This is a genomic window from Klebsiella sp. KTE92 (assembly GCF_000398905.1).
Classification (GTDB): domain Bacteria; phylum Pseudomonadota; class Gammaproteobacteria; order Enterobacterales; family Enterobacteriaceae; genus Klebsiella; species Klebsiella variicola.
The window spans coordinates 4,813,577-4,866,324 of the sequence record NZ_KB976100.1; the positions used below are offsets into that span (position 1 = coordinate 4,813,577).

The following is a 52,748-nucleotide window of genomic DNA, read 5'->3' on the forward strand; positions in this document are numbered from 1 at the left end:
TCGCTGCCGCAGCTTCGGTGCATGGTTTAGCCCCGTTACATCTTCCGCGCAGGCCGACTCGACCAGTGAGCTATTACGCTTTCTTTAAATGATGGCTGCTTCTAAGCCAACATCCTGGCTGTCTGTGCCTTCCCACATCGTTTCCCACTTAACCATGACTTTGGGACCTTAGCTGGCGGTCTGGGTTGTTTCCCTCTTCACGACGGACGTTAGCACCCGCCGTGTGTCTCCCGTGATAACATTCTTCGGTATTCGTAGTTTGCATCGGGTTGGTAAGTCGGGATGACCCCCTAGCCGAAACAGTGCTCTACCCCCGGAGATGAGTTCACGAGGCGCTACCTAAATAGCTTTCGGGGAGAACCAGCTATCTCCCGGTTTGATTGGCCTTTCCCCCCCAGCCACAAGTCATCCGCTAATTTTTCAACATTAGTCGGTTCGGTCCTCCAGTTAGTGTTACCCAACCTTCAACCTGCCCATGGCTAGATCACCGGGTTTCGGGTCTATACCCTGCAACTTAACGCCCAGTTAAGACTCGGTTTCCCTGCGGCTCCCCTATACGGTTAACCTTGCTACAGAATATAAGTCGCTGACCCATTATACAAAAGGTACGCAGTCACACCATAAAGGTGCTCCCACTGCTTGTACGTACACGGTTTCAGGTTCTTTTTCACTCCCCTCGCCGGGGTTCTTTTCGCCTTTCCCTCACGGTACTGGTTCACTATCGGTCAGTCAGGAGTATTTAGCCTTGGAGGATGGTCCCCCCATATTCAGACAGGATACCACGTGTCCCGCCCTACTCTTCGAGTTCACAACCTGTGCATTTTGGTGTACGGGACTATCACCCTGTACCGTCGGACTTTCCAGACCGTTCCACTAACACACAAGCTGATTCAGACTCTGGGCTGCTCCCCGTTCGCTCGCCGCTACTGGGGGAATCTCGGTTGATTTCTTTTCCTCGGGGTACTTAGATGTTTCAGTTCCCCCGGTTCGCCTCGTTAACCTATGTATTCAGTTAACGATAGTGTGACGAATCACACTGGGTTTCCCCATTCGGACATCGCCGGTTATAACGGTTCATATCACCTTACCGACGCTTTTCGCAGATTAGCACGTCCTTCATCGCCTCTGACTGCCAGGGCATCCACCGTGTACGCTTAGTCGCTTAACCTCACAACCCGAAGATGTTTCGTAAAACACCATCGTGTCGCGAAAATTTGAGAGACTCGAACACACCATTAAAGATGTGTCGTTTCAATTTTCAGCTTGATCCAGATTTTTAAAGAGCAAAATTTCACAATGCACTTCGCAGTACATTTTGAAATTTATCATTTATCAAACAATCTGTGTGGACACTACAAAGGCAGGTTCTTTAAGGTAAGGAGGTGATCCAACCGCAGGTTCCCCTACGGTTACCTTGTTACGACTTCACCCCAGTCATGAATCACAAAGTGGTAAGCGCCCTCCCGAAGGTTAAGCTACCTACTTCTTTTGCAACCCACTCCCATGGTGTGACGGGCGGTGTGTACAAGGCCCGGGAACGTATTCACCGTAGCATTCTGATCTACGATTACTAGCGATTCCGACTTCATGGAGTCGAGTTGCAGACTCCAATCCGGACTACGACATACTTTATGAGGTCCGCTTGCTCTCGCGAGGTCGCTTCTCTTTGTATATGCCATTGTAGCACGTGTGTAGCCCTGGTCGTAAGGGCCATGATGACTTGACGTCATCCCCACCTTCCTCCAGTTTATCACTGGCAGTCTCCTTTGAGTTCCCGGCCTAACCGCTGGCAACAAAGGATAAGGGTTGCGCTCGTTGCGGGACTTAACCCAACATTTCACAACACGAGCTGACGACAGCCATGCAGCACCTGTCTCACAGTTCCCGAAGGCACCAATCCATCTCTGGAAAGTTCTGTGGATGTCAAGACCAGGTAAGGTTCTTCGCGTTGCATCGAATTAAACCACATGCTCCACCGCTTGTGCGGGCCCCCGTCAATTCATTTGAGTTTTAACCTTGCGGCCGTACTCCCCAGGCGGTCGATTTAACGCGTTAGCTCCGGAAGCCACGCCTCAAGGGCACAACCTCCAAATCGACATCGTTTACAGCGTGGACTACCAGGGTATCTAATCCTGTTTGCTCCCCACGCTTTCGCACCTGAGCGTCAGTCTTTGTCCAGGGGGCCGCCTTCGCCACCGGTATTCCTCCAGATCTCTACGCATTTCACCGCTACACCTGGAATTCTACCCCCCTCTACAAGACTCTAGCCTGCCAGTTTCGAATGCAGTTCCCAGGTTGAGCCCGGGGATTTCACATCCGACTTGACAGACCGCCTGCGTGCGCTTTACGCCCAGTAATTCCGATTAACGCTTGCACCCTCCGTATTACCGCGGCTGCTGGCACGGAGTTAGCCGGTGCTTCTTCTGCGGGTAACGTCAATCGATGAGGTTATTAACCTCACCGCCTTCCTCCCCGCTGAAAGTGCTTTACAACCCGAAGGCCTTCTTCACACACGCGGCATGGCTGCATCAGGCTTGCGCCCATTGTGCAATATTCCCCACTGCTGCCTCCCGTAGGAGTCTGGACCGTGTCTCAGTTCCAGTGTGGCTGGTCATCCTCTCAGACCAGCTAGGGATCGTCGCCTAGGTGAGCCGTTACCCCACCTACCAGCTAATCCCATCTGGGCACATCTGATGGCATGAGGCCCGAAGGTCCCCCACTTTGGTCTTGCGACGTTATGCGGTATTAGCTACCGTTTCCAGTAGTTATCCCCCTCCATCAGGCAGTTTCCCAGACATTACTCACCCGTCCGCCGCTCGTCACCCGAGAGCAAGCTCTCTGTGCTACCGCTCGACTTGCATGTGTTAGGCCTGCCGCCAGCGTTCAATCTGAGCCATGATCAAACTCTTCAATTTAAGTTTGATGCTCGTGAATTAAACTTCGTAATGAATTACGTATGTTCACTCAGAGACTTGGTATTCATTTTTTGTCCGAAGACATTAAGAATCCATGTCACTTTGAGTGCCCACACAGATTGTCTGATAAATTGTTAAAGAGCAGTTGCGACGCGCTTTAGCGCTCTGTCGCGAGGTGGCGTATATTACGCTTTCCTCTTTCAGAGTCAACCCTGAATTTCAGGATTTTTCTCTTCAACCGAACTGGCTGTTTGTGTGAAGTGATTCACATCTGCCGTGTCAGTGGGAGCGCATTATAGGGATCCCATTTTTTAGCACAAGCCTTTTTTCGATCTTTTTTTCTGAATGGTGATTTTTCACCCTTTTCGTCGCGTAATTGCACGATTTGCTCAATTTTCACCGTTTTCAGGGGTTGCACAGGGAGATAAAAGCCACCAAAGTCTTCTTACATTCCGGTATTTTGAGGTCTATATGTCTGCTCAGCTGCGCCCCTATAAAGCATTTTTCCCACAAATCGGTCTTCGCGTCATGATTGATGCATCCAGCGTTGTCATCGGTGATGTCAGAATTGCCGATGATGTCAGCGTCTGGCCTCTGGTGGCCATTCGCGGCGACGTCAACTATGTATCGATAGGTCAACGCAGCAATATTCAGGACGGTAGCGTTCTCCATGTGACCCATAAGTCCTCTTATAAGCCGGAGGGAAATCCGCTGATCATTGGTGAGGATGTAACTGTTGGTCATAAAGTGATGCTGCACGGCTGCACTATCGGCAACCGCGTGCTGGTTGGTATGGGTTCGATCTTATTAGATGGTGTCGTCGTTGGCGATGACGTCATGATTGGTGCAGGCAGTTTGGTACCGCAGAACAAACAACTGGAAAGCGGCTACCTTTACTTTGGCAATCCGGTCAAACAGATCCGCCCCCTGACGGAGACGGAACGGGAAGGACTGAAGTATTCAGCAAATAACTATGTGAAATGGAAAAATGAATACCTGGATCAGGATAACCAGATCCAGCCCTGAGCATCTTCCTGACCATCGCGGATCAATGCTTCCACCTCTTCCTCTAGATCCCAACGATGTTCCTGGAAGGCGGCCAGCCACTGCGCTGGCCCCTCTGCGCCAAAACGCTGCTGCAGGCTCTGTCCTGAAATTGCGCAGGTTAATTGCATCCCATTGACCAGCGCAGGAAAAACCACGCCCTGCCGTTCGGCATCCCATGATTCCCGGTCAGGAAACTGAATCGCCTGATTCATGCATTCAGTTCCTGCTGCAGCGTTTCGATGACCGGAGCGATAGCCGGCAGGACGCCGTGCCATAGCAGAACAGCATGGGCGGCTTGCGCCACCAGCATTCCCAGCCCATCAGCACAGTGGACTGCGCCATACTGCTGGCACCAGTGAAGAAACGGTGTTGGCCCTTTCTGGTAAAACATGTCATAGCAATACACGTCAGCGTGGACAACAGATGCCGGGATAGCCGGTACATCACCGTCTATTCCACTGGACGTCGCATTGATGATCAGATCGAATGTTTCCCCGGATAAGGTATCCATCTCCCTTGCGCTGACGCTCCCGGTATGGGCGAAGAGAGTGGCTAACTCATGGGCACGAGAATAGGTTCGATTCACGATCGTGACGGCACATCCCAGCGACAGAAGCGGCAAAAGAACCCCGCGTGATGCGCCACCAGCACCTACCAGCAGGATCCGCTGGCGCGGCTTAATGAACCCCAGGCGTTCCAGATCGCTCAGGAGGCCAATACCGTCGGTGTTGTCCCCCAGTAAACGGCCATCTTCCAGGCGTTTCAGGGTGTTTACTGCTCCCGCCAGCGCAGCGCGTTCTGTCAGCTCGTCCGCGCGCGCAAAAGCTTCCTCTTTAAAAGGAACGGTGACGTTGGCCCCCTTTCCTCCTTCTGCAAAGAACTGATTCAGAGAAGAGACAAAATCATCCAGTGGCGCCAGCACACGTCCATAAGGATGAGTAATCCCTAACTGGCGGGCAAACAGCTGATGAATAGAAGGCGACTTGCTGTGCGCGATCGGATTACCAAAAACGGCATAGGTTTCCATGGTTCACCCCTGGCGGAACAGTTTACCCGTCAGGGCATCACGGATTTCAGATGGATTTTGCCGTCCACCCGTGGCGCCATCCACAACCGGGAAGCTGTCACCAAACTGAGCATGAACCTCTGCGGTGGTACGACACGGTGGTTGCCCGGTGAGATTGGCGCTCGTCGAGACCAGCGGTTTCCCGTAAGCTTCGCACAATTCAATCACCAGCGGATGGTTGGTCACGCGTACGGCCAGCGAATCAAAACGCCCCGTCAGCCAGCGCGGCGTTTCAGGACGCGCCGGGAATACAAACGTCACCGGTCCCGGCCAGCAGGAAAAGATAGCGTCCCGCTGCGAGTCACTTAACCGTGAATCATCAACATAAGGCTTCAACTGCTCAAAGCTGGCGGCGATAAGGATCAATCCCTTGTCAACAGGACGCTGCTTCAGCTCCAGCAGACGCATGACGGCCGTTTCGCTGTCTGGATCGCAGCCAACGCCAAAAACGGCTTCTGTGGGGTAGGCGATGACATGTTCATTTTTCAGTACCGCCACGGCATGGGCGACGGTTTCTGAGGGCAGGTTATTGTTCACTGATTTATTCCGCCGGGATCGGCTTTCCACATTGTTTACTGGCACAGAAGCGTCTGAGCCCCTGCGCCGTCTTCTTTTCAATTAACAGCGGGTAATGGCATTCAGGGCATTCGCCCGCTACCGGTTTAAAATTGATAACGAACTGGCAATCAGGGTAGCGATCGCAGGAATGAAAGGTTTTACCGAAACGAGAGCGACGCTGGACCAGATGCCCTTGTCCGCATTGCGGACAGGCGATAGCGGTCTCATCGGGTTTATCAATCAGCTCGGTATGCTCGCATTCGGGATAGCGACTGCAGCCGATAAACATACCAAAGCGCCCCTGGCGTAACACCATGACAGCGCCGCAAGATGGGCACTCCTGCCCCTCCAGCACCTTAACGATATGACCGTCCGCCTGACTTTTCAGGGGACGGATATAGTCACAGTCCGGATAATGCGAACAGCCGAGAAACGGGCCATGTTTCCCGGAACGGATCACCAGTTCAGCCCCGCACTGCGGGCAGGGCTCATTTTTACGCACCGAAAACAGTGCTGATTTGGTCATAACAACTCGATGTTGCTGCAAAAAGATTAATGCAGCATACCTTCATTTACTTCGAAGAGTAATTCTTCCATTTGCTGATAGGCGTTTTCACAGCCCGGAATGTTGAACAGTACCATCAGGATGACCCATTTCAGGTCTTCCAGTTCAAATTCTGCTGTATCCAGCGCCAGGACGCGCTCTATCACCATTTCTCGCGTTTCGAGGTTCAACACCTGAATCTGCTCGAGGAAGAGTAAAAATCCCCGGCAACTGGCATCCAGACGCTGGCACTCCTCTTCGGTATACACCCGAAGCGACAGCGGGTCGGAAGCGAGCTGCATGGGTTCAACGAGACCTTCCTGATAATCAGCCAGTTTCTCGAGCCACATTAACGCGTTATAGATATCTTCCCGCTCAAAGCCTGCATCGGTAAGATCCCGCGTCAGTTTGTCCTGATCCACGCGCATTTCTGCTTCGTTATGGATGTAAGTTTCAAACAAATACATGAGTACGTCGAACATGGCTTGCCCTCCTTAATCGGACATAGCCGCCGGGTACAGCTGCGATCCAGCCTGCTAACTCCAGTTCAAGTAGCTGAGCTACGGTTACTGGCACAGATTGGCCGGCACGTTCAGCGACAACGTCAACAGGTGTTACCTCATCTCCTACGTTAGCCAGGAGCTCCGGAAATGGCAATGCTACAGACGGCTGATCGGCGCAATTATTTATCGAATCAGACGTATCAGTAAGCCAGGCCAGCTCGTTTTGCCAGTACTCCACGATATCCTCTGGCGAGGTCACCGGTACCGCGCCTTGCTTGATTAACCAGTGCGGACCTTCAGATCCCGGATTACCAATCGGGCCAGGCAGGGCGAACACATCTCTTCCCTGCTCCAGGGCGCAACGGACGGTGACCAGCGATCCGCTTCGCAACGCCGCCTCAATCACCAGCACGCCCAAACTTAAGCCGCTGATAATACGGTTACGTCGGGGAAAATGAGCGGGAAGCGGCGGCGTAATGAGTGGAAATTCAGAGACCAGCGTACCGCCATTGTCGATGATCTGTTGGGCGAGGTTTGCATGGCGCCGCGGATAAACCTGTTCCAGCCCGTTGCCCAGCACCGCGATGGTTTTCCCCTCCGCGGCCAGCGCGCCGCGGTGCGCAACGCCATCAATGCCTAACGCCAGCCCACTGGTGATGGTGATCCCTCTACGCGCCAGCGTTTCGCTGAACAGTTTTCCCCAGCGGGCGCCATACCAGGAGTGCAAACGGCTGCCAATAACGGCAAGCTGCGCGCTGTGAAGCAAGGCGGGGTCGCCACTGACCAGCAACGCGCCGGGGTAATCAGCGATAGCCCTTAGCCGCAACGGATAGCGCGGATCGTCAGCCCGTAACAGATGATGATCCGGGTGTTCCAGCCAGCGCTGCGTCTCGTCAAGCTCCCGCTCGTCAAACCGTAAAAATGGCTTCACCTGCGCCGTGGTCATCCCAACGGCATGTAGCGCTTCACTATCCACGAAAGCGGCTGCGCATAACCGCTGCGCAATATCCAGCATCCTGTCGCCATACAAATTATTGACCTTCATCAGCCGCAGCCAAATCTCGTCGGGCGTCATCCTTACCCCCTGCCATAAGCGGCATTGACAATCTTTGCGATTGGACAGTGAGACTGTCAATTGCAGGGGGTTTTGTCTAGAATAGAGCTAATAATCTTATCAACTCCTGAATACGACTCTGGAACTTTATGGCAGTTTTGCAAGTGTTACATATTCCGGACGAGCGCCTTCGCAAAGTCGCCGAGCCGGTCAAAGAAGTGAATGCGGAAATTCAGCGTATCGTCGATGATATGTTCGACACCATGTACGCCGAGGAAGGCATCGGTCTGGCCGCAACCCAGGTCGATATCCATCAGCGCATCATCGTGATCGATGTGTCGGAAAATCGTGAAGAGCGGCTGGTGTTAATCAACCCGGAGCTACTGGAAAAAGACGGCGAAACCGGTATTGAAGAAGGCTGCTTGTCCATTCCGGAACAGCGTGCTCTGGTACCCCGTGCGGAAAAAGTGAAGATCCGTGCGCTGGATCGCGACGGTAAGCCGTTTGAGCTGGAGGCCGATGGCCTGCTGGCGATCTGTATCCAGCATGAAATGGATCACCTGGTTGGCAAACTGTTTATTGACTATCTGTCACCGCTCAAACAACAGCGCATTCGTCAGAAGGTTGAGAAACTGGATCGTTTACGTTCCCGTGCCTGATAACAAGGAATACCGTGTCACATTCACTACGTATCATTTTCGCCGGCACCCCCGATTTTGCAGCGCGTCATCTTGACGCGTTGTTGTCGTCTGAACATCAGATCGTTGGCGTGTTTACTCAGCCAGACCGTCCCGCGGGACGCGGCAAAAAATTGATGCCGAGCCCGGTAAAAGTGCTGGCTGAAGCCCATGACGTCCCCGTATTCCAGCCATCGTCTCTTCGTCCGCAGGAGAACCAACAGCTCGTCGCCGATTTAGGCGCCGATATCATGGTGGTGGTGGCGTATGGTCTGATCCTGCCAAAAGCGGTGCTTGAGATGCCGCGTCTGGGCTGCATCAACGTTCATGGCTCCCTGCTGCCGCGCTGGCGTGGCGCCGCGCCGATCCAGCGTTCGCTGTGGGCGGGCGATAGCGAAACCGGCGTGACCATCATGCAGATGGACGTCGGCCTTGATACGGGTGACATGCTGTATAAGCTTTCCTGCCCCATTACCGCTGAGGATACCAGCGGCAGCCTGTACGATAAGCTGGCCGGCCTCGGCCCACAGGGACTGCTGACAACCTTAGCGCAACTGGCAAACGGAACGGCACAGCCTGAAGTCCAGGACGAGTCACTCGTCAGTTATGCCGAGAAGCTGAGTAAAGAAGAGGCCCGCATCGACTGGTCGCTTTCCGCTGCACAGCTGGAACGTTGCATCCGGGCGTTTAATCCCTGGCCGATGAGCTGGCTGGAGATTGACGGGCAGCCAGTCAAAGTCTGGCGGGCATCGGTTATTGCCGAAGTCACGCACGCCGAGCCGGGAACAATAGTGGCAGCAACCAAACAGGGTATTCAGGTCGCCACGGGTGATGGGATCCTCAGTCTGGAATCGCTACAGCCAGCGGGTAAAAAAGCGATGAGCTCGCAGGACTTACTCAATTCCCGCCGGGAGTGGTTCATCCCTGGTACCCGTCTCGCCTGACGGTTGTCTCTTTAAAAGCCCGGGTTAGCCGGGCATTTTTATTTTTGCGCTTATGAAAAACAAAATAAACTTACGCAGTCTGGCCGCCCAGGCTATCGAGCAAGTGGTAGAACAAGGTCAGTCTTTGAGCAACGTTCTGCCCCCTCTGCAGCAGAAAGTCAGCGATAAAGACAAAGCGCTGTTGCAGGAGCTGTGCTTTGGCGTATTGCGTACGCTCAGTCAGCTTGAGTGGCTTATCAACAAGCTGATGGCGCGTCCGATGACCGGCAAACAGCGCACCGTGCATTTTCTGATCATGGTTGGGCTTTATCAGTTGCTCTATACCCGTATTCCTCCGCATGCCGCACTGGCGGAAACGGTAGAAGGCGCGGTGGCCATTAAACGCCCGCAGCTTAAAGGGCTGATCAACGGCGTGCTACGCCAGTTCCAGCGCCAGCAGGAAGCGTTATTAGTCGAATTTGCTGAGCATGAAAACCGCTATCTTCATCCCAAATGGCTGCTGAAACGCCTGCAGCAGGCCTGGCCGCAGCAGTGGCAGGAGATCGTCGATGCGAACAACCAGCGCCCGCCGATGTGGCTGCGCGTTAACCGCAACCATCATTCCCGGGATGAATGGCTTGCTCTGCTTAAAGAGGCCGGCTTAGAGGGCTTCACCCATCCTGACTATCCCGACGCCGTGCGTCTGGCCACCCCTGCCCCAGTCCATGCGTTGCCAGGTTTTGCCGAAGGCTGGGTCACCGTCCAGGATGCCTCGGCCCAGGGCTGTATGCGCTACCTGCTGCCGGAAAATGGCGAACGCATTCTCGATCTTTGCGCCGCACCGGGCGGCAAGACGACGCATATTCTGGAGGTTGCCCCGCAGGCTCAGGTCATGGCGGTGGATATTGATGAACAGCGTCTGTCACGCGTCTATGACAACCTGAAACGGCTGGGCATGAAAGCCGAAGTCAAACAGGGCGATGGTCGCTTCCCTGAGCAGTGGTGTGGCAACGAACAGTTCGATCGTATTCTGCTGGATGCCCCCTGCTCCGCCACCGGCGTCATTCGCCGCCATCCGGATATCAAATGGCTGCGCCGGGATCGGGATATCGCCGAGTTAGCCCAGCTGCAGGCCGAGATCCTGAATGCCACCTGGGAGCACCTGAAACCAGGCGGTACGCTGGTTTACGCTACCTGTTCTATTCTGCCGGAAGAGAATAGTCAGCAAATTTCCGCCTTCCTCGCACGAACCCCGGATGCTGAACTTCATGCAACCGGTACGCCGGCGAGCCCCGGGCAGCAAAATCTGCCGGGCCCGGAAGAAGGTGATGGCTTCTTTTACGCTAAGCTAATCAAACGTCGGAATTAATGGGTCACTGCAGATGAAGATTATTATTCTGGGCGCCGGCCAGGTCGGCGGCACGCTGGCGGAAAACCTTGTCGGCGAGAACAATGATATTACGCTGGTTGATACCAATGGCGACCGTCTGCGCAGCCTGCAGGATAAGTTCGACCTGCGTGTCGTCCAGGGACATGGCTCTCACCCTCGCGTACTGCGCGAGGCGGGGGCCGATGATGCCGATATGCTGGTAGCGGTCACCAGTTCGGATGAAACCAATATGGTGGCCTGTCAGGTCGCCTACTCATTATTCAATACCCCAAACCGTATTGCGCGTATTCGTGCGCCAGATTACGTTCGTGATGCGGATAAGCTCTTCAATTCTGAAGCGGTGCCTATCGATCACTTAATCGCTCCGGAACAGCTGGTCATCGACAATATTCACCGGCTGATCGAATATCCCGGCGCGCTGCAGGTCGTGAACTTCGCCGAAGGGAAAGTCAGCCTCGCCGTAGTAAAAGCCTATTACGGTGGTCCGCTGGTAGGGAATGCGTTGTCCACCATGCGGGAGCATATGCCGCATATCGATACGCGTGTGGCCGCTATTTTCCGCCACGATCGTCCTATTCGCCCACAGGGTTCGACGATTGTGGAAGCCGGCGATGAAGTATTCTTTATTGCCGCCTCGCAGCATATTCGCGCGGTCATGAGCGAACTGCAGCGACTGGAAAAGCCGTATAAGCGTATTATGCTGGTCGGCGGGGGCAATATTGGCGCGGGTCTGGCCCATAAGCTGGAAAAAGATTACAGCGTCAAGCTTATCGAACGTAATCAGCAGCGAGCCGCTGAGCTTGCGGAAAAGCTGCAGCATACAATCGTCTTCTACGGTGATGCATCGGACCAGGAGCTGCTGGCTGAAGAGCATATTGACCAGGTGGACCTGTTTATTGCCGTCACTAACGACGATGAAGCAAACATTATGTCGGCGATGCTGGCGAAGCGAATGGGCGCGAAAAAAGTGATGGTGCTGATCCAGCGCAGAGCCTACGTGGATCTGGTCCAGGGCAGTGTCATTGATATCGCGATATCACCTCAACAGGCCACAATTTCCGCACTCCTCAGCCATGTTCGTAAAGCCGATATTGTCGGCGTCTCCTCCCTTCGCCGCGGTGTTGCCGAAGCGATTGAGGCCGTGGCGCACGGTGATGAGAGCACCTCCCGGGTGGTCGGGCGTTCGATCGATGAGATCAAGCTGCCGCCAGGTACGATCATCGGCGCCGTTGTGCGGGGCAACGACGTAATGATCGCGAATAATAATCTGCGGATCGAGCAGGGCGATCATGTGATCATGTTTTTGACCGATAAGAAGTTTATTTCCGATGTAGAAAGGCTGTTCCAGCCAAGTCCTTTCTTCCTGTAATTCCCAGGGCGCCGAACAGGCGCCTTTTTATTATCCCTTATTATTCAAAGGTTAATATTTTGCGGTAACTATCTACTGGGAATGGCAAATGAAAATACATTTGTTAAACTTACAACGTCAGCTGGCACAAGGAGAATAAAATGAGTTTTTTAAAAGAGTTTCGCGAATTCGCGATGCGCGGGAACGTTGTCGATTTGGCAGTGGGTGTGATCATCGGTGCAGCATTCGGTAAAATTGTTTCATCGCTGGTCGCAGATATTATTATGCCACCACTCGGCCTGTTGATTGGCGGGATCGATTTTAAACAGTTTGCCGTCACGCTACGTGATGCCCAGGGCGATGTCCCGGCTGTCGTGATGCATTATGGGGTATTCATTCAGAACGTTTTCGATTTCATCATCGTCGCGTTTGCCATCTTCATGGCGATTAAACTGATGAATAAGTTAAATCGTAAGAAAGAAGAGGCTCCGGCGGCGCCGCCAGCTCCTTCTAAAGAAGAAGTCCTGCTGAGCGAAATTCGCGATCTGCTGAAAGAGCAAAACAACCGTTCTTAATCAGCACCGAAAGCAGAAGGCCAGTGGTAAAAAAGCGATTCGCTTGCTTGCCACTGGCCTCCCGGTCAATCCTTCCTGCATGTTTATCTTTACGTTGATAGCTTCCTTTCCCTTTCTTGTTTTTCTCTACACGCTGCCTGAATAACGGATCGTGGAGAAGTGCCTCAATGGCGTTATCTTTAATTTGCCCTTTAGTATGCTGATAGCGACTCATATAAACTCCAGTGCATGTGTGAATTCCGCGCGAGTGTAGATCCGCGCGATGAAAAAATCAACGTCCCGTACCGCCATTGCTGGCGCCTTGTTCAAGGGCCTCAAGAATCGAACAATAAACACTACTGTGCGCAGTCCCACAGCAGGCATCATTAAGCCGCTGCAAAGAGCGACGCATCGTCTGTAACTCTTTGATCCGCGCCTCGACTTCGCTTAATCGCGCCTGAACGATCCCTTTCGATTCCTGGCAGGTATGGTGCTCCGGATCGATACGGATCGACAATAATTCGCGGATCGCTTCCAGAGTGAAGCCCAGCTGACGGGCATAGCGAATAAAGCGTAGCCGCTGAAGATCGTTATCCGAGTAAAGACGAAATCCCCCCTCGGTGCGCACGTCATGATCCATCATTTGCTGTTTCTCATAATAACGGATGGTATCTGGCGTGACGTCAGCCAGCTTAGCCAGCTCACCAATACGATACATATTTACTCCTGATTCATTCTTTGTAGCAAAGCCTCGGCATACTCACCGCGTAAAAAGTCGGTACTCAGGCCAGCCTGACGAAGCTTCAGTTCGAGCAAGGCAAGCCGTTTGCTCAGTTCAGCATGACGCGGCTCGTCCTGGCGGACGCCCTTCAGTAAATCAGCCAGTGCCACCGCTTCTCTGCGCTGCTCCAGCTCCGGGGGAAGGCATCCAGCATTCTTCAGAAGGCGATAACCTGCCCGCAGCTCCGCCGGCACATGCGAATCGTCATCGAGAGTCAGCGGCTCGCCGCTGCCGGGTAAGTTATCGAACTCACCTTTAGTTTGGGCATCGAGGATATGGCGTTCCGCCCACTGATCCAGTAACCACATTCTACGGCTCCGGGGGATGAACAAAAAGAGTACAGATAGTGTAGTGAAGTGGGGATGCGGTAGATATAAAAAAACCCGCCGGGGCGGGTTTTTTTACGTTACTACAGATTACTCTGCAGCAGCTTCTGCTTTCGGCTCAGCACGATCAACCAGCTCGATGTATGCCATCGGCGCGTTGTCGCCTGCACGGAAGCCACACTTCAGAATGCGAGTGTAACCACCGGCGCGGCTCGCGAAACGCGGGCCCAGCTCGTTAAACAGTTTTGCCACGATCTCGTTATCACGAGTGCGGGCGAATGCCAGACGACGATTAGCAACGCTATCAGTCTTGGCAAGAGTAATCAGCGGCTCAACTACGCGACGCAGTTCTTTCGCTTTCGGCAGGGTCGTCTTGATGATTTCATGACGAACCAGCGAACCTGCCATGTTACGGAACATAGCCTGGCGATGGCTGCTGTTGCGGTTCAGTTGACGACCACTCTTACGATGGCGCATGACCTTATCCTTCTCAGTAAAACCTTAACCTGTGATCCGGTTACTCGTCAGCAATGCTTGCTGGTGGCCAGTTTTCCAGGCGCATGCCCAGAGACAGTCCACGGGAAGCCAGCACGTCTTTAATCTCAGTAAGAGATTTTTTACCCAGGTTCGGCGTTTTCAGCAACTCAACCTCGGTACGCTGTACCAGATCACCGATATAGTGGATAGCTTCTGCCTTGAGGCAGTTAGCAGAGCGGACAGTCAATTCCAGATCGTCAACAGGGCGCAGCAGGATCGGATCGAACTCTGGTTTCTCTTCTTTCACTTCTGGCTGACGTACATCACGTAAGTCAACAAAAGCTTCCAGTTGTTCAGCCAGAATGGTTGCCGCACGACGAATCGCCTCTTCAGGATCGATTGTGCCGTTGGTTTCCATTTCGATGACCAGCTTGTCCAGGTCGGTACGCTGTTCTACACGCGCAGCTTCAACATTGTAGGCAATACGCTCTACAGGGCTGTAGCAGGCGTCGACCAGCAGACGGCCGATTGGGCGCTCATCTTCTTCCGAATGAATTCGGGCAGAAGCCGGCACATAACCGCGACCGCGCTGAACTTTGATACGCATGCTAATAGCAGCGTTCTCATCAGTCAGGTGGCAAATCACGTGCTGCGGCTTGACGATTTCGACATCACCGTCGTGGGTAATGTCGGCTGCAGTCACAGGGCCAATGCCAGATTTATTCAAAGTAAGGATGACTTCATCTTTACCCTGAACTCTCACCGCCAGCCCTTTCAGGTTGAGCAGGATTTCAAGGATGTCTTCCTGAACGCCTTCTTTGGTGCTGTACTCGTGCAGTACACCATCAATCTCAACCTCGGTCACCGCGCAACCCGGCATCGATGAGAGCAGAATACGGCGCAGTGCGTTACCCAGAGTATGGCCGAAGCCACGCTCTAAAGGCTCAAGGGTCACCTTGGCGTGCGTCGAACTCACTTGCTCGATATCGACCAGGCGCGGTTTTAGAAACTCTGTCACAGAACCCTGCATTGTGTCCTCTCTTTGGTACTAAGCTTTACTTGGAGTAAAGCTCGACGATCAGGTGTTCGTTAATGTCCGCAGACAGATCAGAACGCTCCGGCTGACGCTTGAACGTACCTTCCATCTTGCCAGCATCAACTTCCAGCCAGGTTGGCTTTTCACGCTGCTCAGCCAGCTCCAGAGCGGCTTTCACGCGAGATTGCTTTTTCGCTTTCTCACGAATGCTGACAACGTCATTCGCTTTAACCTGATAAGAAGCGATGTTAACAACACGACCGTTTACCATAATCGCTTTGTGGCTAACCAGCTGGCGTGCTTCAGCACGAGTGGCGCCGAAGCCCATACGGTATACAACGTTGTCCAGACGACCTTCCAGCAGAGCCAACAGGTTTTCACCGGTGTTGCCTTTCAGACGTGCTGCTTCTTTATAGTAGTTACGGAACTGACGCTCCAGCACACCGTACATACGGCGAACTTTTTGCTTTTCACGCAACTGCACACCATAGTCAGACAGACGCGGTTTACGCGCACCGTGCTGGCCAGGAGCTTGTTCAATTTTACACTTGGTATCGATCGCGCGAACGCCAGACTTAAGGAATAAGTCGGTGCCCTCACGACGGCTCAGCTTGAGCTTAGGACCCAAATATCTTGCCATTTTCTTTCTCCAACTAACCTGGAAAACGTAGCGTTATACGCGACGTTTTTTCGGCGGACGACAACCGTTATGAGGGATCGGAGTCACATCAGTAATATTAGTGATGCGGAAACCAGCGGCGTTCAGTGCACGAATGGTAGATTCGCGACCCGGACCCGGACCTTTGACCATAACTTCCAGATTCTTGATGCCGTATTCTTTTACGGCTTCTGCGCAACGCTCTGCTGCAACCTGAGCTGCAAACGGAGTGGATTTGCGAGAACCACGGAAACCGGAACCACCGGCTGTTGCCCAACCCAGTGCGTTACCCTGACGATCAGTGATAGTAACGATGGTGTTGTTAAAAGAAGCATGGATATGAGCCACGCCATCAGAGACTTGTTTTCTTACACGCTTACGTGCACGAACTGGTGCCTTTGCCATTATTCAATCACCCCGATTATTTCTTGATCGGTTTACGCGGACCCTTACGGGTACGTGCGTTGGTCTTGGTACGCTGACCGCGAACCGGAAGACCACGACGATGGCGTAAACCACGGTAGCAACCAAGGTCCATCAGACGCTTGATGCTCAGGGTGATTTCACGGCGCAGATCACCTTCAACGACAAATTTACCTACTGCTTCACGCAGAATATCAATTTGTTCTTCAGACAGCTCACTGATCTTAACATTTTCAGCGATGCCCGTTTCAGCGCAGATAGCTTTAGAACGGGTTTTGCCGATACCGAAAATAGCGGTTAAAGCGATTACGGTATGTTTGTGATCAGGAATGTTAATGCCTGCTATACGGGCCACTATGCACTCCTACTATTTAATATGTACGTACCATGCTGAAAAGCCCGTTTTCAGGATACTCAAATGGAAACGTACAGACATACAAAAGATTGGCTGGCTAATCTAGCCAGCTCAATCCAACTTTGCAAGAAAAATATGCGAATAAATCAGCCTTGGCGCTGTTTATGCTTCGGCTCGGCACTGCAAATCACACGGATGACGCCATCACGCTTAACGATTTTGCAGTTACGGCATAATTTCTTGACGGAAGCACGAACTTTCATTTTTACTCTCCGTAACTTCTCGGGCGACCAGTTTTAACGGCCGTAGCCTTTCAGGTTCGCCTTCTTCAATGCAGACTCATACTGACTGGACATCATCAGAGTTTGCACTTGAGCCATAAAGTCCATAATCACGACAACAACGATAAGCAGCGATGTCCCACCGAAGTAGAACGGCACTTTCATCGCGTCACGCATGAACTCCGGGATCAGGCAGATAAAAGTAATATACAACGCACCAACCAGAGTCAGGCGAGTCATCACTTTATCGATATACTTCGCCGTTTGCTCTCCCGGACGAATTCCTGGTACAAATGCACCGGACTTCTTCAGGTTATCTGCTGTTTCACGCGGGTTGAAAACCAACGCCGTGTAGAAGAAACAGAAGAAGATGATTGCAGACGCATAGAGTAACACATAAAGCGGTTGCCCAGGCTGCAAATACAGCGAAATTGTTGTCAGCCAGTTCCAACCAGTACCACCCCCGAACCATGACGTGATGGTTGCCGGGAACAGTATAATACTGGAAGCGAAGATTGCCGGGATTACCCCCGCCATATTCACTTTCAGCGGTAAATGTGTGCTCTGTGCAGCATAGACACGACGACCCTGCTGCCGTTTCGCGTAGTTTACCACAATGCGGCGTTGACCACGTTCAACGAATACAACAAAGAAGGTCACTGCAAATACTAATACTGCAACCAACAGCAACAGGAGGAAGTGCAGGTCGCCTTGACGCGCTTGCTCGATAGTATGGGCGATGGCCGGCGGGAGTCCCGCAACGATCCCGGCGAAGATCAGGATCGAGATACCGTTACCGATACCGCGTTCAGTGATCTGTTCGCCGAGCCACATCAGGAACATAGTCCCTGTGACCAGACTTACAACAGCGGTGAAATAGAACGCAAAGCCTGGATTAATCACCAGGCCCTGCATACCAGGCATATTCGGCAGACCGGTAGCAATACCGATCGACTGGAATATCGCCAGCACCAGAGTACCGTAGCGGGTGTACTGGCTGATCTTACGACGACCAGACTCCCCTTCTTTCTTCAGCTCTGCCAGCGGTTGGTAAACCACCGTCAGCAGCTGCACGATGATAGATGCCGAGATATACGGCATAATCCCCAGTGCAAAGATAGAAGCACGGCTGAGAGCACCACCAGAGAACATGTTGAACATTTCAATGATGGTGCCTCGCTGTTGCTCAAGCAGTTTGGCAAGTACAGCGGCATCAATACCAGGGATCGGAATAAAAGAGCCAATACGGAACACTATCAGCGCACCGACCACAAACAGAAGTCTGCGTTTCAGTTCGCCAAGGCCACCTTTGGCACTTTGAAAATCTAATCCCGGTTGTTTAGCCATCTGCTACTTATTCCTCAATTTTACCGCCAGCAGCTTCGATAGCAGCACGAGCACCTTTAGTCACACGCAGGCCACGAACAGTTACCGGACGAGTTACCTCACCAGACAGGATCACTTTCGCGAACTCGATCTGGACACCGATAATGTTTGCCGCTTTCAGCGCGTTCAGGTCTACTACATCGCCTTCTACGTGAGCCAGATCGGAGAGACGGATCTCTGCGGTGATCATCGCTTTACGAGAAGTGAAGCCGAATTTCGGCAGACGACGGTACAGAGGCATCTGACCACCCTCGAAACCGCGACGTACGCCACCGCCAGAACGAGACTTCTGACCTTTGTGACCACGACCACCGGTTTTACCGAGGCCAGAACCGATACCACGACCCAGGCGTTTACCCGCCTTTTTGGAGCCTTCGGCCGGAGACAGAGTATTTAAACGCATCTCTTACTCCTCAACTTTAACCATGAAGGAAACCGCGTTGACCATACCACGAACAGCAGGAGTATCCTCGCGCTCTACGGTGTGACCAATACGACGCAGACCCAGGCCAAGCAGTGTTGCCTTGTGTTTCGGCAGACGACCGATTGCACTGCGGGTTTGAGTAATTTTAATAGTCTTTGCCATGGTTTATTTCCCCAGAATTTCTTCAACGGATTTACCACGCTTGGCAGCGACCATTTCTGGAGAATTCATATTTTCCAGGCCATCAATAGTTGCACGAACCACGTTGATCGGGTTGGTGGAACCGTATGCTTTAGCCAGAACGTTATGAACCCCAGCAACTTCCAGAACGGCGCGCATTGCACCACCGGCGATGATACCGGTACCTTCGGAAGCTGGCTGCATGAATACACGAGAACCCGTGTGAACACCTTTAACCGGGTGTTGCAGGGTGCCGTTGTTCAGCGCGACGTTAATCATGTTGCGACGGGCTTTTTCCATCGCTTTCTGGATCGCTGCTGGAACTTCACGCGCTTTACCGTAACCAAAACCAACGCGACCGTTACCATCACCAACTACAGTCAGAGCTGTGAAGGAGAAAATACGACCACCTTTAACGGTTTTAGATACGCGGTTTACCGCGATCAGCTTTTCCTGCAGTTCGCCAGCTTGTTTTTCGATGTGAGCCATCTTACACCTCTACCTTAGAACTGAAGGCCAGCTTCACGGGCAGCATCTGCCAGTGCCTGGACACGACCATGATATTGGAACCCGGAACGGTCAAAGGAAACATCTTTGATGCCTTTTTCCAGAGCGCGTTCAGCAACAGCTTTACCCACAGCTGCAGCCGCGTCTTTGTTACCGGTGTACTTCAGTTGTTCAGAGATAGCTTTTTCTACAGTAGAAGCAGCTACCAGAACTTCAGAACCATTCGGAGCAATTACCTGTGCGTAAATATGACGCGGGGTACGATGTACCACCAGGCGAGTTGCACCCAGCTCCTGGAGCTTGCGGCGTGCGCGGGTCGCACGACGGATACGAGCAGATTTCTTATCCATAGTGTTACCTTACTTCTTCTTAGCCTCTTTGGTACGCACGACTTCGTCGGCGTAACGAACACCCTTGCCTTTATAAGGCTCAGGACGACGGTAGGCGCGCAGATCTGCTGCAACCTGGCCGATCACCTGCTTATCAGCGCCTTTCAGCACGATTTCAGTTTGAGTCGGACATTCTGCAGTGATACCGGCCGGCAGCTTATGTTCAACAGGATGAGAGAAACCTAAAGCCAGGTTTACTACATCCCCTTTAACCGCTGCACGATAGCCTACACCAACCAGCTGAAGCTTTTTAGTGAAGCCTTCGGTAACACCGATAACCATTGAGTTCAGCAGGGCACGCGCGGTACCAGCCTGAGCCCATCCGTCTACGTAACCATCACGCGGACCGAAGGTCAGAGCATTATCTGCATGTTTAACTTCAACAGCATCGTTGAGAGTACGAGTCAGCTCGCCATTTTTACCTTTGATCGTAATAACCTGACCGTTGACTTTAACATCAACGCCGGCAGGAACAACGACCGGTGCTTTAGCAACACGAGACATTTTTTCCTCCGATTAGGCTACGTAGCAGATAATTTCGCCACCAAGACCAGCCTGGCGCGCTGCACGATCAGTCATAACACCTTTAGAGGTAGAAACAACTGCGATACCCAGACCCGCCATAACTTTCGGCAGCTCATCTTTACGTTTGTAGATGCGCAGACCTGGGCGGCTGACACGCTGAATGCTTTCTACAACAGCTTTACCCTGGAAATACTTAAGAGTCAGTTCCAGTTCCGGCTTGATGTCGCCTTCAACTTTAAAATCTTCAATAAAGCCTTCTTCCTTCAGCACGTTGGCAATTGCCACTTTCAGCTTGGAGGAAGGCATGGTGACCGCAGCTTTATTCGCGGCCTGACCGTTACGGATACGGGTCAGCATATCCGCGATCGGATCTTGCATGCTCATCTGTCTTTACTCCCGTGATTCAATTGGTGACAATTACCAGCTAGCCTTTTTCAGACCCGGGATTTCACCGCGCATAGCGGCTTCACGGACCTTAATACGGCTCAACCCGAACTTCCGCAGGAAACCATGCGGACGACCTGTTTGACGGCAGCGATTACGCTGACGAGACGGGCTGGAATCACGCGGCAGAGTCTGCAGCTTGAGAACAGCGTTCCAACGATCTTCGTCGGTTGCGTTCACATCAGAGATGATAGCTTTCAGTTCAGCGCGTTTAGCGAAGAATTTATCAGCTAAAGCCACGCGCTTTACTTCGCGTGCTTTCATTGATTGCTTAGCCATTAAGTAACCCTACCTTACTTGCGGAACGGGAAGTCAAAGGCAGCCAGCAGAGCGCGGCCTTCTTCATCAGATTTCGCAGTAGTGGTAATGGTAATATCCAAACCACGAACGCGGTCGACTTTATCGTAGTCGATTTCTGGGAAGATGATCTGCTCACGGACACCCATGCTGTAGTTACCACGGCCGTCGAAAGACTTAGCGGACAAGCCACGGAAGTCACGGATACGCGGTACAGCAATAGTGATCAGGCGCTCAAAGAACTCCCACATGCGCTCGCCGCGCAGAGTTACTTTACAGCCGATCGGATAGCCCTGACGGATTTTGAAGCCTGCAACTGATTTGCGTGCTTTGGTGATCAGCGGTTTTTGACCGGAGATTGCTGTCAGGTCAGCTGCTGCGTTATCCAGCAGTTTCTTGTCAGCGATCGCTTCACCAACACCCATGTTCAGGGTGATCTTCTCGACCCGAGGGACTTGCATGACAGAATTGTAGTTAAACTCAGTCATGAGTTTAGCGACTACTTCGTCTTTGTAGTAATCATGCAGTTTCGCCATCGTACTACTCCAAATTACTTGATAGTTTCGCTGTTAGACTTGAAGAAACGGACTTTTTTGCCGTCTTCGAATCTAAAGCCTACACGGTCAGCCTTGCCGGTTGCCGCGTTGAAGATAGCAAGGTTAGAGATCTGAATAGCTGCTTCTTTCTCTACGATGCCGCCTGGTTGGTTCAGGGCCGGAACCGGCTTCTGATGTTTCTTAACCAGGTTGATACCTTCAACAATGACCTTGCCGGAAGACAGGACATTTTTTACTTTACCGCGTTTACCTTTATCTTTACCGGTTAACACGATAACTTCGTCATCACGACGGATTTTAGCTGCCATGATTCGCTCCTTAGAGTACTTCTGGTGCCAGAGAGATAATTTTCATGAACTTCTCGGTACGAAGTTCACGAGTTACCGGCCCAAAAATACGCGTACCGATAGGCTGCTCGCTGTTATTGTTCAGAATAACGCATGCATTACCATCGAAGCGAATGACAGAACCGTCCGGGCGACGAACACCCTTCTTGGTGCGCACCACTACCGCCTTCAGCACATCACCTTTTTTGACCTTACCACGCGGAATTGCTTCCTTGATGGTGATCTTGATGATGTCGCCTACGCCTGCGTAGCGACGGTGCGAGCCACCCAGAACCTTGATACACATTACGCGACGTGCACCGGAGTTGTCGGCGACGTTCAGCATAGTCTGTTCTTGGATCATTTTAGTGCTCCGCTAATGTCAACTACTACTGAGACCCGAAAATTAGGGTCGTTAAAAAGCCCCATATCGAGGGCGCGGCATTATAACACCACAAACCAGATATGGGTAGAAAAAATAAACGGCTCATCGCTGAGCCGTTTATCCGTATCGAGAATGCGTACTCTATTACAGAACCGCTTTCTCTACAACGCGAACCAGCGTCCAGGACTTAGTCTTGGACAGCGGACGGCATTCGCGGATTTCAACCACGTCACCGATACCGCATTCGTTGTTCTCGTCATGTACGTGCAGTTTGGTCGTACGTTTGATGAATTTGCCGTATACCGGGTGTTTCACCATACGTTCGATAGCAACAACAATGGATTTCTCCATTTTGTCGCTAACTACGCGACCTTGCAGAGTACGGATTTTATCGGTCATTACGCACCCGCCTTCTGAGTCAGTAAAGTCTTAACGCGTGCAACATCACGACGCACTTGCTTCAGCAGATGAGTCTGTTGCAGCTGGCCACTTGCAGCCTGCATACGCAGGTTGAACTGCTCACGCAGCAGGTTCAGCAGCTCAGCGTTCAGCTCTTCAACGCTTTTTTCACGCAGCTCTTTTGCTTTCATTACATCACCGTCTTAGTTACAAAGGTGGTTTTGATCGGCAGTTTCGCTGCTGCCAGGCCGAATGCTTCACGGGCCAGCTCTTCCGGTACACCGTCCATTTCATACAGGACTTTACCCGGCTGAATCAAGGCAACCCAGTACTCCACGTTACCTTTACCTTTACCCATACGAACTTCCAGCGGCTTCTCGGTGATCGGTTTGTCCGGGAATACACGGATCCAGATCTTACCTTGACGCTTAACTGCACGGGTCATAGCACGACGTGCTGCTTCGATCTGACGGGCAGTCAGACGACCACGGCCAACAGCTTTCAGACCGAAAGTGCCGAAGCTAACATCCGTACCCTGCGCCAGACCACGGTTGCGGCCTTTGTGCACTTTACGGAATTTTGTACGCTTTGGTTGTAACATCAGCGACGCTCCTTATTTACGGCCTTTACGCTGCTGCTTTTTAGGTTGAGCAGCCGGTTCCGGTTGTTCAACAGCAGCCATACCACCCAGGATCTCACCTTTGAAGATCCATACCTTAACGCCGATTACACCGTAAGTGGTGTGCGCTTCAGAGGTGTTGTAGTCGATGTCAGCACGCAGAGTGTGCAGCGGTACGCGACCTTCACGGTACCATTCGGTACGTGCGATTTCCGCGCCGCCCAGACGGCCGCTAACTTCAACTTTGATACCTTTAGCGCCCAGACGCATTGCGTTCTGTACAGCACGCTTCATCGCACGACGGAACATAACGCGACGTTCCAGCTGAGAAGTGATGCTGTCAGCAACCAATTTAGCGTCCAGTTCAGGCTTACGAACTTCGGCAATATTGATCTGTGCAGGTACGCCAGCGATATCCGCTACGACCTTGCGCAGTTTTTCTACGTCTTCGCCTTTCTTACCGATAACGATACCCGGGCGAGCAGTGTGAATGGTCACACGGATGCTCTTAGCCGGACGCTCGATAACGATGCGAGATACAGACGCTTTAGCCAGTTCTTTTGTCAGGAACTGACGTACTTTAAAATCGCTGTCCAGGTTGTCAGCGAATTCTTTGGTGTTCGCGAACCAGGTAGAGTTCCATGGTTTGACAATACCCAGGCGAATACCATTAGGATGTACTTTCTGACCCATTGCTAGTCTCCAGAGTCTCAGCGATCGGACACAACCACAGTGATGTGGCTGGTGCGCTTCAGGATGCGATCTGCACGACCTTTAGCACGCGGCATAATGCGCTTCATGCTCGGGCCTTCGTCTACGAAAATTTTCGCAACTTTCAGATCATCAATGTCAGCGCCATCGTTGTGTTCAGCGTTAGCAATGGCAGATTCCAGTACCTTCTTGACCAGTACAGCAGCTTTTTTGTTGGTGTAGGTCAGAATATCCAGGGCCTGCGACACTTTCTTACCGCGAATCAGGTCAGCTACGAGGCGAACCTTCTGAGCAGAAGAACGAGCATGGCGATGTTGAGCTAAAGTTTCCATCTCTTCCTCCTACCTTATTTCTTCTTCGCTTTTTTATCAGCAGCGTGGCCGCGATAAGTACGAGTCGGTGCGAATTCACCCAGTTTGTGACCAACCATTTCGTCGGAAACAAAGACTGGAACGTGCTGACGACCATTATGGACAGCGATGGTCAAACCGATCATGTTAGGAAAGATCGTTGAACGACGGGACCAAGTGCGCAGGGGCTTCTTGTCTCCGCTTTCCACCGCTTTCTCTACCTTCTTCAGCAAGTGCAGGTCAATAAAAGGACCTTTCTTGAGAGAACGTGGCATGGCTTATCCTCTAAAATTATTTGCTACGGCGACGTACGATGAATTTATCAGTACGCTTGTTGCTGCGGGTCTTCTTACCTTTGGTCTGCAGGCCCCACGGGGATACCGGGTGCTTACCAAAGTTACGACCTTCACCACCACCATGTGGGTGGTCTACTGGGTTCATCGCAGTACCGCGAACGGTAGGACGAACACCACGCCAGCGTGCAGCACCTGCTTTACCCAGAACGCGCAGCATATGCTCAGCATTGCCAACTTCGCCCAGAGTAGCGCGGCAGTCTGCTTCGACTTTACGCATTTCACCAGAACGCAGACGCAGGGTGACATAAGCACCATCACGAGCAACGATCTGAACGTAAGTACCAGCGGAACGTGCCAGCTGACCGCCTTTACCTGGTTTCATTTCTACGTTATGAACGGTAGAACCAACCGGGATATTGCGCATCGGCAGGGTGTTGCCTGCTTTGATTGCAGCATCAACGCCAGACTGAATCTGGTCACCAGCTTTCAGGCCTTTCGGGGCCAGGATGTAACGGCGCTCGCCGTCTTTGTACAGAACCAGCGCGATGTTCGCGGAGCGGTTCGGATCGTACTCAAGACGTTCAACAACTGCCGGGATACCATCTTTGTTGCGTTTGAAGTCAACAATACGGTAAGCCTGCTTGTGGCCACCACCGATATGACGGGTGGTGATACGGCCATTGTTGTTACGACCACCGGATTTGCTGTTTTTTTCCAGCAACGGAGCAAAAGGTTTGCCCTTGTGCAGCTCTGGGTTAACCACTTTAACGACGTGGCGACGACCCGGAGATGTCGGTTTACATTTAACAACTGCCATTGTATTACTCCTCCGACTTACTCAGCGCCGCCAACGAAGTCCAGATTCTGGCCTTCCTTCAGGGTGACGTAAGCTTTTTTCCAGTCGCTACGACGACCGATACGCTGTCCGTGACGTTTAACTTTCCCTTTAACTACCAGGGTGTTAACGACTTCGACTTCGACTTCAAACAGTTTCTGCACAGCAGCTTTGATTTCTGCTTTGGTCGCGTCTTTAGCAACTTTGAGAACGATGGTGTTTGTTTTTTCCATCGCAGTAGACGCTTTTTCAGAAACGTGCGGTGCGCGCAGCACCTTCAGCAGACGTTCTTCACGAATCATGCCAGCATCTCCTCAACTTGCTTAACAGCATCAGCAGTCATTACGACTTTGTCGAAGGCGATCAGGCTAACCGGGTCGATACCGTTCGCATCACGTACGTCAACCTTGTGCAGGTTACGTGCGGCCAGGAACAGGTTCTCGTCCAGCTCACCGGTGATGATCAGCACATCTTCCAGAGCCATGTCTTTCAGTTTCTGTGCCAGCAGCTTAGTTTTCGGCGCTTCAACAGAGAACTTCTCGACAACGATCAGACGATCCTGACGTACCAGTTCGGACAGAATGCTTTTCAGCGCGCCGCGGTACATCTTCTTGTTAACTTTTTGACTGTGGTCCTGCGGACGAGCAGCGAAGGTCACGCCACCGGAACGCCAGATCGGGCTCTTGATAGAACCAGAACGCGCACGGCCGGTACCTTTCTGGCGCCACGGTTTTTTACCGGAGCCAGTGATTTCAGCACGAGTCTTCTGAGCACGAGTGCCCTGACGCGCACCAGCTGCATAAGCAACAACAACCTGGTGAACCAGCGCTTCGTTGAAATCACGACCGAAGGTAGTTTCGGAAACAGTCAGCGCGCTCTGCGCGTCTTTCAATACTAATTCCATTGCTATCTCCTCACGCCTTCACAGCTGGTTTAACGATCAGGTCGCTACCGGTAGCACCCGGGACAGCACCTTTAACCAGCAGCAGGTTGCGCTCAGCGTCAACACGTACTACGTCCAGGCTCTGAACGGTTACACGCTCATTACCCAGCTGACCTGCCATTTTCTTGCCTTTGAACACTTTGCCCGGAGTCTGGTTCTGACCGATAGAACCCGGAACGCGGTGAGACAAGGAGTTACCGTGAGTAGCGTCCTGGGTACGGAAGTTCCAGCGCTTAACGGTACCAGCAAAACCTTTACCTTTAGAGGTACCGGTTACGTCAACTTTTTTAACGTCAGCAAACAGTTCAACGCTAATGTTCTGACCTACGGTGAATTCTTCGCCGTCAGCAAGACGGAATTCCCACAGACCACGGCCAGCTTCAACGCCAGCTTTAGCGAAGTGACCCGCTTCCGGCTTGGTTACACGGTTAGCTTTTTTAGCACCGGTGGTAACCTGGATTGCGCGGTAGCCATCGTTAGCCAGGTCTTTAACCTGAGTAACGCGGTTTGCTTCAACTTCGATTACGGTTACTGGGATAGATACGCCATCTTCAGTGAAGATGCGGGTCATGCCCACTTTTTTACCGACTAAACCAATCATTGTTTCAACCTCTCAATCGCTCGATGACCTGATTAACCCAGGCTGATCTGCACGTCTACACCGGCAGCCAGATCCAGACGCATCAGAGCATCAACGGTTTTTTCAGTTGGCTCAACGATGTCAACCAGACGCTTGTGAGTGCGAATCTCGTACTGATCACGCGCGTCTTTGTTGACGTGCGGGGAGATCAGAACGGTAAAGCGCTCTTTGCGGGTCGGCAGCGGGATCGGACCACGGACTTGCGCACCAGTGCGCTTAGCAGTCTCGACGATTTCCGCGGTTGATTGATCGATCAGACGATGATCAAACGCTTTAAGGCGGATACGGATTCTTTGGTTCTGCATGAGACCAGAGCTCCAATTATTTTATAGACGAAATGATTACTCCTCATACCCATTACGATTGATGGGAGAGTGTAACCGTTCTTACATAGTCCCCCGATTGGGGACATTGTTTGATAGCAAAAAGCACTATCAGGGTTCATATCGAACCGGCTGTCAACTTTGACAGGCCCGCGCATTATACGCAAATTCTGGCACGACGCAAGCGCTGTTTAGAAAATCATCACCGGGATTTGCGCGTCTTCGCGATAGTGCGCTGTGCAAGCGCCGTAACGCTGCCAATAAATCCGCAAAGCGCCATCCACTCTCGAAAATTGCATTTTGCCCTGCGCCGAGCCGATAAGCATAGTGAGGCCATGTTCATTGCTCATCACGGGGTAACCTATGCTCGCCGCCCTCCCCTTCTTACTGTGCTATAGCGGATTGACGCTAGCATTATGTCAGCAGGACCTGCGTTACGGCTTGCTGCCAGACCGTTTCACCTGTCCCCTGCTATGGAGCGGCTTGCTTTTTTATCTCTGTCTGGCGCCGCATCAGCTCAACGAGGCTGTCTGGGGAGCACTAGCCGGCTATCTCTCGTTTGCCGCCCTTTATTGGCTATACCGCAGGGTCCGTGGGCATGAAGGATTAGGCTATGGCGATATAAAATATCTCGCCGCCCTTGGGGCCTGGCATGGCTGGCGAATGCTGCCGCAGCTGGTGCTGGTAGCGTCATTGCTCGCTGGCATGACGTGGGTGATATTGGGACTGTCCGCCAGGTGCGGCGGCAACAGAAAATGGGAAAAGAATAACCCGCTGCCATTTGGGCCATTTCTGGCGGCAGCAGGTTTCTGGTGCGGGTGGCAAACGCTGGCTAATCTGACACTTTGATCTGCGACTGCAGGTAATTTTGCAGGCCAATTTTGCCAATGAGATCGAGTTCGGTTTCCAGCCAGTCGATATGGCCTTCTTCATCCGCCAGGATCTCAATCATCATATCGCGGCTGACATAGTCATGTACGCTGTCGGCATAGGCGATCGCTTCACGCAGGTTTTGCGCGCCTTCCAGCTCCAGGCGTAAATCTGACTGCAGCATCTCTTCCACATCTTCACCGATGCCAAGTTTGCCGAGATCCTGCAGATTAGGAATGCCTTCGAGGAAAAGAATACGCTCGATGTACTTATCGGCGTGCTTCATTTCATCAATTGATTCGTGGTACTCAATATCGTTGAGGCGCATCAGACCCCAGTTTTTGAACATTCTCGCATGGAGAAAGTACTGATTGATTGCGACCAGCTCATTTCCCAATAATTTATTGAGATAACTTATGATTTTGACATCACCTTTCATTATATAGTCCCTCCGCTTCCACTTATTGAAGCGTAGTCCGGCCTATAGGGATGTCAAAAGAGAAGCGCGGACTTCAGGCGATTTCTTTGAATTCCGGCATGGTGGTTAATTCATCTTCCATCACTTCACGTGCAGCTCGAACACACTTACCGCATTGATTTCCAACGGGAACAAACTTACGTAATTGCTGAAAAGATTGCGGTTGAAACTGGCGAACAACCTGGCGAATTTTTTTATCGCTAACGCCATTGCACAAACAAACGTACATATAAACTCCCGTTCAATTTATGCACAAATATTAAATGAGAATAGTTATGATTACAATAGACCATTTGCGCATTATCCGCCGCAGCGCACGTTATGAATGGTGTGTTGTACACGTTATTTCGCGGAACTGCGCGCAGCAAAAAGGGCGCCGAAGCGCCCTTTTTATTCGAAGCTAACGAATTAGCCCAGAACTTTAGCTACAACGCCCGCGCCAACGGTACGGCCGCCTTCACGGATTGCGAAACGCAGACCGTCGTCCATCGCGATCGGGTGGATCAGGGTAACAACCATTTTGATGTTGTCGCCCGGCATAACCATCTCTACGCCTTCCGGCAGTTCGATGGTGCCAGTCACGTCAGTAGTACGGAAGTAGAACTGCGGACGGTAGCCTTTGAAGAACGGAGTATGACGGCCGCCTTCGTCTTTGGACAGGATGTACACTTCAGATTCGAACTTGGTGTGCGGCTTGATGCTGCCCGGCTTAGCCAGTACCTGACCACGTTCGATTTCTTCACGTTTGATACCACGCAGCAGAACACCAACGTTCTCACCAGCACGGCCTTCGTCCAGCAGTTTGCGGAACATTTCAACGCCAGTACAGGTGGTTTTCGCGGTTTCTTTGATACCAACGATTTCAACTTCTTCACCGACTTTGATGATACCGCGCTCTACACGACCGGTAACAACGGTACCACGACCGGAGATGGAGAATACGTCTTCGATCGGCAGCAGGAACGGCTTGTCAATCGCACGCTCTGGTTCCGGGATATAGGTATCCAGGTGGCCAGCCAGTTCGATGATTTTCGCTTCCCACTCTGCGTCGCCTTCCAGCGCTTTCAGAGCAGAACCACGAACGATCGGGGTGTCGTCGCCCGGGAAATCGTACTGAGACAGCAGTTCACGAACTTCCATCTCAACCAGTTCCAGCAGCTCTTCGTCATCAACCATGTCGCATTTGTTCAGGAACACGATGATGTACGGAACGCCTACCTGACGACCCAGCAGGATGTGCTCACGAGTCTGCGGCATCGGGCCGTCAGTCGCAGCAACAACCAGGATCGCGCCGTCCATCTGCGCAGCACCGGTGATCATGTTTTTAACATAGTCGGCGTGGCCCGGGCAGTCTACGTGCGCGTAGTGGCGAGTCGGGGTGTCATATTCAACGTGAGAGGTGTTGATGGTGATACCACGAGCTTTTTCTTCCGGTGCGTTATCGATCTGGTCGAATGCACGAGCAGAACCACCGTAGGTTTTAGCCAGAACGGTAGTGATGGCAGCAGTCAGGGTAGTTTTACCATGGTCAACGTGGCCGATAGTACCAACGTTGACGTGCGGTTTTGTACGTTCAAATTTTTCTTTAGACACGGCTATATTCCTTACTATAGTGCTCTCCCCTTCGGAGAGAGCACGGGACTTAGGTTTTAATCCTGTGGATTATTTACCACGGGCTTCAATAACGGCCTGAGCAACGTTGTTCGGCGCATCATCATACTTCAGGAATTCCATGGTGTATGATGCACGACCTTTGGTCAGAGAACGCAGCTGAGTTGCATAACCGAACATTTCGGACAGCGGTACTTCAGCGTGGATCTTAACGCCGGTTACTTCGGATTCCTGACCGCGCAGCATACCGCGACGACGGCTCAAGTCACCGATAACATCACCCGTGTTCTCTTCCGGAGTTTCTACTTCAACCTTCATGATCGGCTCAAGCAGAACTGGTTTTGCTTTCTTAAAGCCTTCTTTAAAGGCAATAGACGCAGCCAGTTTAAACGCCAGCTCAGAGGAGTCAACGTCGTGGTAAGAACCGAAGTGCAGACGGATACCCATATCAACTACCGGGTAACCTGCCAGCGGACCAGCTTTCAGCTGTTCCTGGATGCCTTTATCAACGGCCGGGATGTATTCGCCAGGAATTACACCACCTTTGATGTCGTTGATGAACTCGTAACCTTTCGGGTTAGAGCCCGGCTCCAGCGGGTACATGTCGATCACAACGTGACCGTACTGACCACGACCACCAGACTGCTTGGCGTGTTTACCTTCGATATCGGTAACTTTCGCGCGAATCGCTTCACGGTAAGCAACCTGAGGTTTACCGACGTTCGCTTCAACGTTGAATTCACGCTTCATACGGTCAACGATGATGTCGAGGTGCAGCTCACCCATACCGGCGATGATGGTCTGGTTAGACTCTTCGTCAGTCCATACGCGGAATGACGGGTCTTCTTTAGCCAGACGACCCAGAGCCAGACCCATTTTTTCCTGGTCAGCTTTGGTTTTCGGCTCAACGGCGATGGAGATTACCGGCTCAGGGAATTCCATACGCTCCAGAATGATCGGCGCATCCGGGTCACACAGGGTGTCACCAGTGGTTACGTCTTTCAGACCGATAGCAGCAGCGATGTCGCCCGCGCGAACTTCTTTGATCTCTTCACGTTTGTTAGCGTGCATCTGTACGATACGACCGAAACGCTCACGTGCAGCTTTCACGGAGTTCAGTACGGTATCACCAGAGTTAACCACACCGGAGTACACACGGAAGAAGGTCAGGTTACCAACAAACGGGTCGGTAGCGATTTTGAACGCCAGTGCAGAGAACGGCTCTTCGTCGCTTGCGTGACGCTCAGCCGGGGTATCTTTACCGTCGTCCAGAATACCGTTGATTGCCGGAACATCAACCGGGGATGGCAGGTAATCAATTACCGCATCCAGCATCGCCTGAACACCTTTGTTCTTGAACGCAGAACCGCAGGTTACCAGGATGATTTCGTTGTTCAGAACACGCTGACGCAGAGCTTTTTTGATCTCTTCTTCAGTCAGTTCTTCACCACCCAGGTATTTCTCCATCAGCTCTTCGGAAGCTTCCGCAGCGGACTCGATCAGGTTCTGGTGCCATTCGTCAGCCAGGTCCTGCATGTCAGCCGGGATATCTTCGTATTCGAAGGTAACGCCCTGGTCTGCATCGTTCCAGTTGATGGCTTTCATTTTCACCAGGTCAACAACACCGGTGAAACCTTCTTCAGCACCAATCGCCAGCTGCAGCGGAACCGGGTTCGCGCCCAGACGGGTTTTGATCTGACCAACAACTTTCAGGAAGTTCGCACCCATGCGGTCCATTTTGTTAACGAACGCAATGCGCGGAACTTTATATTTGTTTGCCTGACGCCATACGGTTTCAGACTGTGGCTGAACACCACCAACTGCGCAGTAAACCATTACCGCACCATCAAGAACACGCATGGAACGTTCTACTTCGATAGTGAAGTCAACGTGCCCCGGGGTGTCGATGATGTTTACACGGTGCGGTTCATACTGTTTAGCCATACCAGACCAGAATGCAGTAGTCGCAGCGGAAGTGATGGTGATACCACGTTCCTGCTCCTGCTCCATCCAGTCCATGGTAGCGGCGCCGTCATGAACTTCACCGATTTTGTGGTTTACACCGGTGTAGAACAGAATACGTTCGGTAGTAGTGGTTTTACCGGCGTCGATGTGCGCACTGATACCGATGTTACGGTAGCGTGCGATGGGTGTTGTACGAGCCATTTGATTCCTCGTTTATTTCTTTAGGCGTTCAGTTAAGTTATCCAGAGCGGGCGACTCATCTGAAACGCCCGCCTGGTGACTATGACTCCGAAGGGATTACCAACGGTAGTGTGCGAACGCCTTGTTGGCTTCGGCCATACGGTGAACGTCTTCACGTTTCTTAACTGCAGTACCTTTGTTGTCTGCAGCGTCAGTGAGTTCGTTCGCCAGGCGCAGAGCCATGGATTTATCACCGCGTTTACGAGCAGCTTCAACGATCCAACGCATTGCCAGGGCATTACGACGAACCGGACGTACTTCAACTGGAACCTGATAAGTAGAACCACCAACGCGGCGAGACTTAACTTCTACAGTCGGGCGCACGTTGTCGAGAGCGACTTCGAAAGCTTCCAGTTCATTTTTACCAGAGCGCTGAGCCAGGGTCTCCAGCGCGCTGTATACGATTGCTTCTGCAGTAGATTTTTTACCATCTACCATCAGGATATTGACAAATTTAGCCAGCAGTTCTGATCCGAACTTCGGATCCGGCAGAATTTTACGCTGACCAATGACGCGACGACGTGGCATGGAAATACTCCGTTGTTAATTCAGGATTGTCCAAAACTCTAAGAGTTTAGTATGACATTAAGGTAAATCAGTTTGGCCTTACTTAACGGAGAACCATTAAGCCTTAGGACGCTTCACGCCGTACTTGGAGCGAGCCTGCTTACGGTCTTTAACGCCGGAGCAGTCAAGCGCACCACGAACGGTGTGGTAACGAACACCCGGAAGGTCTTTAACACGACCGCCACGGATCAGGATCACGGAGTGCTCCTGCAGGTTGTGACCTTCACCACCGATGTAGGAGGTGACTTCGAAACCGTTAGTCAGACGCACACGGCAAACTTTACGCAGTGCGGAGTTCGGTTTCTTAGGAGTGGTGGTATATACGCGAGTACATACGCCACGTTTCTGCGGGCAGGCTTCCAGCGCAGGCACGTTGCTCTTTGCAACTTTGCGTGCGCGTGGTTTGCGTACCAGCTGGTTAATTGTTGCCATTAAATAGCTCCTGGTTTTAGCTTTTGCTTCGTAAACACGTAATAAATCGCCTCATATAATATGAGGACGCAGAATTTTAGGGCGGTGCCGAAAAGGTGTCAAGAAATATACAACGATCCCGCCATCACCAGGCCAGCTGACCGGCATGTTTTACCGTGAGTCTGACGAAATCAGTATAGCTAACCCTACCGACACTGTCCGCAATTTGACCAGCCAGCCCGCGGGCGTCAACGTCGTCTTGCAGCACATAGAGGGTTATGGGGGCGGATTGCAGGATCTCAAGGAAGCGACCGCCGGCGATGGCCGCCGTGACGCCATCAGACAGCAATAACAGATCGTCGCCGTGATCCATCACGCGAAGCATTGCTGCGATATCGGCATGCCAGGGAGAAACACTGAGCGTATGGAGCATGGGGACCTCAGAAACGCAAAATCACATCAAATTCATGCAGACGGGCGCGCAGGGCATCCGGCGCCAGGCATTCGACATCCACCGCCCACGGAGTAGCGGGGTCCAGGCCGCGCTCCCGCGCGGAGTCGGCACACAGCCAGCACTGATCGATGTCATACAGTGACAGCAGTTTAAAGGTGGCTATGTAGTCGCGAGCCAGCACTGCACCCGGCCGTTGATCGGGCAGCAGTTGAAAAACGCCGTCGCCTACAAAGAACACGCCAATCTCGTCGGTGAGCGCGGAGGTTGCTAATAAGGCATCGAGCCCTTCCCTGCCGGCGGCGCTGCCGTGCGGCGCGGAGGAAAAAATAAAAGCCACACGTTTCATCAGAACTGCACCATCCGATCGCAAGTGAGCGCGGCTTCCGCCAGCGCGCCGAGCCCGCTCAGCGTGAAGCCGGGTTGCAAATTGTGGCTGGCCAGCGCGAGCTGTTGCGCCTCACGCTCGTCCGTTACGCCTCGACGCAAGGCAGCCGCCACGCAGATGTGTAGTGCCACACCTTGTTCATCGTGCAATGATTGCCACGCGCGCACCAGATCGAACTCATCGCTGGCGGGCGCCGTCAGTTGGTTAGCGTTGAGCACGCCTTCGCGATAGAAAAAAACGCATGCCAGTTCATGACCTTCCTGCAATACGGCCTGGGCAAACTGCCAGGCGCTGCTCGCCTGCTGGGTCCCATAGGCAGGGCCAGTCACCGTGAGGGCAAAACGCATTACTTATCCAGCCCCTGGAAATCGCCGCTCTTGAACTGGCGGATATAGAGGTAGACGGTATGCTTGGAGATATTCAGACGATCGGCCACCTGGTTAATGGCGTCTTTGATATCAAAGATCCCTTTTTCGTAGAGATTCAGCACGATTTGGCGGTTTTTCGCATTATTAGACACGCTGCGATCGGCGTTCACCTCTTCAATGGTGAATTCCAGCGTCTGCGCGACCAGATCGTCAACCGAGGAAGCAAAGTTCACCGGTGAGTTGACCTCCGGCGTTTCTGGCGGAATAAAGGTGCTCATGATCTGGGAAAAAGGCACATCCAGATTCATGTTGATGCACAGCAGACCGATCACCCGATGATCGCGATTGCGAATGGCTATCGTCACCGACTTCATCAGTACGCCGCTTTTGGCACGGGTGAAGTAGCATTTGGAAACGCTGCTATCGGCGCCCGTCATATCGTGCAGCATGCGCAGCGCAAGATCGGTAATCGGTGAACCGATTTGGCGGCCGGTATGTTCACCATTGGCGATACGGATGGCAGAGCATTTAAGATCCTGCAAAGAATGCAGCACGATTTCACAGTGCGAACCGATGAGCATCGCCAACCCGTCCACCACCGCTTCATAAGATTTAAGAATATCGAAATCGGTCTGGTCAAAGGGACGTTGATCCAGCAGGTCAAGCTCGCTGGTTTCGTTGGTTAAAAGCGACCTGGACATGAAAAAAAGCACTCCTTTTCAGGAGCCTGTCGTTATTGTCAGGGCAGGCTCATCATCATTATTAAGCTATCTAAAGTAATACAGCGCCTGAGGATCTTTCCAGTTTTAATTATATCTGCGCTCAATAAAAAAGCCGCCGCCTCTGACGAGACGGCGGCCTGAACCCGATTACTTCTTAGCGTCAGCGTTCGCGTCTGCGGCTTTCGCTTCGCCAGCGGCTTCCGGCTGTGCATCCGCCTTCGGCGCCGGTTTGATATCCAGCAGTTCTACGTCAAAGACCAGCGTAGAGTTGGCCGGGATCCCCGGAACGCCGGTTTTGCCGTAAGCCAGATCCGGTGGAATGACCAGCTTGATTTTACCGCCTTTCTTGATGTTCTTCAGGCCTTCCGTCCAGCCCGGGATCACGCCGTCCAGGCGGAAAGAGAGCGGCTCACCGCGGGTATAAGAGTTATCAAACTCTTTACCGTCGATCAGGGTGCCTTTGTAGTTAACCACCACGGTGTCGCTGTCTTTCGGCGCATCACCAGTGCCTTCTTTCTCGACTTTATACAGCAGGCCAGTTTTCGAGGTTTTCACGCCCTTCTCTTTAGCAAAGCTATCGCGGAAGGTTTTGCCTTTGGCTTCGTTCTCAGTCGCGTCTTTTTCCATTTTCTGCTGAGCCGCGGTCTTCACGCGCGTTTCAAAGGCCTGCAGAGTCTGTTCGATCTCCTGGTCGGACAGCTTGCTCTTATCGGCAAACGCGTCCTGTACGCCGGCGATCAGCTGGGCTTTGTCCAGCTTAATGCCCAGCTTTTCTTGTTCTTTCAGGGAGTTTTCCATGTAACGCCCGAGAGACGCGCCCAGTGCATAGGCGGATTTCTGATCGTCATTTTTAAATGCCGATTTACTCTCAGCCGCTGGGGCTGCCTTCGCCGCCGCATCTGCAGCAAAGGTTAGCGGTGCATTCAGGGCGACGGCCATTGTGGTCGCCAGCAGCGTTACTTTAAACAGTGATTTCATCCATTTCTCCAGGGCCGGGGCCTCTCACCCCAGGGTTATCGTAAAAAGCAAAAAACGTACTATAGAACGTTGCCGTTAAAATCTACATACGGACGTTCCTGAATATCGCCTCTTTTAGGACTATTTTTGTATGAATAAGTTTCCTGTCAGACGCAGCGATGCTGCGCGAAAAGAGAAACTTAAGTAGAATCCGCTCGCAGGATCAGACTAAAGAGGTTACCCATGCACGATAGCACATTAGAAACGCGCCTTGCAGAGCTGGAAAGCCGGCTGGCGTTTCAGGAAATCACCATCGAAGACCTCAATAAAACCGTGACCGCCCACGAGATAGAGATGGCGAAGATGCGGGAGCATATGCGTCTGATGATCGAGAAACTGAAGGCGACCCAACCGTCCCATATCGCCTCTCAGGCAGAAGAGACGCCGCCCCCCCATTATTGAGACGTAAAAAAAGCGGGTTTCCCCGCTTTTTTTGGCTATCCGCGCGAACGCGACGCCATTAGTGGCAACCGCAACCGCCGTTACCGCAACCACCTTTGCCGTGTTCATGGTCGTGACCATGATCGTGGCCGTGGCCGCCGCAGCAACCGTCATGACCATGGTCATGATCGTGATCGTGGCCATGAGCGCCATGCACGTGACCATGCTCCAGCTCTTCAGCCGTTGCTTCACGAATAGCGACAACTTCCACATTGAACTTCAGGTTCTGGCCAGCCAGCATGTGGTTGCCATCAACCACAACGTGGTCGTCTTCAACTTCAGTGATTTCTACCGGTACTGGACCCTGATCGGTTTCCGCCAGGAAGCGCATGCCAACCTGCAGTTCATCAACGCCCATAAAGACGTCTTTCGGTACACGCTGCACCAGGTTTTCGTCATACTGGCCGTAAGCGTCGTTAGCGCCGACAGCTACGTCAAATTTGTCGCCCACTTCGTGGCCATCCAGCGCGTTTTCCAGGCCGGAAATCAGGGAGCCGTGACCGTGCAGGTAATCCAGCGGCGCGCTTACCGGAGACTCATCAACCAACACACCGTCTTCTGTACGTACCTGATAGGCCAGGCTGACCACCAGGTCTTTTGCTACTTTCATGATATCTCCTGAGATGGGAAGAATAGTGGCGCAGATTGTAGCGGAATTCTGCAGCCGTGTACCCTCTAGCTTAAAAAAAGCCGACGGATAACGCTAGTCGGGATGAAAAATGCCAATCACCTGCTCCTCTTTGCGTACATGCTCACGGGCCTCTTTATCCGCCTCACGCATCTGATGACCGCACTTAACGCATTCAACGACATCGACATTATTCTCACGCCACATCGCCAGCGAATCCTGCGCCTGGCACGCCGGACATTTCGCCCCGGCAATAAAACGTTTACGCACTGCCATATGATTTACCTTTATTCAAACTCGTCCCAGCCGTCCAGCTGCCGGCTTTCTTTCTGCATTTCACGCTGAAAAATCTCTTCCAGTTCGCGTCGGGCTTCCCGCACGCGAGATACCTGTACCGTATCAGTATGCACTGGCATTAACTCGCGCAGCATTCGCATATCGAGCCGTCGGAAGTGCAGTTGCGCGCGCTGGGCCTGGTGAGGATGCATCCCCAGGGTGATGAGCGCTTTGCGCCCCAGTTCCAGTGCACTGGAGAAGGTTTCACGAGAAAACTGCGTCACACCGGCCTGCAGCAGCTCATGCGCCTCAACGCGACCGCGTGCGCGGGCCAGAATATGCAGATGTGGAAAGTGTTGTTGACACATTTCCACCAGCCGCATGGTGTCTTCCGGCTCATTACAGGTGATGACGATCGACTGCGCCTCTTCCGCTCCCGCCGAGCGCAGCAGCTCCAGCTGGGTAGCGTCGCCAAAATAGACTTTGTAGCCATAGTTTCGCATCAGATTCACCGCGCTGATGTCCCGCTCCAGCACTGTAATACGCATCTTATTGGCCATCAGCAGGCGACCGATAACCTGACCAAAGCGACCAAACCCGACAATAATCACCTGCGGCTTGTCATCCTCCACCCACGGCGCCTCATCGGTATCATCTGCCGGATTCAGCCGTCGCGACAATAGCTTATCTATCCCCTTCATCAGCAGCGGCGTCGTCATCATCGATAACGTCACCGCCACCAGCAGCAGCGCCATCTGGTCATGCTGGAACAACCGCTGAGAGGCGGGCAGCGAAAAGAGGACAAACGCGAACTCACCGCCCTGGCTTAATACGCCCGCAAACTGCATCCGCTCTGAACTTCGCAGGCCATAGAGACGGGCCAGCAGATAGAGCACCAGCATTTTTACCGCCACCAGCACCATCACACTCACCGCCACCCACAGCAGATGGGTATACAGCACGCCAAGGTTCAGCGCCATGCCGACGGAGATAAAGAACAGCCCAAGCAGCAGCCCCTTGAACGGATCGATAGCGATTTCCAGTTCGTGGCGATACTCGCTTTCCGCCAGCAGCACGCCGGCGATAAAGGTACCCAGCGCCATCGACAACCCCAGCGCCTCCATAAACAGCGCCGACCCAAGGACCAGCAGTAGCGTGGCGGCAGTAAATACTTCCCTGACCCCTGAGCTGGCGATGAAACGGAACACCGGCCGCAGCAGATAGCGTCCGCCAATCAGCATCCCGGCAAAGGCCAGGACCTTCATACCGACCGTCAGCCAGTTAACATGCTCATCCGCGGAACCGGCCAGCAGGGGCACCAGCGCCAGCGCCGGGATCACCGCCAGATCCTGAAACAGCAGGACCGAAAAGCCTAACTGCCCCGATTCACTGCGGCTCATTCCCTTCTCACGCATCAGCTGCAGCGCCATGGCGGTGGAAGACATCGCCAGGCCGATCCCGCCGACCACCGCCGCCTGCCATGAAAACCCGGTCGTCATCAGCAGACCGCCAAGGATCGCCGCGCTGAGCATCACCTGCGCCGCGCCGACGCCGAAGATTGAGCTCCGCAGCCGCCATAGCTTGGCCGGATTAAGCTCCAGGCCGATGATAAACATCAGAAACACTACGCCGAGCTCAGAGAAATGGAGAATTTCATCCACATCGCTGATAAACCCAAGTCCCCACGGGCCAATCGCAATCCCGGCCAGCAGATAGCCCAGCACCGCGCCAATACCCAATCTTGAGGCCAGAGGTACGGCAATAACGGCGGCGAACAAAAAAAGAACGCCCGCCAGCAGCAAATCAGATCCCGCCATGTATACCTCCGGCGGTAAGGGGATTGGCCAGCCAGTCCCGGTAGGCCCGAGCGCGGCTACGCAATTCCTCTGGCTGTTGCCGCCGTGCCCAGTAGACAATAATGGGGCTCATCCAGTGCATACGGCACATGCCGGCGGTCAGTTCAAAAGGACGTAAAATATCGTTCATCGGATAGCGATTGGCATCGCGACGGTAGGCGCTCTCAGGTTCGCCGGTGGTGATCACACTACGCCAGTACTTTCCCGCCAGTTCGTTTCCTCCGGCACCGCTGGCGAAGCCGCGGCTTAACACACGATCCAGCCACTCCTTGAGCAGCGCCGGACAGCTCCAGGTATATAAAGGATGCTGGAAAACAATCACCTCATGCTGGCGCAGCAGGTCCTGTTCATGAGCGATATCGATAAAAAAATCCGGATAGTGCGCGTAAAGATCGTGCACGGTGACGTTCGGCAACTGTAAGGCCGGCTCTAATAAAACCCGGTTGGCCACGGAATCATGAGATTCTGGGTGGGCATACAGCAGCAACACTTTCGCTGTCTGAGACATCATTCCCCTCCCGTAGGTCTTCTGGCGGCCTGCGCAGCCCCGGTGTTCTGACACCGCCAGAATGACTTTGTGTATCGTCTTCGTTTTGGGCTACCATGGCGGCCCGGTGAAGCGATTCGCTTCCACACTACATTATCATAATGACAAATTAACATAGTCTGAACATACGGCGCCTTATGATTGTTTTCTCCTCGTTACAAATTCGTCGCGGCGTACGCGTCCTGCTGGACAACGCCACCGCTACCATCAACCCTGGCCAAAAGGTCGGTCTGGTGGGCAAAAACGGCTGCGGGAAATCGACGCTGCTATCGCTTTTGAAAAACGAGATAAGCGCTGACGGCGGCAGTATGACCTTTCCAGGCAGCTGGCAGCTGGCATGGGTGAATCAGGAAACCCCGGCGCTGCCTCAGCCGGCTATCGATTATGTTATTGATGGCGATCGTGAATACCGCCAGCTGGAAGCCGCGCTCCAGCAGGCAAATGAGCGCAACGACGGCCATGCCATCGCCACGGTCCACGGCAAGCTGGACGCCATCGACGCCTGGACCATCCGTTCGCGCGCTGCCAGCCTGCTGCACGGTCTGGGATTCAGCAACGAACAGCTGGAGCGGCCAGTCAGCGATTTTTCCGGCGGCTGGCGTATGCGCCTTAACCTCGCCCAGGCGCTGATTTGCCGCTCCGATCTGCTGCTGCTCGATGAACCGACTAACCACCTCGACCTCGATGCCGTCATCTGGCTCGAAAAATGGCTTAAGGGTTACACAGGTACGCTGATCCTGATCTCCCACGATCGCGATTTTCTCGATCCTATCGTCGACAAAATTATCCATATCGAACAGCAGACGATGTTTGAGTACACCGGTAACTACAGCTCGTTCGAAGTGCAGCGCGCTACCCGTCTCTCTCAGCAGCAGGCGATGTACGAAAGCCAGCAGCAGCGCGTTGCGCATCTACAAAGTTATATCGACCGCTTCCGCGCGAAGGCCACCAAGGCCAAGCAGGCGCAAAGCCGTATCAAAATGCTGGAGCGGATGGAGCTTATCGCCCCGGCGCACGTAGATAACCCATTCCACTTCAGTTTCCGCCAGCCAGAGAGTCTACCTAACCCGCTGCTGAAGATGGAGAAAGTCAGCGCCGGCTACGGCGAGCGTATTATCCTCGACTCCATCAAGCTCAATCTGGTGCCGGGCTCGCGCATCGGCCTGCTGGGCCGCAACGGCGCCGGGAAGTCGACGCTGATTAAGCTGCTGGCAGGTGAACTCCAGCCGGTGAGCGGCGAGATCGGCCTCGCAAAAGGTATCAAGCTCGGCTACTTTGCCCAGCATCAGCTTGAGTTCCTGCGTGCCGATGAATCGCCGCTGCAGCACCTGGCTCGCCTGGCGCCGCAGGAGCTGGAACAAAAGCTGCGTGATTATCTGGGCGGCTTTGGTTTCCAGGGCGATAAGGTCAGCGAAGAGACCCGCCGCTTCTCTGGTGGAGAAAAAGCGCGCCTGGTACTGGCCCTGATCGTCTGGCAGCGCCCTAACCTGCTGCTGCTCGATGAACCGACCAACCACCTTGACCTCGATATGCGTCAGGCCTTAACCGAAGCGCTGATCGACTTTGAAGGGGCGCTGGTTGTCGTGTCGCACGATCGTCACCTGATCCGCTCCACCACCGACGATCTGTACCTCGTCCATGACGGTAAAGTCGAGCCGTTCGACGGCGATCTGGAAGATTATCAGCAGTGGCTCAGCGACTCGCAAAAACAGGAATCACAGAGCAGCGACGCGCCAAAAGAGAGCGGCAACAGCGCCCAGGCGCGCAAGGACCAGAAGCGTCGGGAAGCGGAACTGCGCAGCCAGACCCAACCGCTGCGCAAAGAGATCGCCCGTCTGGAAAAAGAGATGGACAAGCTCAACGCGCAGTTGGCCAGTGCGGAAGAAAAACTTGGCGACAGTGAGCTTTATGACGCCTCACGTAAAGCCGAACTAACCGAATGCCTGCAGCAGCAGGCCAGCGCGAAGTCCGGGCTGGAGGAGTGTGAAATGGCCTGGCTGGAGGCCCAGGAGCAGCTGGAGCAGATGCTTCAGGAAGGCTAATATTGACTTCCTCATCCTGCCTGCGCGTACGATGCCGCTGGCAGGGTGGGTTTCTGCCCTCTCCATGGCCTGCCATCAGTGACATCAATGATTTGTTTTTGCTGTAACCTGGCGTCGCTGGCCACAAGACCACATATTGGCTAACCCCTGTGCGCCCTGCGCGGTATAGTCATCATCACGTTTATTAATTGTTCTGGTGCTATGGTTGAAATCATCCCCACAGACATGACGCCCCCCGAAAACGATTCGCGTGAGTTCCATCCGATGCGCGGCGTGGGCAATCGTCATCTGCAAACCATGCTGCCGCGGCTGATCCGCCGTAAATTGCGCTTTACCCCGCACTGGCAGCGCCTTGAGCTGCCGGACGGCGATTTTGTCGATCTGGCCTGGAGCGAAGACCCGCATCAGGCGCGCCATAAGCCGCGCCTCGTCGTCTTTCATGGTCTCGAAGGAAGCCTGCACAGCCCGTACGCCCATGGTCTGATCCACGCGGCGATGCAGCGCGACTGGCTGGGCGTGGTTATGCATTTCCGCGGCTGCAGCGGCGAACCTAACCGCAATAACCGCATCTATCACTCCGGCGAAACAGAAGATGGCACCTGGTTTCTGCATTGGCTACAGCGCGAGTTTGGCCCCGTGCCGACCGCAGCCGTCGGCTATTCACTAGGCGGCAATATGCTGGGCTGCCTGCTGGCAGAAGAAGGCGACCGCTGCCCGCTGGATGCGGCGGTGATCGTCTCCGCGCCTTTTATGCTGGAAGCCTGCAGCTATCATATGGATAAGGGCTTCTCGCGGGTTTATCAGCGCTATCTGCTCAATCTGTTAAAAGCCAATGCCTCACGCAAGCTGAAAGCGTATCCTGGCTCACTGCCTGTCGATTTACGCCAGCTTAAAGGGATGCGCCGCATCCGGGAATTTGACGATATGATCACCGCCAAAATCCATGGTTTCGCCGATGCGCTGGATTATTACCGGCAATGCAGCGCCATGCCGCGGCTCAGCGATATCACTAAGCCAACGCTCATCATTCACGCGAAAGACGATCCATTTATGGATCACCACTCCATACCACCGCAGGAGCAACTGCCGGCGAACGTTGAGTATCAATTAACTGAGCAAGGCGGCCACGTTGGTTTCGTCGGCGGCACCCTGCGTAAGCCGGAGATGTGGCTGGAAAGACGCATCCCGGACTGGTTAAACCGTTGGCTGGAGGCCCCCGTATGATTATTCCCTGGCAGGATCTGGATCCCGAAACGCTGGATAACCTGATTGAAAGCTTTGTGTTACGTGAAGGCACCGATTATGGTGAACATGAACGTTCACTTGCCGATAAAGTCGCCGATGTAAAACAGCAGTTGAAACGCGGAGAGGCGGTTCTTGTGTGGTCGGAACTGCATGAGACGGTCAATATTATGCCGCGTGCGCTGTTTAACGGCTAAGGCGACGCCACTACATCGTTTAACCAGGGAGTTGTTATGTCTGCCAAACATCCGGTGATCGCCGTCACGGGCTCCAGCGGCGCGGGCACTACCACCACCAGCCTTGCCTTTCGCAAAATCTTCGCGCAGCTAAACCTGCACGCCGCGGAGGTGGAAGGCGATAGCTTTCATCGCTACACCCGCCCGGAAATGGACATGGCGATCCGCAAGGCGCGGGATCAGGGCAAACATATCAGCTACTTTGGCCCGGAGGCGAACGACTTTGGCCTGCTGGAGCAGACCTTTGTCGACTATGGCCGCCACGGAAAAGGCCAGTCGCGGAAATACCTGCATACCTATGACGAAGCCGTACCGTGGAATCAGGTGCCAGGGACTTTCACCCCCTGGCAGCCGCTGCCGGAGCCGACAGACGTACTGTTCTATGAGGGGCTGCACGGCGGGGTTGTCACGCCGCATCATGATGTCGCCAGCCATGTCGACCTGCTGGTCGGCGTAGTGCCTATCGTTAACCTCGAGTGGATCCAAAAGCTTATTCGCGACACCAGCGAGCGCGGCCACTCCCGGGAGGCGGTGATGGACTCAGTCGTCCGCTCGATGGAAGACTACATCAACTTCATTACCCCGCAATTTTCCCGCACCCATATCAACTTTCAGCGCGTGCCGACGGTAGACACTTCCAACCCGTTTGCCGCGAAAACTATTCCCTCGCTGGACGAGAGCTTTGTGGTGATCCATTTCCGTAACCTGCAGAATATCGACTTCCCCTGGCTGCTGGCGATGCTGCAGGGGTCGTTTATCTCGCACATGAACACGCTGGTGGTGCCGGGCGGTAAAATGGGGCTGGCGATGGAGCTTATCATGACGCCGCTGGTCGAGCGCCTGATGGAAGGCCGCAAGATCGGCTAACAGAAAAAACCCCGGCCAGGCCGGGGTTGAGATGCTTCACAACGGCAGGCGAAGACTACGCCTCGATCACTTCATAGGAGTGGGTGATCTTCACTGCTTTTTCCAGCATCAGCGCCACCGAGCAGTATTTCTCTGCCGACAGATCCACCGCCCGGGAGACCGCGGCATCTTTCAGCGCCTTACCGGTGACGATAAAGTGCAGATTAATATGCGTAAACAGACGCGGCGCCTCTTCGCGGCGCTCCGACGTCAGCTTCACTTCGCAGTTGGTCACCTCATGGCGACCTTTTTGCAGAATAGAAACCACATCGATCGCACTGCAACCGCCCGCCGCCATCAGCACCATCTCCATCGGGCTGGGTGCCTTATCCCCGGAGTTGCCATCCATCAGAATCTGGTGTCCTGACGCGGACTCCCCGATAAAGGTTAACCCTTCAACCCATTTCACACGCGCTTGCATAAAATTTAACTCCAGTATCGCAATTTTCCTGTCAGATTACGCGCACATAACAATTCTCGCAACGGAAGGCGACCTGCGTCATGCTGAAGCGAGACACCAGGAGACATGCGGCGAAAGCTATGCTAAAACAGTCTGGATGCTACAGTATTACATTGATGTACTGCATGTATGCAGAGGAGTTCACATTACGGGCTGTCGAAAAATCATCAGCCAGCTTCCCAGGTATAGGGAAACAATACGATTGCATGCCCGGACGCCGTGTAGTGTCGGCGCCCGGAGATAGCTTATAACAGAGGATAACCGCGCATGGTGCTTGGCAAACCGCAAACAGACCCTACCCTTGAATGGTTCTTGTCTCATTGCCACATTCATAAGTACCCATCAAAGAGCACGCTGATCCACCAGGGTGAAAAAGCAGAAACGCTGTACTACATCGTTAAAGGCTCCGTGGCTGTACTCATCAAGGATGAAGAAGGTAAAGAGATGATCCTCTCCTACCTCAACCAGGGCGATTTCATCGGTGAATTAGGCCTGTTTGAAGAGGGTCAGGAGCGTAGCGCCTGGGTACGGGCGAAAACCGCATGTGAAGTGGCCGAAATCTCTTATAAGAAATTCCGTCAGCTGATCCAGGTTAACCCGGACATTCTGATGCGTCTCTCTTCGCAAATGGCTCGCCGTCTGCAGGTCACGTCTGAGAAAGTGGGCAACCTCGCCTTCCTCGACGTGACGGGCCGTATCGCCCAGACGCTGCTGAACCTGGCGAAGCAACCTGATGCCATGACCCACCCGGACGGTATGCAAATTAAAATTACCCGTCAGGAAATTGGTCAGATCGTCGGCTGCTCTCGTGAAACGGTTGGCCGTATTTTGAAAATGCTGGAAGATCAGAACCTGATTTCCGCACACGGTAAAACTATCGTCGTCTACGGCACCCGTTAAGTTGCTAAGCGGCGTATTGCTCCTGCAGTACGCCGTTTTTGTTTTTCCCTCATGTGGCGCAGGCTGATTTACCACCCGGAAGTCAACTATGCACTGCGGCAAACGCTGGTGCTGTGTCTGCCTGTGGCCATCGGTCTTCTGCTCGGCCATCTCCAGCAGGGGCTGTTGTTTTCCTTAGTGCCCGCCTGCTGCAACATTGCCGGTCTTGATACCCCACATAAGCGCTTTTTCAAACGTCTGATTATCGGCGGCTGTCTGTTTGCCGGATGCAGTCTGGTGGTGCAGTTGCTGCTCGCTCAGGCCATTCCCCTGCCGCTTATTCTCAGCGGCCTGGCGCTATTGCTCGGCGTCACCGCGGAGATCAGTTCGCTGCACGCGCGCCTGCTGCCCGCGTCGCTGATCGCCGCTATCTTTACCCTGAGCCTGGCGGGCAATATGCCCATCTGGGAACCACTGCTGATCTACGCTTTCGGTACGCTGTGGTACGGCGTGTTTAACTGGCTCTGGTTCTGGCTGTGGCGCGAACAGCCGCTGCGGGAGTCGCTCAGCCTGCTTTACCGGGAACTGGCTGACTATTGTGAAGCCAAATACAGTCTGTTGACCCAGCATACCGATCCGTCGACCGCCCTGCCGCCGCTGCTCACCCGCCAGCAGAAGGTAGTCGACCTGATTACCCAGTGCTATCAGCAGATGCATATGCTGGCCGCCAACCAACGCAACGACCACAAGCGTCTGCTGCGGGCGTTCCAGGTTGGGCTGGATCTACAGGAACATATTTCGGTTAGCCTGCATCAGCCAGAAGAGGTACAAAAGCTGGTGGAACGCAGCCATGCCGAAGCGGTGATCCGCTGGAATGCGCAAACCGTCGCTGCCCGCCTGCGCGTGCTGGCGGATGATATTCTCTATCATCGCTTTCCGCAGCGTTTTCAGATGGATAAACAGATTGAGGCTCTGGAAAAGATCGCCCGCCAGCATCCGGACAACCCGGTCGGTCAGTTCTGCGCCTGGCACTTTAGCCGTATCGCCCGGGTGCTGCATACCCAGCGCCCCCTGTATGCCCGGGATCTGATGGCCGACAAAGAGCGTCGTTTACCGCTGTTTCCCGCGCTAAAGAACTATCTGTCGCTGAAATCACCCGCACTGCGCAATGCCGCCCGCATCAGCGTGATGCTGAGCGTCGCCAGCCTGATGGGCAACGCCCTGCATTTGCCGAAGCCCTACTGGATCCTGATGACGGTGCTCTTCGTCACGCAAAACGGCTACGGCGCCACGCGGGTGCGAATTGTTCACCGGGCAGCGGGAACGCTCGCCGGTCTGGTCATCGCCGGGCTAACCTTGCACTTTCACGTTCCGGAGAGCTATACCCTGAGCGGGATGCTGCTGATTACCCTGCTCAGCTATCTGATCATCCGTAAACACTATGGCTGGGCGATGGTAGGCTTTACGGTGACGGCGGTGTATACCCTGCAACTGCTGACGCTCAACGGCGAACAGTTTATTGTCGCCCGGCTTATCGACACGCTTATCGGCTGCCTGATCGCCTTCGGCGGGATGGTCTGGCTGTGGCCGCAGTGGCAGAGCGGCCTGCTGAAAAAAAACGCCCACGATGCGCTGGAGGCCGACCAGCAGGCGATTCGCCTGATCCTCAGCGCCGATCCAAAAGCCCCCGCGCTGGCCTATCAACGCATGCGCGTCAACCAGGCGCATAACGCGCTCTACAACTCCCTGAATCAGGCGATGCAGGAGCCCGGTTTTAATACCCATTATCTGGAAGATATGAAGCTGTGGGTGACGCACAGTCAGTTTATCGTCGAACACATCAACGCTATGACCACCCTGGCCCGGGAGCATACGATGCTCACCCCGGATCTTGCCCAGCGCTATCTCGAATCTTGTGAGATTGCCTTGCAACGCTGCCAGCAACGGCTGGACAGCGATGGTCCCGGCAGCGCAGGGGATGCCAATATTCTGGAGTCGCCGGAAACAGAGGTGCCGAACGGTCCGTTAAGTACCCTGGAGCAGCACCTGCAACGCATTCTGGGCCATCTGAACACCATGCATACCATATCGTCAGTAGCATGGCGTCAGCGGCCGCATCATGGCATCTGGCTGCGGAAAATCAGCCGTTAATCACCTTTGCCACTGCCTGGGCAAAACGCGCCATCCCCTCGGCAATATCCTGCTCGTCGATGATCAGCGAGGGAACAAAACGCATCACGTCCGGCCCGGCGTTGAGCACCATGACGCCGGCTTGCGCAGCGGCATAGAGGAAATCACGCGCGCGGCCCTTGTGCTGCGGCTTGAGTTCGGCGCCAATCAGCAGGCCCATCCCGCGAATATCACTGAACAGATCAAATTCAGCATCCAGCTGCTGCAGGTGTTTGACGAACAGTTCGCGCTTCGCGCTCACGCCATCCAGCACCGCCGGGGTATTGATTAGATCGAAGGCGGCGTTGGCGACCGCGCAGGCCAGCGGGTTGCCGCCGTAGGTTGAGCCATGGGAACCCGCATGGAAGGCGCTGGCGATCTCATGGGTGGTCAGCATGGCGCTGACCGGGAAGCCGCCGCCGAGCGCTTTGGCGCTGGTCAGAATATCCGGCGTCACACCGTAATGCATATAGGCGAACAGCGATCCGGTACGTCCCATACCGCACTGCACTTCATCAAAGACTAACAACGCCTGGTGCTGATCGCACAGCTCACGCAGCCCCTGCAGGAAGGCCGGCGTCGCTGCCGTCACGCCGCCTTCGCCCTGAATCGGCTCCACCACCACTGCGCAAGTGTGGTCATCCATCACCGCTTTTACCGCCTGCAGGTCGTTGAAGGGAACATGGACAATATCCGCCGGTTTCGGGCCGAAACCATCGGAGTACTTCGGCTGCCCACCGACGGAAACGGTAAACAGGGAGCGGCCATGGAAGGCATTATGGAAGGCAATGATTTTGGTTTTATACGGGCTATGGCGGGTCACCGCATAGTGACGCGCCAGCTTAAAGGCCGTTTCATTGGCTTCCGTACCGGAGTTCATAAACACCACGCGCTCGGCGAAGGTGGCCTCGACAAGTTTACGTCCCAGACGCAGCGCTGGCTCATTGGTAAAGACGTTGCTGGTGTGCCACAGCGTTTCGCCCTGCTCGTGGAGCGCCGCTACCAGCGCCGGGTGGCAATGGCCGAGCGCCGTCACCGCGATACCGCCGGCAAAATCAACATACTCTTTGCCCTGCTGATCCCAGACGCGGCTGCCTTTCCCTTTCACCGGGATGAATTCTGCTGGTGCATAAATCGGCAAAATAACTTCATCGAATGTGGCGCGGGTGATTGCCGGTTGTTCAGTTGCCATGTCTTGCCCATCCCTCTTCGTTATGCAGATGTAATCATGAAAATATAATCACAAAATATGCATAAAAAATCAGTCAATGGCAACTGAAAATCACCGCTTCAGAAAGTTTTCCAGCAATTGATGGCCCTGCTCGCTGAGGATGCTTTCCGGATGAAACTGCACGCCCTCAAGATCCCAATCGCGGTGGCGGATCCCCATAATCTCAGCGCTGGCGCTGCGGGCGGTGACGATAAACTCGGGCGGGAGCGTCGGCGGATCAATCACCAGCGAGTGATAACGGGTCACCGTCAGGGGATTATTCAGCCCCTGAAACACCCCTTCGCCGTTATGCTCGATAAGCGAGGTTTTACCATGCATCACCTGTGCCGCCCGTACGATGGTCGCGCCAAACGCCTGGGCTATCGCCTGGTGCCCGAGACAGACGCCCAGTAGCGGCGTTTTCCCCGCATAGTGGCGGATAACCGCGAGGGAAATCCCCGCCTCATTCGGCGTGCAGGGGCCTGGCGAGATCACGATTTTCTCCGGCGCCAGCGCCGCTATCTCCTCCAGCGTCAACGCATCATTGCGCCTGACCAGTACTTCCGCACCCAGTTCGCAGAAGTACTGATACAGATTCCAGGTGAAAGAGTCATAGTTATCGATAAGCAGGATCATAGCGGCTCCGGAACAATCAAAACCGGGCTATTCTACTCAGATTCCCGCGCTTCGCTTACCACTTTGCGAAAGATCGCCACCAGCGGAGCCGGATCGCCCATCGCGCTCTGCTGGCAGGCCGCGCTCCAGCCGGCAGGGTCGACGTCACGCCAGTCAAGCAGGTAGCCGGCATGTATCGCCAGCTGTTCAAAGAAAATGCGCTGGGTCAGGCCATTGCCAAGACGAAAAGGGTGCAGCACATTAATTTCGCCATAGAACCAGCTCAGGCGTTCAATAAAGGTCTCGCGCGGCAGGCCATTGAGATAATCCTCCTGCTCAAGGGCCTGCATCAGGGCGTTCCCCTCCTCCTCGATCCGGGCAAAGTGGCAGAACGGCGTATCGCCCAGGTAGAGGTTCACTTCACGTAACCGGCCGGCCCAGTCAAACAGATCCTGATACAGCTGATGATGAATCGCGCACAGATAGGGTAAGCCGCGCACCCGCGGCCCCAGCGGCAAGGTTGCCGCCCGCAACGCCGTCATCTCAAAGGCGGCCTGTTGCAGATTTTTAGCCTGCCGGATGCCGAGGCGGTTGCGCAGGACATTCAGCGCCGGGTAGAGGTAAGGATCGCGTTCATCGCCGAATTTATCGCTCATACTCCCTCCGCAGCGTCGCCAGACGCGCCAGCGCCTCTTCGGCAGTCAACGTAACCAGCGGCACCGTCACGCCTTCAAGGCGACGACTGGCCTGAAAATTGGTATTGCGTGTCTGTTCCCAGAGTCGGGATTTTTGCTTTTCGGTGAGTGGACGCATCGTCGCCCCCCTTATCGTCCCCTGTGTGCCACAAGTATAAGCAGCAATTTCAGGTTATGCCGGGAGGCAACCGGGCGCGGCGATAGCACACCGCGCCGTGGAAGGATTAGGGCAGCACTTTCGCAGAGAGGATAACAACCGGTTTGGTCGGCACATTCTGGTATGGGCCGACGTTATGGGTCTGGACCTGGGAGATCTTATCCGCGACGTCCATACCTTTCACTACCTTGCCAAACACCGCATAGCCAAAGTCGCGCTGACCATGGTCAAGGAAGGCGTTATCCGCCACGTTGATGAAGAACTGGCTGGTGGCGCTATCCTGGTCGGCGGTACGCGCCATCGCGATGGTACCGCGGGTGTTGCGCAGGCCGTTGTCTGCTTCATTCTTAATCGGCGGGTTAGGCTGTTTCTGCTGCATCTGCTCGTTAAAGCCGCCGCCCTGCACCATGAAACCCGGGATCACGCGGTGGAAGGTGGTGTTGTTGTAGAAGCCGCTGTTGACGTACTTCAGGAAGTTATCCACGGAAATCGGGGCTTTCTGACTGTTTAACTCAAGCTCAATGTTCCCTGCCGAGGTGGTCAGCAGCACATGCGGATCGCCCTTTGCCGCCATGGCCGGGGAGAACGCTGAAATGGCGAAAACGGCAGCCATCGCCGCCAGTGTTGATTTGAGCATGGAAATTCCTTAACGGAGCAGAATAAAAGCGAGTGCCTTGATTCTAAAGAGCCTTTGCATCCTGGGCCAGCCTTTTACCAAATTTTACTTAGCTGTAATAATTGTAACCGCGCAAACGTTCTCCTGTGCGGCGAATAAAGTGTGATGCATGTCACATTAAACCATGCAAAAGATAACCACTTTCACAATAAACATTTGATTACATCACCTGAACGAATAAAATCTGTCCGCCCGGCGCAGCGTCAACGCGCTTTACCTTTCTATTCACAGGCCAGTCATGACTAACAGCAACCGTATTAAGCTCACATGGATCAGCTTCTTCTCCTACGCCCTGACCGGCGCGTTGGTGATCGTCACCGGGATGGTGATGGGTAACATTGCGGATTATTTCCATCTGCCCGTTTCCAGTATGAGCAACACCTTTACCTTTCTGAACGCCGGTATTCTGATCTCTATCTTCCTCAATGCCTGGCTGATGGAAATCGTGCCGCTGAAAACTCAGCTGCGCTTTGGCTTTATTCTGATGGTGCTGGCGGTGGCCGGCCTGATGCTCAGCCACAGCCTGGCGCTGTTTTCCGCGTCGATGTTCGTTCTCGGCCTGGTGAGCGGGATCACCATGTCGATCGGGACCTTCCTGATCACCCATATGTATGAAGGCCGTCAGCGCGGAGCGCGTCTGCTGTTTACCGACTCCTTCTTTAGCATGGCGGGAATGATTTTCCCGATGGTCGCCGCCGTCCTGCTGGCGCGCAGCATCGAGTGGTACTGGGTCTACGCCTGTATTGGTCTGGTGTATGTCGCCATTTTCGTCCTGACTTTCGGCTGTGATTTTCCGGTGTTGGGCAAAAAAGCGCAGAGCGAAAACAACCAGCCGGTAGTGAAAGAGAAGTGGGGCATCGGCGTGCTGTTTCTCTCCGTTGCGGCGCTGTGCTACATCCTCGGTCAGCTGGGCTTTATCTCCTGGGTACCGGAATATGCGAAGAGCCTGGGCATGAGCCTCGGGGATGCCGGTAAACTGGTGAGCGATTTCTGGATGTCCTACATGATCGGCATGTGGTCATTCAGCTTCATCCTGCGCTTCTTCGACCTGCAGCGTATCTTAACCGTCCTCGCCGGGCTCGCGACGGTGCTGATGTACCTGTTTATCAATGGTTCCCCGGAGCATATGCCGTGGTTTATTCTGACCCTGGGCTTCTTCTCCAGCGCCATCTA

General features: G+C 53.7%; 74 protein-coding genes, 1 rRNA gene and 1 other annotated feature (2 of these 76 running past the window's edge). Of the genes, 15 read left to right on the plus strand and 60 right to left on the minus strand.

The window, feature by feature from the left end:
* Positions 1–1,168, minus strand: a sequence feature (mutual gap in cmsearch alignment for this rRNA model is longer than 100) (it extends 2,777 nt beyond the left edge of the window).
* A 207-nt stretch (positions 1,169–1,375) separates the two neighbouring features.
* Positions 1,376–2,915: ribosomal RNA gene (locus A1WC_RS03015) — 16S ribosomal RNA — on the minus strand.
* Positions 2,916–3,386: 471 nt separating this feature from the next.
* Between A1WC_RS03015 and A1WC_RS03010 the strand changes: the two genes are divergently transcribed.
* A complete protein-coding gene (locus tag A1WC_RS03010) occupies positions 3,387–3,941 on the plus strand; it encodes a gamma carbonic anhydrase family protein (protein ID WP_008807065.1) in 555 nt (184 codons plus the stop codon).
* Here the strand turns inward: A1WC_RS03010 and A1WC_RS03005 are convergent.
* From A1WC_RS03005 to dprA, 6 genes are read right to left on the minus strand one after another with little or no spacing between them, the layout of a single operon-like run.
* A complete protein-coding gene (locus tag A1WC_RS03005) occupies positions 3,917–4,174 on the minus strand; it encodes a DUF1488 domain-containing protein (RefSeq protein ID WP_012540439.1) in 258 nt (85 codons plus the stop codon). The genes A1WC_RS03010 and A1WC_RS03005 overlap by 25 nt on opposite strands.
* Positions 4,171–4,989 (minus strand): shikimate dehydrogenase, encoded by an 819-nt coding sequence (gene aroE / locus A1WC_RS03000; protein ID WP_008807063.1) that lies wholly within the window; start codon positions 4,987–4,989, stop codon positions 4,171–4,173. Before aroE ends, A1WC_RS03005 begins: the two co-directional genes overlap by 4 nt.
* Positions 4,990–4,992: 3 nt before the next feature.
* Positions 4,993–5,565: an L-threonylcarbamoyladenylate synthase type 1 TsaC gene (tsaC, locus tag A1WC_RS02995; RefSeq protein WP_008807062.1), complete on the minus strand. Its 573-nt coding sequence runs from the start codon at positions 5,563–5,565 to the stop codon at positions 4,993–4,995.
* A gap of 4 nt (positions 5,566–5,569) precedes the next feature.
* A complete protein-coding gene (locus A1WC_RS02990; RefSeq protein ID WP_004145330.1) occupies positions 5,570–6,112 on the minus strand; it encodes a type I DNA topoisomerase in 543 nt (180 codons plus the stop codon).
* 26 nt (positions 6,113–6,138) lie between these two features.
* Positions 6,139–6,612 (minus strand): DUF494 family protein Smg, encoded by a 474-nt coding sequence (gene smg / locus A1WC_RS02985; protein ID WP_008807060.1) that lies wholly within the window; start codon positions 6,610–6,612, stop codon positions 6,139–6,141.
* Entirely contained in the window at positions 6,584–7,708 is a 1,125-nt protein-coding gene (dprA, locus tag A1WC_RS02980) for a DNA-protecting protein DprA (RefSeq protein ID WP_008807059.1), read from the minus strand. The genes smg and dprA overlap by 29 nt, the downstream gene beginning before the upstream one ends.
* Before the next feature lie 128 nt (positions 7,709–7,836).
* On the opposite strand from dprA, the gene def reads away from it, so the two are divergent.
* The 5 genes from def (at position 7,837) to mscL (ending at position 12,600) form a co-directional block, all read left to right on the plus strand.
* A complete protein-coding gene (gene def / locus A1WC_RS02975; protein WP_008807058.1) occupies positions 7,837–8,346 on the plus strand; it encodes a peptide deformylase in 510 nt (169 codons plus the stop codon).
* A gap of 14 nt (positions 8,347–8,360) precedes the next feature.
* The gene (gene fmt / locus A1WC_RS02970; protein ID WP_012967154.1) at positions 8,361–9,308 is read left to right on the plus strand and encodes a methionyl-tRNA formyltransferase; all 948 of its coding nucleotides are present in this window, start codon (positions 8,361–8,363) and stop codon (positions 9,306–9,308) included.
* Positions 9,309–9,360: 52 nt separating this feature from the next.
* Positions 9,361–10,656, plus strand: a complete 1,296-nt coding sequence (gene rsmB / locus A1WC_RS02965) for a 16S rRNA (cytosine(967)-C(5))-methyltransferase RsmB (RefSeq protein ID WP_008807056.1) — start codon at positions 9,361–9,363, stop codon at positions 10,654–10,656.
* A 13-nt stretch (positions 10,657–10,669) separates the two neighbouring features.
* Complete coding sequence (trkA, locus tag A1WC_RS02960) at positions 10,670–12,046, plus strand: Trk system potassium transporter TrkA (protein WP_008807055.1); 1,377 nt, start codon at positions 10,670–10,672, stop codon at positions 12,044–12,046.
* Between the two features lie 140 nt (positions 12,047–12,186).
* A complete protein-coding gene (gene mscL, locus A1WC_RS02955) occupies positions 12,187–12,600 on the plus strand; it encodes a large-conductance mechanosensitive channel protein MscL (RefSeq protein ID WP_004145325.1) in 414 nt (137 codons plus the stop codon).
* Here the strand turns inward: mscL and A1WC_RS26755 are convergent.
* From A1WC_RS26755 to A1WC_RS28105, 32 genes are all read right to left on the minus strand, one after another.
* Complete coding sequence (locus A1WC_RS26755) at positions 12,536–12,814, minus strand: alternative ribosome-rescue factor A (protein ID WP_008807054.1); 279 nt, start codon at positions 12,812–12,814, stop codon at positions 12,536–12,538. The two genes, mscL and A1WC_RS26755, sit on opposite strands and share 65 nt — an antisense overlap.
* Before the next feature lie 57 nt (positions 12,815–12,871).
* Complete coding sequence (gene zntR, locus A1WC_RS02950) at positions 12,872–13,297, minus strand: Zn(2+)-responsive transcriptional regulator (RefSeq protein ID WP_008807053.1); 426 nt, start codon at positions 13,295–13,297, stop codon at positions 12,872–12,874.
* Positions 13,298–13,299: 2 nt separating this feature from the next.
* Positions 13,300–13,668: a DUF1992 domain-containing protein gene (locus tag A1WC_RS02945; RefSeq protein WP_016161894.1), complete on the minus strand. Its 369-nt coding sequence runs from the start codon at positions 13,666–13,668 to the stop codon at positions 13,300–13,302.
* A 108-nt stretch (positions 13,669–13,776) separates the two neighbouring features.
* On the minus strand, positions 13,777–14,163 hold the full coding sequence (gene rplQ / locus A1WC_RS02940) for a 50S ribosomal protein L17 (RefSeq protein WP_002919206.1): 387 nt from the start codon (positions 14,161–14,163) through the stop codon (positions 13,777–13,779).
* A 40-nt stretch (positions 14,164–14,203) separates the two neighbouring features.
* Positions 14,204–15,193 (minus strand): DNA-directed RNA polymerase subunit alpha, encoded by a 990-nt coding sequence (locus tag A1WC_RS02935; protein ID WP_002919219.1) that lies wholly within the window; start codon positions 15,191–15,193, stop codon positions 14,204–14,206.
* A gap of 25 nt (positions 15,194–15,218) precedes the next feature.
* A complete protein-coding gene (rpsD, locus tag A1WC_RS02930; RefSeq protein WP_002919224.1) occupies positions 15,219–15,839 on the minus strand; it encodes a 30S ribosomal protein S4 in 621 nt (206 codons plus the stop codon).
* A 33-nt stretch (positions 15,840–15,872) separates the two neighbouring features.
* The gene (rpsK, locus tag A1WC_RS0125390; RefSeq protein ID WP_004388621.1) at positions 15,873–16,262 is read right to left on the minus strand and encodes a 30S ribosomal protein S11; all 390 of its coding nucleotides are present in this window, start codon (positions 16,260–16,262) and stop codon (positions 15,873–15,875) included.
* Between the two features lie 16 nt (positions 16,263–16,278).
* A complete protein-coding gene (gene rpsM, locus A1WC_RS02925) occupies positions 16,279–16,635 on the minus strand; it encodes a 30S ribosomal protein S13 (RefSeq protein WP_002919259.1) in 357 nt (118 codons plus the stop codon).
* 146 nt (positions 16,636–16,781) lie between these two features.
* Positions 16,782–16,898 (minus strand): 50S ribosomal protein L36, encoded by a 117-nt coding sequence (rpmJ, locus tag A1WC_RS26760; RefSeq protein ID WP_000868187.1) that lies wholly within the window; start codon positions 16,896–16,898, stop codon positions 16,782–16,784.
* 33 nt (positions 16,899–16,931) lie between these two features.
* Positions 16,932–18,263 (minus strand): preprotein translocase subunit SecY, encoded by a 1,332-nt coding sequence (gene secY / locus A1WC_RS02920; protein ID WP_008807050.1) that lies wholly within the window; start codon positions 18,261–18,263, stop codon positions 16,932–16,934.
* 7 nt (positions 18,264–18,270) lie between these two features.
* Positions 18,271–18,705 (minus strand): 50S ribosomal protein L15, encoded by a 435-nt coding sequence (gene rplO, locus A1WC_RS02915; protein WP_002919516.1) that lies wholly within the window; start codon positions 18,703–18,705, stop codon positions 18,271–18,273.
* Positions 18,706–18,708: 3 nt separating this feature from the next.
* On the minus strand, positions 18,709–18,888 hold the full coding sequence (gene rpmD, locus A1WC_RS02910; protein ID WP_001140434.1) for a 50S ribosomal protein L30: 180 nt from the start codon (positions 18,886–18,888) through the stop codon (positions 18,709–18,711).
* A 3-nt stretch (positions 18,889–18,891) separates the two neighbouring features.
* Positions 18,892–19,395, minus strand: a complete 504-nt coding sequence (gene rpsE / locus A1WC_RS02905) for a 30S ribosomal protein S5 (protein ID WP_000940121.1) — start codon at positions 19,393–19,395, stop codon at positions 18,892–18,894.
* Between the two features lie 14 nt (positions 19,396–19,409).
* Positions 19,410–19,763: a 50S ribosomal protein L18 gene (rplR, locus tag A1WC_RS02900; RefSeq protein WP_006817270.1), complete on the minus strand. Its 354-nt coding sequence runs from the start codon at positions 19,761–19,763 to the stop codon at positions 19,410–19,412.
* A 9-nt stretch (positions 19,764–19,772) separates the two neighbouring features.
* Positions 19,773–20,306, minus strand: coding sequence for a 50S ribosomal protein L6 (gene rplF, locus A1WC_RS02895; RefSeq protein ID WP_008807049.1), 534 nt, complete (start codon positions 20,304–20,306; stop codon positions 19,773–19,775).
* Between the two features lie 12 nt (positions 20,307–20,318).
* The gene (rpsH, locus tag A1WC_RS02890) at positions 20,319–20,711 is read right to left on the minus strand and encodes a 30S ribosomal protein S8 (protein ID WP_008807048.1); all 393 of its coding nucleotides are present in this window, start codon (positions 20,709–20,711) and stop codon (positions 20,319–20,321) included.
* A gap of 33 nt (positions 20,712–20,744) precedes the next feature.
* Entirely contained in the window at positions 20,745–21,050 is a 306-nt protein-coding gene (rpsN, locus tag A1WC_RS02885; protein WP_002919667.1) for a 30S ribosomal protein S14, read from the minus strand.
* 14 nt (positions 21,051–21,064) lie between these two features.
* On the minus strand, positions 21,065–21,604 hold the full coding sequence (gene rplE, locus A1WC_RS02880) for a 50S ribosomal protein L5 (RefSeq protein WP_003031123.1): 540 nt from the start codon (positions 21,602–21,604) through the stop codon (positions 21,065–21,067).
* 14 nt (positions 21,605–21,618) lie between these two features.
* A complete protein-coding gene (rplX, locus tag A1WC_RS02875; RefSeq protein WP_003031122.1) occupies positions 21,619–21,933 on the minus strand; it encodes a 50S ribosomal protein L24 in 315 nt (104 codons plus the stop codon).
* A gap of 10 nt (positions 21,934–21,943) precedes the next feature.
* A complete protein-coding gene (gene rplN / locus A1WC_RS02870) occupies positions 21,944–22,315 on the minus strand; it encodes a 50S ribosomal protein L14 (protein WP_002919748.1) in 372 nt (123 codons plus the stop codon).
* A 165-nt stretch (positions 22,316–22,480) separates the two neighbouring features.
* Positions 22,481–22,735 (minus strand): 30S ribosomal protein S17, encoded by a 255-nt coding sequence (gene rpsQ / locus A1WC_RS02865; RefSeq protein ID WP_004106347.1) that lies wholly within the window; start codon positions 22,733–22,735, stop codon positions 22,481–22,483.
* Positions 22,735–22,926 (minus strand): 50S ribosomal protein L29, encoded by a 192-nt coding sequence (gene rpmC, locus A1WC_RS02860; RefSeq protein WP_002919754.1) that lies wholly within the window; start codon positions 22,924–22,926, stop codon positions 22,735–22,737. The genes rpsQ and rpmC overlap by 1 nt, the downstream gene beginning before the upstream one ends.
* The gene (gene rplP / locus A1WC_RS02855; RefSeq protein WP_002919759.1) at positions 22,926–23,336 is read right to left on the minus strand and encodes a 50S ribosomal protein L16; all 411 of its coding nucleotides are present in this window, start codon (positions 23,334–23,336) and stop codon (positions 22,926–22,928) included. The genes rpmC and rplP overlap by 1 nt, the downstream gene beginning before the upstream one ends.
* Positions 23,337–23,348: 12 nt before the next feature.
* Entirely contained in the window at positions 23,349–24,047 is a 699-nt protein-coding gene (gene rpsC / locus A1WC_RS02850; protein ID WP_002919766.1) for a 30S ribosomal protein S3, read from the minus strand.
* A gap of 17 nt (positions 24,048–24,064) precedes the next feature.
* Positions 24,065–24,397 carry a 50S ribosomal protein L22 gene (gene rplV / locus A1WC_RS02845; protein ID WP_002919773.1) on the minus strand — a complete coding sequence of 111 codons (333 nt, stop codon included), beginning with the start codon at positions 24,395–24,397 and terminating at the stop codon, positions 24,065–24,067.
* A 14-nt stretch (positions 24,398–24,411) separates the two neighbouring features.
* Positions 24,412–24,690: a 30S ribosomal protein S19 gene (rpsS, locus tag A1WC_RS02840; protein ID WP_001138115.1), complete on the minus strand. Its 279-nt coding sequence runs from the start codon at positions 24,688–24,690 to the stop codon at positions 24,412–24,414.
* A gap of 16 nt (positions 24,691–24,706) precedes the next feature.
* The gene (gene rplB, locus A1WC_RS02835) at positions 24,707–25,528 is read right to left on the minus strand and encodes a 50S ribosomal protein L2 (protein WP_002919786.1); all 822 of its coding nucleotides are present in this window, start codon (positions 25,526–25,528) and stop codon (positions 24,707–24,709) included.
* Between the two features lie 17 nt (positions 25,529–25,545).
* Positions 25,546–25,848 (minus strand): 50S ribosomal protein L23, encoded by a 303-nt coding sequence (rplW, locus tag A1WC_RS02830; protein WP_000617546.1) that lies wholly within the window; start codon positions 25,846–25,848, stop codon positions 25,546–25,548.
* Positions 25,845–26,450, minus strand: coding sequence for a 50S ribosomal protein L4 (rplD, locus tag A1WC_RS02825; protein WP_002919794.1), 606 nt, complete (start codon positions 26,448–26,450; stop codon positions 25,845–25,847). Before rplD ends, rplW begins: the two co-directional genes overlap by 4 nt.
* Positions 26,451–26,460: 10 nt before the next feature.
* On the minus strand, positions 26,461–27,090 hold the full coding sequence (gene rplC / locus A1WC_RS02820) for a 50S ribosomal protein L3 (RefSeq protein ID WP_002919796.1): 630 nt from the start codon (positions 27,088–27,090) through the stop codon (positions 26,461–26,463).
* Positions 27,091–27,122: 32 nt separating this feature from the next.
* Positions 27,123–27,434: a 30S ribosomal protein S10 gene (gene rpsJ / locus A1WC_RS02815; RefSeq protein ID WP_001181005.1), complete on the minus strand. Its 312-nt coding sequence runs from the start codon at positions 27,432–27,434 to the stop codon at positions 27,123–27,125.
* A 209-nt stretch (positions 27,435–27,643) separates the two neighbouring features.
* A complete protein-coding gene (locus tag A1WC_RS28105) occupies positions 27,644–27,802 on the minus strand; it encodes a hypothetical protein (RefSeq protein WP_153242722.1) in 159 nt (52 codons plus the stop codon).
* A 13-nt stretch (positions 27,803–27,815) separates the two neighbouring features.
* Between A1WC_RS28105 and A1WC_RS02810 the strand changes: the two genes are divergently transcribed.
* Positions 27,816–28,301: a prepilin peptidase gene (locus A1WC_RS02810; RefSeq protein WP_008807047.1), complete on the plus strand. Its 486-nt coding sequence runs from the start codon at positions 27,816–27,818 to the stop codon at positions 28,299–28,301.
* Here A1WC_RS02810 and bfr read toward each other — a convergent pair.
* From bfr to fkpA, 11 genes are all read right to left on the minus strand, one after another.
* The gene (gene bfr / locus A1WC_RS02805) at positions 28,285–28,761 is read right to left on the minus strand and encodes a bacterioferritin (RefSeq protein ID WP_004206792.1); all 477 of its coding nucleotides are present in this window, start codon (positions 28,759–28,761) and stop codon (positions 28,285–28,287) included. The genes A1WC_RS02810 and bfr overlap by 17 nt on opposite strands.
* A 73-nt stretch (positions 28,762–28,834) precedes the next feature.
* Positions 28,835–29,029 (minus strand): bacterioferritin-associated ferredoxin, encoded by a 195-nt coding sequence (gene bfd / locus A1WC_RS26765; protein ID WP_004152415.1) that lies wholly within the window; start codon positions 29,027–29,029, stop codon positions 28,835–28,837.
* 179 nt (positions 29,030–29,208) lie between these two features.
* Positions 29,209–30,393 carry an elongation factor Tu gene (gene tuf / locus A1WC_RS02800; protein ID WP_012543214.1) on the minus strand — a complete coding sequence of 395 codons (1,185 nt, stop codon included), beginning with the start codon at positions 30,391–30,393 and terminating at the stop codon, positions 29,209–29,211.
* Positions 30,394–30,462: 69 nt separating this feature from the next.
* On the minus strand, positions 30,463–32,577 hold the full coding sequence (fusA, locus tag A1WC_RS02795) for an elongation factor G (RefSeq protein WP_008807045.1): 2,115 nt from the start codon (positions 32,575–32,577) through the stop codon (positions 30,463–30,465).
* 96 nt (positions 32,578–32,673) lie between these two features.
* Positions 32,674–33,144: a 30S ribosomal protein S7 gene (rpsG, locus tag A1WC_RS02790; protein ID WP_008807044.1), complete on the minus strand. Its 471-nt coding sequence runs from the start codon at positions 33,142–33,144 to the stop codon at positions 32,674–32,676.
* 96 nt (positions 33,145–33,240) lie between these two features.
* The gene (gene rpsL / locus A1WC_RS02785; protein ID WP_002920115.1) at positions 33,241–33,615 is read right to left on the minus strand and encodes a 30S ribosomal protein S12; all 375 of its coding nucleotides are present in this window, start codon (positions 33,613–33,615) and stop codon (positions 33,241–33,243) included.
* Positions 33,616–33,739: 124 nt separating this feature from the next.
* Positions 33,740–34,027, minus strand: a complete 288-nt coding sequence (gene tusB / locus A1WC_RS02780; protein ID WP_008807043.1) for a sulfurtransferase complex subunit TusB — start codon at positions 34,025–34,027, stop codon at positions 33,740–33,742.
* Between the two features lie 7 nt (positions 34,028–34,034).
* Positions 34,035–34,394 carry a sulfurtransferase complex subunit TusC gene (gene tusC, locus A1WC_RS02775; RefSeq protein WP_008807042.1) on the minus strand — a complete coding sequence of 120 codons (360 nt, stop codon included), beginning with the start codon at positions 34,392–34,394 and terminating at the stop codon, positions 34,035–34,037.
* Positions 34,394–34,780, minus strand: coding sequence for a sulfurtransferase complex subunit TusD (tusD, locus tag A1WC_RS02770; protein ID WP_008807041.1), 387 nt, complete (start codon positions 34,778–34,780; stop codon positions 34,394–34,396). The genes tusC and tusD overlap by 1 nt, the downstream gene beginning before the upstream one ends.
* Positions 34,780–35,502: a helix-turn-helix transcriptional regulator gene (locus A1WC_RS02765; RefSeq protein ID WP_002920130.1), complete on the minus strand. Its 723-nt coding sequence runs from the start codon at positions 35,500–35,502 to the stop codon at positions 34,780–34,782. The genes tusD and A1WC_RS02765 overlap by 1 nt, the downstream gene beginning before the upstream one ends.
* Before the next feature lie 168 nt (positions 35,503–35,670).
* A complete protein-coding gene (gene fkpA, locus A1WC_RS02760) occupies positions 35,671–36,501 on the minus strand; it encodes an FKBP-type peptidyl-prolyl cis-trans isomerase (protein WP_012967150.1) in 831 nt (276 codons plus the stop codon).
* 222 nt (positions 36,502–36,723) lie between these two features.
* Between fkpA and A1WC_RS02755 the strand changes: the two genes are divergently transcribed.
* Positions 36,724–36,942 (plus strand): protein SlyX, encoded by a 219-nt coding sequence (locus tag A1WC_RS02755; protein WP_002920136.1) that lies wholly within the window; start codon positions 36,724–36,726, stop codon positions 36,940–36,942.
* Between the two features lie 58 nt (positions 36,943–37,000).
* On the opposite strand, the gene slyD is transcribed toward A1WC_RS02755, so the two are convergent.
* The 4 genes from slyD to kefG all read right to left on the minus strand — a co-directional run bounded on the left by slyD (position 37,001) and on the right by kefG (position 40,252).
* A complete protein-coding gene (gene slyD, locus A1WC_RS02750; RefSeq protein ID WP_008807039.1) occupies positions 37,001–37,591 on the minus strand; it encodes a peptidylprolyl isomerase in 591 nt (196 codons plus the stop codon).
* A gap of 93 nt (positions 37,592–37,684) precedes the next feature.
* The gene (locus tag A1WC_RS02745) at positions 37,685–37,885 is read right to left on the minus strand and encodes a YheV family putative zinc ribbon protein (protein WP_002920143.1); all 201 of its coding nucleotides are present in this window, start codon (positions 37,883–37,885) and stop codon (positions 37,685–37,687) included.
* A gap of 11 nt (positions 37,886–37,896) precedes the next feature.
* Positions 37,897–39,702, minus strand: coding sequence for a glutathione-regulated potassium-efflux system protein KefB (kefB, locus tag A1WC_RS02740; protein WP_012967149.1), 1,806 nt, complete (start codon positions 39,700–39,702; stop codon positions 37,897–37,899).
* Positions 39,689–40,252 (minus strand): glutathione-regulated potassium-efflux system ancillary protein KefG, encoded by a 564-nt coding sequence (gene kefG / locus A1WC_RS02735; RefSeq protein WP_008807037.1) that lies wholly within the window; start codon positions 40,250–40,252, stop codon positions 39,689–39,691. Before kefG ends, kefB begins: the two co-directional genes overlap by 14 nt.
* A gap of 173 nt (positions 40,253–40,425) precedes the next feature.
* Between kefG and A1WC_RS02730 the strand changes: the two genes are divergently transcribed.
* The 4 genes from A1WC_RS02730 (at position 40,426) to A1WC_RS02715 (ending at position 44,675) form a co-directional block, all read left to right on the plus strand.
* Complete coding sequence (locus A1WC_RS02730; protein ID WP_008807036.1) at positions 40,426–42,330, plus strand: ABC transporter ATP-binding protein; 1,905 nt, start codon at positions 40,426–40,428, stop codon at positions 42,328–42,330.
* Positions 42,331–42,555: 225 nt separating this feature from the next.
* Positions 42,556–43,554, plus strand: coding sequence for a hydrolase (locus A1WC_RS02725; protein WP_162823123.1), 999 nt, complete (start codon positions 42,556–42,558; stop codon positions 43,552–43,554).
* Positions 43,551–43,769 carry a YheU family protein gene (locus tag A1WC_RS02720; RefSeq protein WP_002920151.1) on the plus strand — a complete coding sequence of 73 codons (219 nt, stop codon included), beginning with the start codon at positions 43,551–43,553 and terminating at the stop codon, positions 43,767–43,769. The genes A1WC_RS02725 and A1WC_RS02720 overlap by 4 nt, the downstream gene beginning before the upstream one ends.
* Positions 43,770–43,805: 36 nt before the next feature.
* The gene (locus A1WC_RS02715; protein WP_008807033.1) at positions 43,806–44,675 is read left to right on the plus strand and encodes a phosphoribulokinase; all 870 of its coding nucleotides are present in this window, start codon (positions 43,806–43,808) and stop codon (positions 44,673–44,675) included.
* Positions 44,676–44,730: 55 nt separating this feature from the next.
* Here A1WC_RS02715 and A1WC_RS02710 read toward each other — a convergent pair whose 3' ends face one another.
* Complete coding sequence (locus A1WC_RS02710; protein WP_004202200.1) at positions 44,731–45,135, minus strand: OsmC family protein; 405 nt, start codon at positions 45,133–45,135, stop codon at positions 44,731–44,733.
* Between the two features lie 306 nt (positions 45,136–45,441).
* On the opposite strand from A1WC_RS02710, the gene crp reads away from it, so the two are divergent.
* Both crp and A1WC_RS02700 read left to right on the plus strand, forming a co-directional pair.
* Positions 45,442–46,074, plus strand: coding sequence for a cAMP-activated global transcriptional regulator CRP (crp, locus tag A1WC_RS02705; protein WP_000242758.1), 633 nt, complete (start codon positions 45,442–45,444; stop codon positions 46,072–46,074).
* Between the two features lie 51 nt (positions 46,075–46,125).
* Positions 46,126–48,204, plus strand: coding sequence for a YccS/YhfK family putative transporter (locus A1WC_RS02700; RefSeq protein ID WP_012540426.1), 2,079 nt, complete (start codon positions 46,126–46,128; stop codon positions 48,202–48,204).
* On the opposite strand, the gene argD is transcribed toward A1WC_RS02700, so the two are convergent.
* The 5 genes from argD to ppiA all read right to left on the minus strand — a co-directional run bounded on the left by argD (position 48,194) and on the right by ppiA (position 51,536).
* The gene (gene argD / locus A1WC_RS02695) at positions 48,194–49,414 is read right to left on the minus strand and encodes a bifunctional acetylornithine/succinyldiaminopimelate transaminase (protein ID WP_008807030.1); all 1,221 of its coding nucleotides are present in this window, start codon (positions 49,412–49,414) and stop codon (positions 48,194–48,196) included. The genes A1WC_RS02700 and argD overlap by 11 nt on opposite strands.
* A gap of 90 nt (positions 49,415–49,504) precedes the next feature.
* Positions 49,505–50,068, minus strand: coding sequence for an aminodeoxychorismate synthase component 2 (gene pabA, locus A1WC_RS02690; protein WP_008807029.1), 564 nt, complete (start codon positions 50,066–50,068; stop codon positions 49,505–49,507).
* 32 nt (positions 50,069–50,100) lie between these two features.
* Positions 50,101–50,703, minus strand: coding sequence for a putative adenosine monophosphate-protein transferase Fic (locus tag A1WC_RS02685; protein ID WP_008807028.1), 603 nt, complete (start codon positions 50,701–50,703; stop codon positions 50,101–50,103).
* On the minus strand, positions 50,693–50,860 hold the full coding sequence (locus A1WC_RS26785; RefSeq protein ID WP_012540423.1) for a YhfG family protein: 168 nt from the start codon (positions 50,858–50,860) through the stop codon (positions 50,693–50,695). The genes A1WC_RS02685 and A1WC_RS26785 overlap by 11 nt, the downstream gene beginning before the upstream one ends.
* A 106-nt stretch (positions 50,861–50,966) precedes the next feature.
* Positions 50,967–51,536, minus strand: coding sequence for a peptidylprolyl isomerase A (gene ppiA / locus A1WC_RS02680; RefSeq protein WP_002920238.1), 570 nt, complete (start codon positions 51,534–51,536; stop codon positions 50,967–50,969).
* A gap of 277 nt (positions 51,537–51,813) precedes the next feature.
* Between ppiA and tsgA the strand changes: the two genes are divergently transcribed.
* Positions 51,814–52,748, plus strand: partial view of an MFS transporter TsgA gene (tsgA, locus tag A1WC_RS02675; RefSeq protein ID WP_016161896.1) — the 5' portion only. Its footprint extends 253 nt past the window's final position; only the first 935 of its 1,188 coding nucleotides appear in the window; its start codon is at positions 51,814–51,816; its stop codon lies off the right edge, out of view.

Coding starts and splice junctions, on each gene's coding strand:
- rplF (WP_008807049.1), bottom strand. CDS start 20,306: ATGTCTCGTGTTGCTAAAGCACCGGTCGTTGTTCCTGCCGGCGTTGAT.
- aroE (WP_008807063.1), bottom strand. CDS start 4,989: ATGGAAACCTATGCCGTTTTTGGTAATCCGATCGCGCACAGCAAGTCG.
- bfr (WP_004206792.1), bottom strand. CDS start 28,761: ATGAAAGGTGATGTCAAAATCATAAGTTATCTCAATAAATTATTGGGA.
- fusA (WP_008807045.1), bottom strand. CDS start 32,577: ATGGCTCGTACAACACCCATCGCACGCTACCGTAACATCGGTATCAGT.
- A1WC_RS02810 (WP_008807047.1), top strand. CDS start 27,816: ATGCTCGCCGCCCTCCCCTTCTTACTGTGCTATAGCGGATTGACGCTA.
- rpmJ (WP_000868187.1), bottom strand. CDS start 16,898: ATGAAAGTTCGTGCTTCCGTCAAGAAATTATGCCGTAACTGCAAAATC.
- kefB (WP_012967149.1), bottom strand. CDS start 39,702: ATGGCGGGATCTGATTTGCTGCTGGCGGGCGTTCTTTTTTTGTTCGCC.
- A1WC_RS02700 (WP_012540426.1), top strand. CDS start 46,126: ATGTGGCGCAGGCTGATTTACCACCCGGAAGTCAACTATGCACTGCGG.
- A1WC_RS02685 (WP_008807028.1), bottom strand. CDS start 50,703: ATGAGCGATAAATTCGGCGATGAACGCGATCCTTACCTCTACCCGGCG.
- rplQ (WP_002919206.1), bottom strand. CDS start 14,163: ATGCGCCATCGTAAGAGTGGTCGTCAACTGAACCGCAACAGCAGCCAT.
- rpmD (WP_001140434.1), bottom strand. CDS start 18,888: ATGGCAAAGACTATTAAAATTACTCAAACCCGCAGTGCAATCGGTCGT.
- fkpA (WP_012967150.1), bottom strand. CDS start 36,501: ATGAAATCACTGTTTAAAGTAACGCTGCTGGCGACCACAATGGCCGTC.
- A1WC_RS28105 (WP_153242722.1), bottom strand. CDS start 27,802: ATGAGCAATGAACATGGCCTCACTATGCTTATCGGCTCGGCGCAGGGC.
- tusC (WP_008807042.1), bottom strand. CDS start 34,394: ATGAAACGTGTGGCTTTTATTTTTTCCTCCGCGCCGCACGGCAGCGCC.
- rpsH (WP_008807048.1), bottom strand. CDS start 20,711: ATGAGCATGCAAGATCCGATCGCGGATATGCTGACCCGTATCCGTAAC.
- A1WC_RS02755 (WP_002920136.1), top strand. CDS start 36,724: ATGCACGATAGCACATTAGAAACGCGCCTTGCAGAGCTGGAAAGCCGG.
- rsmB (WP_008807056.1), top strand. CDS start 9,361: ATGAAAAACAAAATAAACTTACGCAGTCTGGCCGCCCAGGCTATCGAG.
- rplO (WP_002919516.1), bottom strand. CDS start 18,705: ATGCGTTTAAATACTCTGTCTCCGGCCGAAGGCTCCAAAAAGGCGGGT.
- A1WC_RS02730 (WP_008807036.1), top strand. CDS start 40,426: ATGATTGTTTTCTCCTCGTTACAAATTCGTCGCGGCGTACGCGTCCTG.
- rpsQ (WP_004106347.1), bottom strand. CDS start 22,735: ATGACCGATAAAATCCGTACTCTGCAAGGTCGCGTAGTTAGCGACAAA.
- rplX (WP_003031122.1), bottom strand. CDS start 21,933: ATGGCAGCTAAAATCCGTCGTGATGACGAAGTTATCGTGTTAACCGGT.
- rpmC (WP_002919754.1), bottom strand. CDS start 22,926: ATGAAAGCAAAAGAGCTGCGTGAAAAAAGCGTTGAAGAGCTGAACGCT.
- rplC (WP_002919796.1), bottom strand. CDS start 27,090: ATGATTGGTTTAGTCGGTAAAAAAGTGGGCATGACCCGCATCTTCACT.
- rplW (WP_000617546.1), bottom strand. CDS start 25,848: ATGATTCGTGAAGAACGTCTGCTGAAGGTGCTGCGCGCACCGCACGTT.
- A1WC_RS02745 (WP_002920143.1), bottom strand. CDS start 37,885: ATGGCAGTGCGTAAACGTTTTATTGCCGGGGCGAAATGTCCGGCGTGC.
- zntR (WP_008807053.1), bottom strand. CDS start 13,297: ATGTATCGTATTGGTGAGCTGGCTAAGCTGGCTGACGTCACGCCAGAT.
- A1WC_RS03005 (WP_012540439.1), bottom strand. CDS start 4,174: ATGAATCAGGCGATTCAGTTTCCTGACCGGGAATCATGGGATGCCGAA.
- A1WC_RS03010 (WP_008807065.1), top strand. CDS start 3,387: ATGTCTGCTCAGCTGCGCCCCTATAAAGCATTTTTCCCACAAATCGGT.
- dprA (WP_008807059.1), bottom strand. CDS start 7,708: ATGACGCCCGACGAGATTTGGCTGCGGCTGATGAAGGTCAATAATTTG.
- argD (WP_008807030.1), bottom strand. CDS start 49,414: ATGGCAACTGAACAACCGGCAATCACCCGCGCCACATTCGATGAAGTT.
- pabA (WP_008807029.1), bottom strand. CDS start 50,068: ATGATCCTGCTTATCGATAACTATGACTCTTTCACCTGGAATCTGTAT.
- rplD (WP_002919794.1), bottom strand. CDS start 26,450: ATGGAATTAGTATTGAAAGACGCGCAGAGCGCGCTGACTGTTTCCGAA.
- rplE (WP_003031123.1), bottom strand. CDS start 21,604: ATGGCGAAACTGCATGATTACTACAAAGACGAAGTAGTCGCTAAACTC.
- A1WC_RS02710 (WP_004202200.1), bottom strand. CDS start 45,135: ATGCAAGCGCGTGTGAAATGGGTTGAAGGGTTAACCTTTATCGGGGAG.
- rpsL (WP_002920115.1), bottom strand. CDS start 33,615: ATGGCAACAATTAACCAGCTGGTACGCAAACCACGCGCACGCAAAGTT.
- A1WC_RS02990 (WP_004145330.1), bottom strand. CDS start 6,112: ATGACCAAATCAGCACTGTTTTCGGTGCGTAAAAATGAGCCCTGCCCG.
- rpsJ (WP_001181005.1), bottom strand. CDS start 27,434: ATGCAGAACCAAAGAATCCGTATCCGCCTTAAAGCGTTTGATCATCGT.
- tusD (WP_008807041.1), bottom strand. CDS start 34,780: ATGCGTTTTGCCCTCACGGTGACTGGCCCTGCCTATGGGACCCAGCAG.
- rplB (WP_002919786.1), bottom strand. CDS start 25,528: ATGGCAGTTGTTAAATGTAAACCGACATCTCCGGGTCGTCGCCACGTC.
- A1WC_RS02765 (WP_002920130.1), bottom strand. CDS start 35,502: ATGTCCAGGTCGCTTTTAACCAACGAAACCAGCGAGCTTGACCTGCTG.
- mscL (WP_004145325.1), top strand. CDS start 12,187: ATGAGTTTTTTAAAAGAGTTTCGCGAATTCGCGATGCGCGGGAACGTT.
- kefG (WP_008807037.1), bottom strand. CDS start 40,252: ATGATGTCTCAGACAGCGAAAGTGTTGCTGCTGTATGCCCACCCAGAA.
- secY (WP_008807050.1), bottom strand. CDS start 18,263: ATGGCTAAACAACCGGGATTAGATTTTCAAAGTGCCAAAGGTGGCCTT.
- A1WC_RS02935 (WP_002919219.1), bottom strand. CDS start 15,193: ATGCAGGGTTCTGTGACAGAGTTTCTAAAACCGCGCCTGGTCGATATC.
- A1WC_RS26755 (WP_008807054.1), bottom strand. CDS start 12,814: ATGAGTCGCTATCAGCATACTAAAGGGCAAATTAAAGATAACGCCATT.
- rplV (WP_002919773.1), bottom strand. CDS start 24,397: ATGGAAACTTTAGCTCAACATCGCCATGCTCGTTCTTCTGCTCAGAAG.
- A1WC_RS02945 (WP_016161894.1), bottom strand. CDS start 13,668: ATGTGGTTACTGGATCAGTGGGCGGAACGCCATATCCTCGATGCCCAA.
- rplP (WP_002919759.1), bottom strand. CDS start 23,336: ATGTTACAACCAAAGCGTACAAAATTCCGTAAAGTGCACAAAGGCCGC.
- def (WP_008807058.1), top strand. CDS start 7,837: ATGGCAGTTTTGCAAGTGTTACATATTCCGGACGAGCGCCTTCGCAAA.
- rpsN (WP_002919667.1), bottom strand. CDS start 21,050: ATGGCTAAGCAATCAATGAAAGCACGCGAAGTAAAGCGCGTGGCTTTA.
- rpsG (WP_008807044.1), bottom strand. CDS start 33,144: ATGCCACGTCGTCGCGTCATTGGTCAGCGTAAAATTCTGCCGGATCCG.
- rpsC (WP_002919766.1), bottom strand. CDS start 24,047: ATGGGTCAGAAAGTACATCCTAATGGTATTCGCCTGGGTATTGTCAAA.
- A1WC_RS26785 (WP_012540423.1), bottom strand. CDS start 50,860: ATGCGTCCACTCACCGAAAAGCAAAAATCCCGACTCTGGGAACAGACA.
- A1WC_RS02725 (WP_162823123.1), top strand. CDS start 42,556: ATGACGCCCCCCGAAAACGATTCGCGTGAGTTCCATCCGATGCGCGGC.
- rpsK (WP_004388621.1), bottom strand. CDS start 16,262: ATGGCAAAGGCACCAGTTCGTGCACGTAAGCGTGTAAGAAAACAAGTC.
- rpsS (WP_001138115.1), bottom strand. CDS start 24,690: ATGCCACGTTCTCTCAAGAAAGGTCCTTTTATTGACCTGCACTTGCTG.
- tusB (WP_008807043.1), bottom strand. CDS start 34,027: ATGCTCCATACGCTCAGTGTTTCTCCCTGGCATGCCGATATCGCAGCA.
- rplN (WP_002919748.1), bottom strand. CDS start 22,315: ATGATCCAAGAACAGACTATGCTGAACGTCGCCGACAACTCCGGTGCA.
- crp (WP_000242758.1), top strand. CDS start 45,442: ATGGTGCTTGGCAAACCGCAAACAGACCCTACCCTTGAATGGTTCTTG.
- rplR (WP_006817270.1), bottom strand. CDS start 19,763: ATGGATAAGAAATCTGCTCGTATCCGTCGTGCGACCCGCGCACGCCGC.
- rpsD (WP_002919224.1), bottom strand. CDS start 15,839: ATGGCAAGATATTTGGGTCCTAAGCTCAAGCTGAGCCGTCGTGAGGGC.
- slyD (WP_008807039.1), bottom strand. CDS start 37,591: ATGAAAGTAGCAAAAGACCTGGTGGTCAGCCTGGCCTATCAGGTACGT.
- A1WC_RS02720 (WP_002920151.1), top strand. CDS start 43,551: ATGATTATTCCCTGGCAGGATCTGGATCCCGAAACGCTGGATAACCTG.
- A1WC_RS02715 (WP_008807033.1), top strand. CDS start 43,806: ATGTCTGCCAAACATCCGGTGATCGCCGTCACGGGCTCCAGCGGCGCG.
- bfd (WP_004152415.1), bottom strand. CDS start 29,029: ATGTACGTTTGTTTGTGCAATGGCGTTAGCGATAAAAAAATTCGCCAG.
- trkA (WP_008807055.1), top strand. CDS start 10,670: ATGAAGATTATTATTCTGGGCGCCGGCCAGGTCGGCGGCACGCTGGCG.
- ppiA (WP_002920238.1), bottom strand. CDS start 51,536: ATGCTCAAATCAACACTGGCGGCGATGGCTGCCGTTTTCGCCATTTCA.
- rpsE (WP_000940121.1), bottom strand. CDS start 19,395: ATGGCTCACATCGAAAAACAAGCTGGCGAACTGCAGGAAAAGCTGATC.
- smg (WP_008807060.1), bottom strand. CDS start 6,612: ATGTTCGACGTACTCATGTATTTGTTTGAAACTTACATCCATAACGAA.